Here is a 57,671-nt window from a genome sequence, read left to right on the forward strand (position 1 = left end):
GTTCCGGTTAAACACCTGAAGTCGTTGAGTGAAAGCGGAACCACACACCTCCACTTGCTGCCAATCTTTGATATCGCGACGATAAATGAAGACCCGGCGGCAACGGCGAATATCGATGCGCCATTCAGTAAGCTGTGTACGGTCAATCCTGCGGTGACATCGTCGTCATTTGGCCGCTATTGTACCAGTGGAAAGCTGATTTCAGAGGTGCTGAGCGATCTTCAGCAGGAAGACACGCCTGATAATCCGGTTGTGCAGCAACTGAACCGTTTTATCTCTGAAACTGACGGGTTCAACTGGGGCTATGATCCTTACCACTACACAGTGCCGGAAGGTTCTTACGCCACTAATGCCGAGGGTACGGCGCGTATTCTTGAGCTGCGTCAGGCCATTAAAGCCATTAAATCGCAAATCGGTATGAATGTAGTGATGGACGTGGTGTATAACCACACCAATGCTGCGGGTCCGGAGTCCAAGACTTCCGTATTGGATAAAATTGTGCCTTGGTATTATCAGCGCCTGAATCCGGTAACGGGCGGTGTTGAGAACTCAACGTGTTGCTCGAATACGGCACCTGAGCGGGCGATGTTTGAAAAACTGATTACCGACTCTTTGGTTGTCTGGGCACGGGATTACAAAATTGATTCATTCCGATTTGACCTGATGGGGCACCACCCGCTGGCGCAGATGCAGCGTTCGCTGAAAGCGGTACAGGCAGTTGATCCGAATACATACTTCTATGGCGAAGGCTGGAACTTCGGTGAAGTGGCCAACGACGCTCAGTTTATCCAGGCTACGCAGCCTCATCTGGGGGGCACAGGAATCGGCAGTTTCTCAGATCGTCTTCGTGATGCCGTTCGTGGCGGTGGTCCTTTTGACGGTGGTGAAGGAATACGCCAGAACCAGGGCTTTGGTAACGGCGCAGCGGTTTTACCCAATGAGTACAATACGGTGTCTCGTGATACCGCCCTGCACCTGTCAGATCTGACTCGCTTGGGTATGGCCGGCAACCTGAAACAGTTCCGGTTTCAGGACGCGACCGGGAAGATAATTTCCGGTGAAGAGCTGGATTACAACGGTGCTCCGGCCGGTTATGCTGTTGATCCGACCGAGATCCAGAACTATGTTTCCAAGCACGATAACCAGACATTGTGGGATAACCACCTGTACAAAATCGGCTTTGATGTAGATACGAAAACCCGCGTAAGAATGCAGGCCGTATCGCTGGCTACAGCCATGTTGGGGCAGGGTGTGCCGTTTACCCATATGGGGGTTGAACTGCTGCGCTCGAAATCCATGCAGCGTGACTCTTACGACTCCGGTGACTGGTTCAACCGCGTTGACTTTACGCTGGAAGATAACAACTGGAATAAGGGGCTGCCGCGTCAGGATAAGGACGGTGATAACTATGCGCTCATTAACAAAGTGCTGACCACCGCTGGCACCAATACTCAGCCTGACAGTGCCGATATGACGCAAATGGTCACTTTTTATAAAGAGCTGGCCAGTCTGCGTAAACATTATCCGTTGATTACACTGGGTACCGGCGCAGAAGTTGTGAAGCGGGTGGATTTTCATAACACAGGTAAAGAACAGCAGGCAGGTTTGATTGTGATGTCGATTGATAACGGCACCTCAAGCGGTGCAGATCTGGACACGGGTGTGGATGGTTTGGTGATCGTCATTAACGCAACCGGTGACACACAAATTCTGGACTGGTCAACGGATCTCACTCTGAGTCCGCTTCACACTTCAGCGTTAGCGAGTGCTGCCGCATTTGCGGACGGGCAATTGTCGGTGCCAGCCTGGACTCCGGCGGTATTTGAGATTCCCCGTGTCAATGACGTACGTGGTCTCGGTATACCGGTCGCTGCCAAATAACAGTCCATTTTTTGGTTGATAGACTGTTAAATAAAACACAAAGCCCTCATTCGAGGGCTTTTTCGATCAGCCGTGTGTTTAATGAAAACTGTTGATTCAGGTCTATCAAGACGGGATTGGCAGGGAAAAGAATCACGTCTGTTCATGATTGGTTCATTTTAGTTGCGATAGACTGCTTGCTGTACACAAATGATAGAAGGTTTGAGCTATGAAAAATGCGATTGCAAGTGTTTTTGCCCTGGTGATAGGTTTCTTTACCCTGATGTTTGCAGCGGTAATGGGGCTGTTTATCGGTGTGGCAGCCTTAATTGCCAAACCGTTTTTACAACGTAAAATGCAAGCCGCGTACGAAGACGCGGTTCAACAGCAGGCAACGTTTCAAGGGTTTACCCGCGTTTACACTGATGGCAAAACGATTGATGGTGAGTTTGAAGATATTACTCATAAACCGGCTTCTGCCCAATAAGCCATTCGAAATGAATTTCTCAACGCCAGCCATTGCTGGCGTTTTTATTATGGGGCGCACGTACAGCCATCGCGCAATACTGCCATGCAGGACAGTGGTTCGGGCGAAAGCTCATGATTGACTAGTGATAGTAAGTATTGACGCAAGTCAGAAACGCTTTCAGGTCGTTGGGCTGAATGTTAAAGCGGTAGGAATCGGCATCACTGAGTAGTTCAAAATGCCCTTTATCTTCGACAATCAGTTTGGTCAGTACGTCAAATCCCTGCTTATCACTGGTTCCTCCCAACAACACCAGCCTTGCAACAGTGTGAAGATTACCGTTTTTTCGCCAGTTCGCGGTAAAGACCTCGACCGGTGAACCGGTACGGAAATAGCGGATATTTTCAAAACCGGCAGGATGGTCAATGTCGGCTTTCAACGCCACAAAACGCTGACGAAACTGATTATCGGTGATCAGTGCCACCTGAAAGGTACTGACAAATTGTTTTTGCCGGTTTTTTTCCAGATGATATAAATCCAGTCTGCACTGATTTTCAGAAAGCTGTGTTGTACTGGTCGGTAAAACCTCTGCCTGAACCTGGAAAAAGCAAAAGTTCAGCCCCCACACCAGTACCAGAAAAAAACGACACATACATCAACCTCTGCCGCGTAACCTATGCGAGCCACCAAACAGGTGAAGAGCATCCCGCTTGTCTGCACTCTTACCTAGCATAGTGATATTCGACAAAGTGCATGTGTATCAATGGCGAAACATCCTAGCGGAGAGTTTAACGTTTCTGGTCCGTTTGGCCTTGATCGTGCCATCATGTTGATTTGGTATCGTTTACTACTGGAAGATTGTTACCAGTTACCAGTTACCAGTTACCAGTTACCAGTTACCAGTTACCAGTTATGAGCAATGACTCACGGGTTGTATGTTTTGGCTTTTACCATTCGACGATACTGGCTTGGCGTCAGTAAAAACTGCTGATGGAAGCGGGTTGAAAAATGATAGGCATCTTTATATCCCACTTGCTCGGCAACATCCTGTACTGACATTCCGACATCGCGTAATAACTGTTGGGCGGTTTCCATACGGATACGCTGCAGGTACTGGTGCGGCGTTTCGCCGACCTGATCCTTGAACTTCCGGTTAAAACTTCTCAGCGGTAACTGACAATGATCGGCGACACTCTGGGCTGTAATGGGTTTATCGAGATTTCGTTTCATCCAATCCTGCGCCAGCGCAATTGACTCATCAAACTGTAATTGGCCACCGATTTGGTAGAAAGGCTGCTGAGTCGACTTTGAAATTTCATGCCCATAATGGGTTTCAATAGTTTTGGCGATTTTCTGGCCGTACTTTTCCGCAATCAGATACAGCACCATTTCGGTTTGGGAGTTAATACTGGTGGTGCAGTAAATGCCATTGGCTGCGGTAATTGAGGCTTTTCGGTGTAACGTGATTTTCGGGTAACGTGCCGCGAACTTGTCATAATAATACCAGTGTGTGGTAGCAACTTGTCCGTCGAGCAGACCTGTTTCAGCCAGCCAGGTGACACCGGTCCCCGTGGCCATCAATTTGGCTCCTTTTCGGTAGTGGGTGCGCAGCCAGGGCACAATTTCCGGGTTATGGTGAAGGGAGCGCAGGGGGTTTCCCCACATGGGTGGCACAATCAAAATGTCAAACGTCGCTTCATCCTGATAGGTCATATCCGGCTGCAACCGTAATCCGGCCGTGGCTTCTGTCGGTGCCAGGGTTGGCGCAATCAACCGGATTGAAAAGGGGGAACGACGTTGTTCATTTCGGGCGCGAAGGCTGGCAGCACTGCTGAGCATTTCTGCGGCCAGTGATACTCCTGTAATGAGCGCCTGAGGAAAAAGTAAAAAACCAACGTTCATGCTGACTCCAATAATACGGCCAATGTTGGCGTAAATTTCAGTGATAATGGCATAGATGTCAGGTGAATGAACAGTGTAAAGTGATAATCTAGTGCCACTCCACATGAACAAGTAGGTTTAGGATGTCAAAATTACCCGTAATTGTCGGATTCGGCGGAATCAACGCTGCAGGTCGTAGCTCTGGCTTTCACAGCTACAAGCGCATGGTCGCGGATGTTTTATCCGATGCTGATATGCAGTCAACCTGGCAGGATCTGGCACACCGCATGGGGCTGTCTGATGGCACTGAACCTGATGCTGAAATCATTGAGGCCATCAAAGCTGGTACTCTGGTGCGCCGAATCGAATCTTTTGACCCTGATAACCTTCTATACCAATACAAAACCACGCTGAACAGCAGTGAAGCGATCCGTTTTAGCATGCGTAAATCCAAACTGCCTGCCGATATTCCGGCTAACTGGCAGGTGGAAGATCAGGGCAGCAAAGTCAACATTACTGTTACCGGTGAACTGAATGCGCTGCTTGAAGACCGTGTTAGTTTTCCGGTGACCAGCGGTGGCAATATTCCGTCGGGTTTTGAGCCGGGCAAGCTTTATAACTCGCGTTTCCATCCCCGTGGTTTGCAGCTGACTGTCTACGGTGCGTCAGATGCCCTCAACTCGCTGGGTATGGACTGGGAAACTGTCCTTGGCCATATTGAGCCGGATCAGGTGTCGGTGTATGCCGGCAGCGCCTTGTCTCAGATTGATGATCATTCCCTGGCGGGTATGTTGGCTGCACCACTGACCGGCGGTCGTGTCAGTTCCAAAATGATGGCGTTATCCTTTGCCGAAATGCCGGCAGACTTCATTAACGGCTATGTCATTAACAGCGTTGGCGCGACCGGAACCAATATGGGCGCATGTGCTTCTTTCCTGTATAACCTGCGCCAGGGCATGCAGGATATTCAGCAGGGCACTGCACGTGTCGCGATCGTCGGCAATGCAGAAGCGCCGGTCGTTGCTGAAGTGATGGAAGGCTTCCGAGTAATGGGCGCACTGGCGGAAGATGCTCAGCTAAAAGCGCTGGATAACAGCGATGAAGTTGACAACCGTCGTGCCTGCCGTCCGTTTTCGGATAATGCCGGTTTTACCATGGCTGAGTCCGGACAGTTTGTGGTTCTGATGGATGATGAGCTGGCACTGGAGCTTGGGGCTACGATTCACGGGGCTGTAGCGGATGTGTTCGTACATGCTGATGCCAATAAAAAATCGATTTCAGCGCCGGGTGTGGGCAACTACGTGACAGTCGCTAAAGCTGCGGCACTGGCTCAGGCCATTCTGGGTAAAGACGGCGTGAAGCAGACGTTTGTTCAGGCTCATGGTACCGGTACACCGCAAAACCGCGTGACTGAAAGCCATATTCTGAACGAAGTCGCCAAAACATTTGAGATTGATGCCTGGCCTGTAGCGGCAATCAAATCGTATGTAGGTCATTCCATGGGCACGGCTCCGGCGGATCAGCTGGTGGCTTCACTGGGCGTGTGGCAATACGGCTGGATTCCCGGTATCAAAACCATCGAAAGCATCGCCGATGATGTTCACCACTCGAACCTGAATATTCTCACCGATCATAAGTTTGCCGGTGAAAAAGGGGAAGACTATAAAGCGGTGATTATCAACGCAAAAGGTTTTGGCGGTAACAATGCTTCAGGGCTGGTTTTGTCGCCGCAACAGACCATGACAATGCTGGGCAAAAAGTACGGTGCGCAGGCAATGGCACGTTATGCTGACAAAAACGATACGGTTCGTCAGGCAGCGACCGAAAATGACCAAGCGGCATGCATCGGACAGGAGACCATCCGTTATCATTTCGGTGAAGCGGTAATGGACGAAAATTCGGTGACCCTGTGTCAAGATGAAGTGAAGCTTTCTGCGTTTGCTAAAGCGATTCCATTAATTCAGTCAAACCCTTACGCTGACTACAGCTAAGCGGTAAAAAGACAGAGGTCTGAATTTAACAAGCCGTACGTGATCGCGTACGGCTTTTTTGTCATTATTTTCTGTCACACTCAGATTGAATAACTTGGAATAATAATTCTAACGGAGAGAAGCAGTTGGCGAAGATCATGTTGATCGCAAACCTGAATTGCGATCGGGTGTTGCAATTGGAAGAACCGCTGGTAACCGGTGGACGCCATCACTATCAGGATAAAGGACGTCGGCTGGGTGGCGGTGGCGCTAATACCGGGCTGGGGCTGATCTGGGCGGGTCATCAGGTGGCATTAGTCAGCCAGGTAGGAAAAGATGAGACGGCGGATTGGCTGTTGGCTGAAGCCAGCTTGTTGGGGCTTAACTGCAGTTTGTTGCACCGCAATGACGTACCAACCCCGGAGCTGTTATTGATGATGACACCCGATGGCGAGCGAACGATCGTGCGCCCGCAACGACCACCGTTTACTCTGGATTCGCCGCCTGACTTTTCCTCTTGGGATGCGCTGTACATTAATTCATCGGCACAGGGCTGCGAACGCTGGGCACAGGCTGCGTTGCCTCATACACTGGTGATAGCACAGCTGGCAAAAGATGATCGCAGCAGACCTTGCCATGTGCTGATTACGTCACGTTCTGACTGGCAGGGCCGAACAGCGTTGACCCCTTGGGAATACGGGTTGTCGATCGCCGGTCGTTCACTGCGTTACATGGTCGTCACTGATGGCCCGCGTGGTGCCACGGTCTTTACCGCGGAAGATGTGGTTTCGGTTCCTGCTGTCGCGGCGGAAGTAGTGGATACCACTGGTGCAGGCGATGCGTTTGCTTCAGGTCTGATTCATGCTTTGGTCAGCGGGCAATCCATTGTGGAAGCGATGCGTGAAGGTGCGAAATGGGCATCATTTGCCGTCAGTACACAAAGCTCAATTCCTGGTGAAGCCTTAAAGGCATACCTGCACGCCTAAACCATGCCGATAAGCGTTGTATCGTTTTGGGTCTGTTGTATGTTACCCGATTCTGGGCAAAAAAATCCGGCATCTGAGGTGCCGGATTTTTTATTCTGATACAGAACCTGCGATGTTGCGTGTGAAAACGCTAGTACCCGTAGTGAGTGCTTTCAAAGCTGTTCAGCAGCCGGTGTACCAGATAGGTCATCAATAACGTGGCGACAATCGCAAAGACGATGCAGCCGACCCGGTACATCGCACTGTAGATCAGGTCATTGGTCGGGGTCAGGTACTGCCCGAACAAAATTCCCAGCGTTGTTAACGCGCCAAACCCGACACCGGAACCGCTGGATTCTTTCACATGCACATAGCTGAACAGCATGGTTCCTATCCATAACAGCGGAATAACAAACAGCAATAAATCTGACCAGTCGTACAACACCAGTTGTCCCAGAATACCAAATGCGACACCCAAAATTGTGCCCATGGCCCGTTTTCGCGCATAACCCAGCGCCCCGTTCCAGTTCATCGGGAACAGCAGCAGAATGGTGGTCGCTTGGGCAGACATGGAATCGTTCAAATCCAGTATCTGGAACACGACAAACGACAGGGTGGCTAACGACGCGCCCAATAACGCCTCATGGCGCATCCTGTGCGACCCTTTGGGCGAAGCCGGAGCCGTAGGCGGTTGCCTTGGCGAGACATCAGGCATTAAGAACGTGACCAGATAGGCGATGACGATTGATAATACGCTGGCGAGCAGATTCCCAAAAATCAGTTCATTCAGATCGACCGTCGGGTAACTAGCAAAATGCAGCATGATACTGAGGCTAAGGACACTGTTGGCACCGAATAAAAAGAGGCTGCCTTTCGACATACAGGCAAACTTGTAAAGAAACAGACCAAAGGCTAGCAAAGTCATGATAACGGGATGACCGCCGAACAACCCGCCAAGAATCCCCACCTCCAGGCCGCAGATAACGCCAGACGCAAGCAGTTGGCGTGCGGCATGGGCATTCATAACCGGTACCATACCCAGCAACAGCATCGGGAAGACGGTGAAAAAGACACCGTAGTTCCAGCCAAAGACTTTACTGATTGTAAAACCCAGCGTTGCCCCGGTGGCGATACGCAGACATTGTCGTAAGTCATTGTCTGTCATGGGGTGATCCCAAAGTCTCATCATGCCTCCGGATTAATAAATGTAATGCAGGGTACTCAGCAGTTTAATTTGCAGGCGGGCAAACCAGCCCATCAGGTGGCCATCCGGTACTAACTGGACAGTTGCGCGTGCACCTGCCGGGAGTGGGTTCGGCAGATTGCCTGAGACGGTCAAATGAAGACGCATACGCTGCGCGTCCCGAACCCATCGATTCGACACTGTGGGTGTAGCGAGGCTGCCGTCAGCATTAAACTGACCACTGCTGACACCGGCATCCAGGCTGCTGATTTCAGCACGGTACACTTTGCCCGGTTGGCTATCGAAGGCGATCAGCGCGTAACTGTGATCATCGATGCGGCGCAAACTCTTCTCTCTGAAATCGGCAATAATATCCACTTCCGTGTCGACCAGAGCAACCAGTGGCATTCCGGCGGCAGCATATGTTCCGGATTCAAGCTGCAGGTTGGTAATTGCCCCGTCATGTTCAGCCGTTACCTGGGTATAAGAAAGGTTCAGTAACGCTTGTTCCAGCTGATTTTTGGCAATCTGAACGGCCAGATTTGAATCGTCTGTCGCGCCGCGATTGACTCTCAGCTCCTGCAAACTGGCTTTGGCTGCTGCCAGGTTGGCTCTTGCCGCAGTGGCATCGCTGGTTGCGTCATCACGCTGCTGGCCGGATACACCATTTTTCTTAAACAGCGTATTAAACCGGTTCGCTTCACGGGTTTTCTGCTCAGCAATAATCTGTGAAGCCGCTACACGAGCCTGAGCAGCAGCAATTGAGGCATCCAGTTGGGCATTATTTTTTGTGGCTTGTGCCAGATTCAGACGAGCTTGATCAACGGCCAGTTGAAAAGGGCGCGGATCGATTTCAAACAGTACGTCACCTTTTCTCACCAGCTGGTTATTACGGACATAAATTGCGGTGATTTGTCCGCTGATGCGTGGGGCGACTTTAGTTACTGTCCGAGTCGCCATCGCCTGAGGCGTAAGCGGGATGGTCAGATCAGCAACCAGAAAATAGGCAAAAACGAGGACAAACACGACAATGGAGTGTTTAACCCAACGTGCAAATTTTTGATCGGGAGTCATAAGGCTGTTTCTTCTCTTCTATTTTTTATCGTGGTACATGTGTGATTGGTGCGGTGTGCAGAATGGCCGGTCAGGGGATTGCCGGTGATATTTTTTGTCTGCCTGCTTTCACTCGCATTACTCTTTCCCGTTACTCACTGTTTGAGGATGGGGGGAAGCAAAGTGTCTGCTGGAATCGGTTCATTCATGGCGGTAAGCGCATTGTGAGCGATAGTTTCCAGCACCTCGCTAAACCGCATCAGCTCCTGATCGGAAATATCGGTGAGCAGGTTACGGCGAACCTGCAGAATCCGGGTTTCCATCTGAGCGATGAGCGTGCGCCCTTCCTCTGTCAGGCTGACAATCCGGGCGCGTTTGTCATGGTCACAACAGTGGCGGACGATCAGCCCTTGCTCTTCTAGCTGTTTCAATGTCCGCATCAGTGAGGCCAACTCGATTTCCAGCGCTTCGGCCAGGGTTTTTTGGCTGATGTTGTCACCAAGGCGTTGCAGCTTCCATAACGCTGTCCAGCGAGGGTGCGTCAGACCCAGAGGCGCCAATTCACGATCGGCGACCATACGCCAGAGACGTGACACGCGTGCCAGCTGCTCTGCCAGTGATAAATCCTGAAGAATTTTGAGATTGTTAACCATGGTAATGCCTGAAATGAGTGTGATTGTGATGCGGTAATTACTTAGCCTGCTAAGTAATATAATTTAGTTAGCAGGCTAAGTAAATGGTTTGTGATAAATATCACGTATTTTTATTACCATTATGATTTCAGAATGCAGAGTCAGGCGCACTCAGAGTCAAGTGCACACAGGCGGGAAAAGACGACTGAACAGTAGGAAGGAAAACACTTAAGAAACGGATTTGGAAACTGAAAAGAAAAAGCCGCTGACTGGCAGCGGCTTTTTTGAACGTGTGCTGTAAACTCTTTGGATTTCAGAGTAATAAGCAGCAGCGTGATTATTTTTTCAGTTGGCTGACGCCAGCACGGCTTTTGTTCAGGACAGCGCGACGCAGGCGTGCACGACGCTCTGCATCAGACTGATCGCTCGGGTTGTTTGTACGGCCGCGACGGTCACGGTAAGCGGGTTTGCTGTGCATTTTTTCCAGCAGGGCGTCACGGTTTTTCGGCTCGTAACCAACCAGCTGAATACGGCGAATACGTTGCTTGATTAGGTTTTCAACCTGAACCAGCGTCAGCTCTTCTTCGCGGCTGACAAACGACACGGCATGTCCTTGTTCACCGGCACGGCCAGTACGTCCGATACGGTGCACGTAGTCTTCGGCCAGGAATGGCATATCGAAGTTAACAACGTGTGGTAGTCCTTTTATATCCAGACCACGAGCGGCAACTTCGGTTGCAACCATTACACGTGCTTTACCTTCTTTGAATTCGTCCAGCGCACGGCGGCGTGCACTTTGCGCTTTATCACCGTGGCAAAGAACAGCTTTGATGCCATCCAGTTTCAGCTCTTTGACCAGTTCATTTGCGGTTTCTTTGTAGTTCACAAAAACCAGCACTTGTTGCCAGTTTTTCTTGCCGATCAATTCTGACAGCAGCTCACGTTTACGTTCCTGATCAACAGGGTAAACAACGTGGGCAACGGTTTCTGCGGTAGCATTTTCCGGGCTGACCGAAATGCGTTTTGGTTTTTGCAGGATGTCACCGGCCAGTTTGTTCATCTGGCTGGAGAACGTTGCAGAGAACAACATGGTTTGCGGTTTGGTGCGAATATCACCCATGATCACGCGAATATCACCGATAAAGCCCATGTCCAGCATACGGTCCGCTTCGTCAAAGACCAGAAATTCCAGATTAGCGAGAGAAACGTTTTTCAGTTCCATGTGCTCAATAAGACGGCCTGGGGTAGCGACCAGAATATCGACGCCTTTCTCCAGTTTCTTCTCTTGAGAAGACATTTTAGTACCGCCGTAAATGGCTTCAACGCTGATGTCTGTGTACTTGGTGTAGTCTTCGATGTTCTTCGCAATTTGCGCAACCAGCTCACGAGTCGGAGCCAGAATCAGCGCGCGTACATTAAAGCGGCTACGTTGCTTTGAATTGTCCAGGATCTGCTGAATGATCGGCAGAGAAAACGCAGCCGTTTTACCGGTACCGGTTTGCGCATTGGCAAGAATATCGTTTCCGCGACGAGCGTGTGGAATCGCTTGTTTTTGGATTGGGGTTAATTTCTCGTAGCCGCATTCGGTAAGTGCGCGCACAATTTCCTGAGAAAAGTTTTGTGATGCAAATGACATTCTTATTTCCTAAAGCAGACGTAGCCTGACAAAAATTCGGTCGGTGATTATAGAGGAATAATAGGAGAGTGTGGGGACTATTTTTAGATAAACAGCTAAAAAGTGTCCGTTTATCGCTTATGTCCCCATAATTTGTGCTGGCTAAAGCGCTAGGCAGTACCCAAGTCAGCCTGACCACGATGAACAATCTCTTGTTCTCTGGGATAAATCTCTCAAGCGGCCGTTAAAACGGATTAGCAAACCTGAAACTGATCCGGCTTGTCCGTAATGATATTGTCGACTCCCATTTTGAAAAAGCGGTCGGCTTTCGATGGGGTGTTTAATGTCCAGATTTTTAGGATCAGTCCTGCGGCTTTGATGCTGTCTGCAATGGCTGGAGTCAGTATGTGATGGTCGATGTGAATACTGTACAGGTCCAGCGATTTTAATGAATCGAGGCTGTAGCCGTTCCACACTTCACAAATAAAGCCTCGGCGAACTTCAGGCCATAATGCCTGACAGTGCTCAAGCGCTTCTTTCTCAAAACTTGAAAAAATCAGTTTGTCGACAGGAAAAGCTTTCTGCTGAATAAGTGTAACTACCGCTTTCACCAAGGGTTCAATTTGATGGCGATGGTGGATTTTCAGTTCAAGATTCAGACTCAGGTCCAGTGCTAGGCAAGTATCTAGCAACTCTTCCAAAGTCGGGATAGTTTCGCCCTTAAATGCCGGGCTGAACCATTGTCCGGCATCCAGCGTCTTCAGTTGTGCCATTGTGTGGTCAGCTACTTTTCCTTTGCCGTTACTACAACGGTTCAGTGTTTCATCGTGGAAGACAATAGGAACACCATCAAGGCTTAACTGAGTGTCCACTTCAATCCAGGAAACGCCGGATTCAGCGGCTTTTCTGACACTGGCGAGGGTATTTTCGGGAGCAAGCGCTGCCGCGCCGCGGTGACCTGAAATCATCATAGTATTTTACAACTGCCTTTGAATAAGTACGGATAAGCGCCGTGCCGATATGCCAAGCAGGGGGAACCCCAAAGTCTTCATATATCATACATATCGGTTGGATATGATAAGTATTATACGTCCAGTCACATAAAGGAAATATGACATTCTGCCTGCTGAAGTGATTATATATTGGTAAGAAGGTAAAAGCGTGATGGGGTTGCCAGACAAGGAGGCATGCCAGTGCAGAACTGGCAAGCGGTCAAGTAGGTGTATTAGTCGGGTCGGAAGCAGCAGTTAAATCAGGAACAGAAAGGGGGATGGCGCACAGTGCATTGCTGGCAGCTCTTGTCCCTTTATCGAATCAGAATAGCGTCCCGGTATGTAGGGGAGGACGCGACTGAATCTTGTCCGTCTTCAACTGTTAGTCAACCGATGCCTGTTCCGTTTCCTTGATATTCTTTGCTTGTTGAATATTTGTTGTTTCTTGAACATTTGCTGTTTTTTGGATATTCGAAGTTTCTTGAGCCCTAGGGGTGTCCTGAACATCTGTCATGTCATCGTCGGTCTGGCCGCCGATTGGCACAAAGTACGTACGCTGACAGTGAGTGCAGCGAAACTTTTGCTGGTTACGATGAGAGATGGATTTCTCCCAGAACTGGCGTTTTATTCGTATATCGTGACTTTTCACTCCGCAATATTTACACATGCTGACCTCCTTGTTGCGGCATTCATTACGGCTTAAATATTCGGATTGTTGATACAGGTAGTGTTACGTAATCAACAATGCCTGTGATCTAATACACTTTAGTATGCGAACAATTGCAATTCAATGGCATAAATATGATGTACGCTAGACAAATTTACTTGCTTGCAAAAATGTGAACTGCTGGTAACAAAATGGCTTTGATGATTGAAGATGGATTTCTTGATCCCATCAAGTGAAGCAATACGGTATACTGCGTGATTTCGTCATGCTTTCCGGATACTAACGGTTGTTGCTGTCGTATGGTTGAGCCAAAAGGTTTGTTATACGGTCTGTCAGTCTTGTGTTGTATGGTCTCCGGAAGGTCAGTCTCTATAAAAGGAAACCTTCATGAAGCTGTCTGTATTAGATCAAGCGTTGTTTGACCACCTGTACCGTGATATCCGCGAATTTCGCAGCACTTTTGATTTAGACATTGAGTCGGCTTCGACCTTGAATGAGCAGGCAGATGCACTGCATACGTCTTTGGCTGTGGAAGAGATGACTGAACTGGCGGAAGCTGATTCACTGGTTGAGCAAGCCGATGCAATTGTGGATTCTGTTTATGTCCTGATGGGGCGCCTGGTACACCTGGGTGATAACAAGGTTGAAGCCAATATCGGTATCAGCTATCTGATTGATCTGCTGCTGCAAATTGCTCAGCGCCTGGGCTTTGATTTCGTGTCATGCTGGGATGAAGTTCACTCAAGCAACATGAGCAAAGTGTGTCGCACCGAGCAAGAGTTTGAAGAGACGAAAGCCCACTATGCTGCACAGGGTGTTGAGATTGTTGGTAGTCAGAAAGGCGAGTACATTATCGCTAAATGTGCAAAAGACGTTGATCTGGATGGAAAACTGATCCGCCAAGGTAAAGTATTGAAATCTATCTACTATCGTCCAGCCAATCTGGTTCAGCTAGTGACCCAGTAATACCATTCACTGCCGAAGCGCATTGAATGTGCCCGAGGATTGACCACCTCGGGCAATATCCCACCAAAGTCTCATTTCAAGTCTGAAAGTTATTTTCTTGTTACTTTAGCTCCGAGAGAAAAGTCCGTAGACTATGCACCCATTAAAAGAATTCTAAACGGTAGCAAAAGTCAGTTATGGTCTCTCAAACATCCTGCCGTACGAGGCAGTCACATCCCGGACTTGGCCGTCAGCTTTATCAAATGACCTGGCCCATGTTGTTCGGCGTCTTATCTCTGATGAGTTTTCAGTTGGTTGATAGTGCGTTTATCGGTCAGCTTGGCGTTTTACCTCTTGCTGCTCAGGGATTTACGCTCCCTATGCAAATGGTGATTATCGGTCTTCAGGTCGGGCTGGGTATCGCCACGACATCACTTATTTCCCGGATTCTCGGGCAAGGCGATGAACAACGCGCTAAACAGTTGGGCGGGCTGGTGGTCATTACCGGCGCTATCAGTGTACTGGGCGTGTGCCTGCTGATCTGGGTCAGTCGCGGCGCCATTCTGTCTCTGCTAAGCGCACCTGATGATGTTTATCCTGTGGTTGATCAGTATTGGCCGGTTTGGCTATTGAGTGCCTGGACTGGTGCAATGGTTTATTTCGCCTACAGCCTGTGCCGGGCGAATGGTAATACCATGTTGCCGGGGATCATGATGGTGATCACCAGTCTGCTGAATATTGTGCTTGATCCACTGTTTATCTTTACCCTGGATATGGGATTGGTTGGTGCCGCGTGGGCCACGGTCATTTCCTTTACGATTGGTATGTTGGTGGTGTTCCCTAAGGTGTTACAACGTCACTGGATGAGCTTCAATTGGGAAGGTCTGGATATTTCTGCATCCATCAAAGAACTGGTTCACATCATGGCACCAGCCATGATGAGTCAGCTGTTACCGCCGTTGTCGTCGATGCTGGCAACCAAGCTGGTGGCCGGATTTGGTGCAGCGACTGTGGGGGCATGGGCGCTCGGATCACGTTTGGAGTTTTTTTCAATCGTCATTGTGCTGGCTCTGACGATGTCGATGCCACCGATGGTGGGAAAAATGCTCGGCAGTGGGGATACCGATAAAATTAAGCAGCTGATTCGTCTGGCTGTGAAGTTTGTACTGGGATGGCAGCTGGCTGTTGCTGTTATTTTGTTCGTTACTGCGCCTGTGCTGTCTACATTACTGGCGAGTGAGGCTTCAGTTCAGGGCGTTCTGTTGATTCATCTTGCCTGGGTACCTATCAGCCTGGGGCCGTTGGGTATTTGCATGTTGATGGTGTCAGTCTGTAATGCACTGGCGATGCCGATGCGTGCGCTGTGGATTTCAGCATTGCGTCTGTTTGTCTGTTTTCTGCCGGTTTTGTGGCTGGGTTCGCAATTGGGGGGTATTCCTGGACTGTTCATCGGAGCAACGGCAGGGAATATCCTTGCTGGTCTCATGGCATGGCTTTTCTATCAACGCGGTATCAAAACCATTGAGCTGAAATATGCATCAGCATCGTAATGCTCACAGTGAGTACGTTTTAAAAAGGAACCTGAGTGAATGAACACGTTTAATGTCGATACGCAAACAATGCATTACCTGGATGTCGGCCAGGGTCCGGTGCTGGTTTTTGGTCATAGTTATCTGTGGGACAGCAGCATGTGGGCGCCTCAGGTTGATGTTTTGAGTCAGTCTTACCGATGCATAGTTCCGGAGTTTTGGGGACATGGGCAGTCATCCCCTGCGCCAGCCGCAACCCGAAGCCTCAAAGATTACGCTAAAGACGTGCTGGCGCTGCTTGATACACTCGGCATTGACGAATTTTCATTGGTTGGCTTGTCGTCTGGCGCAATGTGGGCAACTGAAGTCGTGATTGAGGCGCCGGCCAGAGTGACCTCTCTGGTATTGATGGATACTTTTGTCGGTCTGGAGCCTGAAGTCGCGAATATGCGTTATTTTGATTTGCTGAGCCAGGTTGATGAAGCCAAAGGGTTCCCAGATGCTGTGATAGACTATTTCACTGCGATTCAGTTTGGTGATTCTCCGTCAGAATCGCTCAAAGATAGCTTCCGTCAGGCGTTGGCAGGTGCTTCTGAAGAGCAAGCTGCGGCACTGGCTCATGCGGGGAGAATGATTTTTGGACGCCGTGATATGTTTGAAGACGCAGAGATGTTCGTTATTCCATCTCTGATTATGGTTGGTGCGCAAGACAAGGTACGCCCGGTTCTCGAATCTCAGCTGATGCATGACGGCATCACAGGCAGTGAATTTTTTCTGATTCCAAACGCTGGTCATATCAGTAACCTTGAGCAGCCAGAGTTAGTTACCGAAAAACTGTCGGACTTCTTTGCCCGTCACGCGCGCTGAGTGCTTGTCAGCCCGAGAGGCAATAAGTTATATGGACAATGAAAAAAGCAGCCATTTGGCTGCTTTTTTATTTCCAGATGTGGTACTGGGAAACGTGTTTTATGTTCTGGAGCCTTAAGCGACGCAGGTCAAGACTGATGTCGAAGAATAAAGTCAATCGAGTGCTGGTTAAATTCGTCCGGACGTTCAACATTACAGACGTGTCCGCAATCTTTTAGCTCAGTCAAATAGCACTGCTCATGTGTTTTGACTAACTCTTTGACCGGTTTAATAAACATATAGTCGTGACTACCCATCAGATACAGAGTCGGAATCGGGATTGCCCGCTCACGAAAATACTTCATCAACGGATTCACATCCGTTGCCAGTTTAAACCAGCGCTTAAATTCTTTTTGGCACAGCTTTCTGGCTTCGTTAATAAACAGATGCCGTGATTCTTTCTGCGCTTTCTGTGGCATCACAATGTACGCGAACAAGCGGTAGAGCCACATATACGGAATGATGTGTTTGCAAAGATTCCCCGCCTTCACTAAACACTGTGATCGAATATCCAGCCGGGTGACAGCGCCACCTAAGACCATGGTTTTCACTCGGTCTGGTGACAATTCGGCTAACTTACGGATGATGATGGTGCCAAGTGATATCCCGACGAAATGGGCCGACTGAATTTTCAGGTGGTTGAGGACATGCACAATGTCTGTCGTGACCGTTTTGAAGGTATAGGGATTTCTGACAACGTCCTGGAACAGATTGTTAGAACGACCGTGACCGCGCAAATCGAGAAGCAACAGATTGAAATGCTGGCGGTAGGCTTTGAGCTGCTTAAACCAAATAGCCGAGCTGCCTCCGGCACCATGAACAAAAACCACCCACTCCTGGCTGGTTGGATGACGGTAAGTTTTGTGAAACAGTAGGGTACTTGACATCATTTTCCTTCAATAAGTCTGTTGTCGAACTGCATACAACAGGCAGAGGGAGTCTATCACGCTTTCTGGATTGCTGGTGTCAGGTCGTTTTTTGCTTCTGTCAAAATGTGAGGGGACATCAAGAATAACTTGGGTTTGTTAGCGTGCTGGGGCGAAAATAAGCAGCATCTGTAGCGCGAACGTATGTCTGTTGTTGCAAGAAACGGGAAACAAGAAACAAGAAACAAAAAACAAGCAAGCCCGGTGTGGTGCACCGGGCTTGCTTGTCGCTTACAAAATTTCGATTTTATCGACTTCAATTTCCGGCGTTTTACCACCTTCATATTCACCAAACAATCGGACTTTGGTGTTCGCATCGATTTTCTGTGGCAGATGGATGTCGTCGTCCAGATCAACCTGAATCTGTTGTGTCCCGTCGCTGAAAAGGAACTTCTCTGCGCTAATCTGCTTAATGAGATGGCCTTCGACCACTGCATTGTGTTCCGTAAACATATTGGATGATTCCAGCAAAGACGCGACAGTCACTTTTTCTATCGGTCCGGTGTACTGTACCTGCGTGTTGTGAGCGTTGTTGTCCGCCCATACAGCGGCAGAAGAAAGCAGGGCGGCAGTTGTCATCATCAATACTGTTTTTTTCATTGTTAGTTCTCCGTTTGGTGTATGACTGTATTACACACCATGCGGGCTGAATCCATGATGATCCGGTTGTTCAGCTTCCGTTCATTTTTCCATGAGTTATCATCAACATCGTTATTCATAGTGAGTCATTGAACGTGAAAAACGCCACAGAGGCGACATGTAATAAAGTCGCTTCTGTTGCATGTGGTTTCTACTGTGTAGCTATGACAGCATCTTTTTTGACAGCACCGTTAGACGGTACGGTTATGAGAGCGTGCCTAAGCAACGCTTTTTATTGCCAGTGGATAGGTAAAAAACACCAGATGAACCAGATTAAAGGCAAAATGAATAAGTACGGCCCAGAGCAACCGACCGCTCCAGTAATAACAGAGGCCGTATAACACCCCAGCCAGTGTAGCCAGCAGGATAAACAGTGGACCGCCGGAAAAATGGGTGAACCCAAACAACAGGCTGGCGACCACAATACCGACAGGGGCGCTGAAACGTTGAATTAACAGGCGCTGGATATACCCCCTGAACAGGGCTTCTTCTGCGACACAGGTCAGAAAGAGATTGTTCAGAACAAACAGCCACAGCCATTCAGGTAATGAAAACTCGGGGGCAACCAGTCCTAGTCCCCACGCCAGTGCAGGCAATGCGGCAAACAGGCAGACAAGTATCCAGCGCTGAGACGTTGATGGCACGATACGTTGTCCAAGCATTCCCGGCACCAGTAATAGAAGCGCAAAAAATAATAGCGGCTTATCCAGATTCAGGTGCATGTTGAACGGAACGCTGGCTGGCCCCGTTATCGCTTTTTCCACGACTCTCAGGTTCATGAAGCCGGGAACCAGATGCAAGGCCAGCGACAGTCCCCAGAGAATCACAGCAATATGAATGGCAATACGGATGCCTGCCGGAACAGGTCGTCTGAACACTTGGTGGCTACACGCAGCCAGTCCGATTCCGGTGAGACTGAACAGCAGCGCAAACAATGAGATCTTGCCTAATACCACTGCAAGTATGCCTGTTACAGTGAGCAGAAAAGGCCAGCTCAGCACGAGTAGTATCTTGCTGGTCTTGGGCTGTAATTCGGTGGGTTGAGGCTGGATAAAAGCCGACATGATGGCAGTGGCCAGGAAGAGCCAGATCAGGCCATATGGCCATAGTTCGTGAGCATAAAACATAAATAGATGTGTTCCGATACGCGAGCTTATTTAAAGGTTTGTTTTTGTTATATTGCGCTGTTTTGTTCAGGCTGCAGGAATATACATCAGTTAATCACTTAAGACTCAACAATCATGGCAGGATTTTGATGAAAAAATGAAGCTGTAAGGTAAACTCCTTAACATTCGTCTTAGTTATTCTGCAAGCGGGAAAGACAACAGTTTTGTTTAAAGTAAACACTGAGTTAGTGCTGGGCGGAGCCCGGAGCGGGAAAAGCAGTCATGCTGAATATCTGGCGCAGACTTCCGGCCTCGATGTCATTTACATTGCGACGGCTACCGCGGGCGATGAGGAAATGGCTGCCCGTATCGCTCATCATCAACAAACAAGACCCAACCATTGGGCGTTGGTGGAAGAGGCGGTCGATCTGGCGGGAGCGATAAGGCGGCACAGTTTGCCGGATAATTGCCTGCTGATTGATTGCCTGACGCTGTGGTTGACGAATTGTCTGTTTAACGATGAGTTAGCGCTCGATTGGCCGGGCCAGAAAGCGGCGTTGCTTGCTGCGCTGGCTGAGGCGCCGGGAAGAGTGATTCTGGTGAGTAATGAAGTCGGACAGGGAATTGTGCCTATGGGGGCGATGTCGCGTCGATTCGTTGATGAAAGTGGCTGGCTGCACCAGACTATAGCCCGACAGGTGGACAGAGTGACATTTGTGACAGCAGGTATCCCTCAAATATTGAAAGGCGAGGCTTAGCCGTATGGCATCGCATGGAACTGCATGGCATACCTCTATTTTAGGCAGGCTGTGAAAAATTTTGGGCCGGCTGTGAAAAATAGTTACAAAGACTGGAGCTGGTATGGATAAAGGCATAACGACGCGGGTCGATATTTTGCGCCACGGGTTGCCGGAAGGGCATCGTTGTCTCCGGGGACATACGGATTTTGCGATCACCGCCACCGGGCTTGAGCAAATGACTCTGGCCGTCGCAGGGCTGGAAGATATTGAGCAGGTTGTCTGCTCACCGCTGCAACGCTGCAGCCATTTTGCACAAACTTACGCTCGCCGTTTTACGCTGCCGTGTCAGGAAAGCGAATTATGGATGGAAATGAATTTCGGAAACTGGGACGGGCAACCCCATGACACACTCTGGCAGTCGCACGGACAACACCTGACAGATTATTGGGAGAACCCGTGGCAGTCTACACCGCATGGTGGTGAATCACTGCGTGAATTTGACGGCCGGATCGCGGGCGCCTGGAAGCAGCTATTGGCTGATCATGCCGGAAAGCGGATTTTACTGGTGACCCATGCCGGAGTGATGAAACAGTTAATGCGCATTTTGCTAGAGATGCCAGAAAACGCCGGTTATCTGCAGCGGATTGAATTACCGTATGCGGCTCGTTACCGGGTCACAAACTTTACGGATGCCAACGGGCAGGAGTGGCCACAACTTCAATGGCCCAAAGAACAACAATTTTGAGTGAGAAACAGATGCAACCGACTACTCGAGCCCTCATGGTGCAGGGAACCACGTCTGACGCCGGAAAAAGTGTACTGGCCGCCGGGCTTTGCCGTGTACTTGCCCGAAAGGGTATTCATGTCGCGCCTTTCAAGTCGCAAAATATGGCGCTGAACAGTGCGGTGACCCGTGATGGCGGTGAAATCGGCCGGGCACAGGCAGTACAGGCACAGGCATGTGGTATTGAGCCAACCGTGCATATGAATCCGGTACTGCTCAAACCCAATACCGATATTGGTGCTCAGGTTATCGTGCAGGGCAAAGCACTGGCCGACATGGACGCGATAGGGTATCACGGCTATAAGAAGGTCGTGATGGGACCCATCATGGAGTCATTTGGTCTGCTGCAACAAGAGTTTGAAACGGTCATCATTGAAGGCGCTGGTAGCCCTGCAGAAATTAACCTGCGCGAAAACGATGTTGCCAATATGGGTTTTGCAGAGAATGCCGATGTGCCGGTCATTATTGTCGCAGATATCGACCGCGGCGGTGTGTTTGCACATCTGTATGGCACGCTGGCGCTGCTCTCGCAAAGCGAGCAGGATCGGGTTATTGGTTTTGTTATCAACCGTTTCCGCGGGGATATAAAACTGCTGGAGTCCGGGCTCGATTGGCTGGAGCAGAAAACCGGTAAACCTGTGCTGGGGGTATTGCCTTATCTGCACGGTTTGATGCTGGAATCTGAAGATGCCATTGATGTGCAGCAATCAGCACCAGCTGAACATCAATTGCAGGTTGCTGTCCCTGTTTTGACCCGGGTTAGCAATCATACTGATTTTGATCCTTTACGCATGCACCCTCAGGTAAATCTACGATTTGTAGGCAAAGGGCAGCAAATTCCGCCATCTGATCTTATCATTATTCCAGGGACTAAAAGTGTTCGCAGTGATCTTGCGTTTTTGAAATCTCAGGGATGGGACACGCAAATTGCCCGCCACCTTCGCTTGGGAGGAAAAGTTATGGGCATTTGTGGCGGCTATCAGATGCTCGGAGAATCCATCTCAGACCCGAACGGTATCGAAGGTGAGTCAGGCATCAGTGCCGGATTAGGCTATCTTCAAACTTCCACCGTGTTAGCACCAGAAAAACAACTGAAACAGGTAAGCGGTACGCTGACCATGCCCGGACAACATCCGGTGGCAGTGCGCGGTTATGAAATTCATGCCGGAGTAACGGAGGGTGTGAAGGCAGACGCGCCAGTTCGTCTGGCTGATGGGCCGGATGGTCAGTTTGGGCTTGATGGTCAGGTGTTTGGTACTTATCTGCATGGTATTTTTGAGCAACAGTCAGCCTGTGATGCCATTCTGAACTGGGCCGGATTAACCGCGACGCAAACTCCGGACTTTGACCTGCTTCGGGAACAGGGTATTGATCGTGTTGCGGACATGTTGGAAGCGCATATGGATCTTGCCAGGTTGTGGCCACAATGGGCAGACAGATTTCAACGTTAAGGGCGCGTAAATACAAAGAAATGTGACACCGGGCTAACATGTCCAGGGAAGGCTAGCCAGCTCAGACAGAGAGGGACGAGTATGATTCTAGATATATCACCGAGTATCAGAACACCACGATTGTATGTTCGGCCTTGGCACGAGGGTGATTTACCTAGCCTTCACAGGATAATGTCAAACCAGTCTGTCCACACTTATACGGGGGATGCCCCCTGGACAGAAGAGAAAGCGCGCACTGAGCTTGAATGGTATCAGGCAAATAAAATGGGCTGGAAATGGAAAGGCGGCTATTTTAACTGCCCTCTTGTATTGGTGGACTGCGATACCCTGATTGGTAAAGTCGGGCTGAATCCTTACGACGAAAGTGAGCAGGTTGCTCAAATTGAGTGGACAATCAGTGAGGAACACTGGCACCAAGGATATGCAACTGAAATTGGCCGGGCGATTCTGGAATACGCTTTCCGTGAGGGTGGATTCAAACGAATTGTGGGCTTTACGACCAGCCGGAATATGTCTGCGCGGCAGGTGATGAAAAAGATCGGCATGGTGCATATCGGCGATCAGGAGCACAACAACCGGAAACTGTGCGTTTTTCAAATACAGCGGGAGTCGTAGGACTCCCTTTTTGTTTAGCTTGTGTTTTTCCGCATGTTAACGCTTCACCGTCAACTTAACGCTTTAGCGTCATTGTAGTAAATGGCGTCGGCTATGATGCTCTAACTTGCTGAATAACAATGAAAGACTGAAGCACAGCAGAAAATAGCCCGCGCCTACCAGCAGCCATATTTCGAAAATTAGCCCGGACGAGTTCGCGATTTCACTACCAACAAACGTCAGTTCCTGAATGGATATCAACGAGATTATCGACGAATCCTTAACCAGCGAGATAAATTGGCCGGCCAGAGGTGGTACGATCCCGCTTAATGCCTGAGGGAAAATGACATCTCTGAACTGTGACCAGCGTGACAGCCCCAGAGAGTCTGCCGCTTCCCATTGTCCTTTATCAATAGCGTCTATTCCCGCCCGGACAATTTCGGCGATATAGGCCGCAGAAATCAGGCCGACACATAACACGCCGGAAAAAAGGTTTTCCCACAGAGCGGGCGGGCCAAACAACCCGTTCTGTACAAGGTTAACGGATGAAGGAGACTGTCTGAGTATCGACTCAAGTCCCAATAGCGGAACCAATTGGCTGGAAATGAAAAAATAGAAGATAAAGACAAACACCAACGGCGGAATGTTTCGCACCAGTTGGATATAAGCTTGTGCTGGCAAGCGAAACAGCCAGAACGAAGAGCGTCTCGCCAGTCCCAGCAGCAAGCCTAATGAGGCAGCAAGCAGCATTCCCCATAAACTTAAACGCAGAGTGGCAATTAACCCCTGAAAAAAGTAGGGTAGTTCACCATTTTTCCCGTTGGTCAGAATCAGGTTAAAGGCTTTGTCCCATTGCCAGTGGTAATGGATACCAATGGCCGAACGATACCAAAGCCAACCCAAGATAGCCGCCAGAAACGCCAGCAGCAACCAATCCAAACGGTTCAGAGGAATCCGGCGTGAACGTCTTCGGCTCTTTTCCTCTGAGCCCTGGGAAGTCTGATGGACGACTGACTGTTGGTCAGGAGAAATCTTTTTGTGATTCACTGGCATGGCGAGTTATTGCCCTTCGGCAACTTGATCCTGCCAATCCAGCGTTGTGAACCAGAAGTCATGGCGTTCTTTGAGCCAACCATCTTCATTGCGAAGCAGAATCCAGTTATTGAAGAAATTGAGCAGGTCAAATTCACCATGACGAATAGCAAACGCTTCTGAACCACGGCTCAGGCGCTCAGTGAAAGGCAGGTATAATTTATTGCCGTACTGAATTGTCATCTGTTCAGGTTTCGGTGAAGAGGCGAGTACGGCCTGCGCATTTCCGTTCAGCACTTCCTGAAAGGCTTGTGCATCATCATCAAACTGACGTAACTGTGCTTTTGGGAAGTACTTCTTAGCAGTCTGAACGGTAAAAGCCCCACGTCGTACCGCCAATGTTACACTGCGTTTGTTGAAGTCATCTAATGTGGTTTTACCTCCGGCTATATCCCGGTTGGCGGCCAATTGTACCCCAGAGTGCGCGTAGGGTGTGGTGAAGAGTACGCTCATATTTCGCTCAGGGGTAATAGACATACCACCAATGATCACGTCAAATTTGCCCGCCAGTAAGGCCGGAATAATTCCATCCCAGGCCGTTGGGATGAATTCCACTTTCAGCCCGGCATCTTTGGCAAGGCGTCGTGCAACATCGACTTCAAATCCAATCAATTCTCCCTGTTTGTCTCGCATAGCCCAGGGAACAAAAGTCGATAATCCGACCCGTAATGTACCGCGTTCTTTTATTTCAGTCAGCGTGCTCTTTTCAGAGGGAGAGTTTGCGGCCGAAGCCAAAGTGGGTGCAAGCAGTGAGGTGATGGCCACCATCATTAACAGAAATTTTTTCATACTTCCTTTTTCCTCAGTATCCTTTTCGTTGGTCGAGTTATGGCTTTGTTGTTTGTTGTTTGTTGTTTGTTGTTTGTTGTTTGTTGTTTGTTGTTTTGCTTTGTTGTGTTTGGCTTGGCGCTATATAAGACTTCAAACGGCATCGTGGTTTAGGTAACAGTACTGCGCCTAACTGTGCAGCGCCTAACTGCGCAGTGTCTTATAGTGGTTAGGTCAAAATGGCCATTACATAAACAGTAGACGAATTCTAGGGTTAGGTAAGGTAAATTCATTTAAAATCATGGCGTTGCTGGAGAATGGGTGTCATCAGTAAGAGCTGACGTAGCGCCAGTTGCCCAACTAACAAGGTATCGAGTGCCGACAAGACCAATATAACCAACAAGGTAAATAACACCAACAAGATAAGCAAATCATTTCTTAAGGATGTTAAGCCGATGATCTACGCCTTAGATATGTTTTTCAACATGGTTGCGGCGACAGCTTAAAACGAAGGGGAGAAATTTTCTTTCTTATATGCGAATCAGTTTGAAGAGGGGAGAAATTAGTTACCTGATTTGTTTTGCCCCAATCAATTAAGAATAATCGATACCTACAATGGACTTGTCTGTTAATTGGCCTAAATTATCTAATGATTCTGTATGTATTTAGTTGGTTAAAGCTCTAACCCATCGGTGGGTTCGAAAATTGGGTGCAGGTTAACCTCGTTGTGACGTGTGAGATGTGGCACCTGAACGGAGCTTTAGAGATACACTCAAATCCACTTTATTTTGGGGATGATATGTCAGCAAAGGCTAATGAAGAAGCAGCTCAAACAGTATCCCCCCGTCAGTGGTTCGGATTAGTTGTGGTATATATCTTAATCCCTCTAATTTTACTGATATGCGGTGGGGACCTTGGCTGGTGGCAGGCGTGGCTATTTTCTATTCTGATCTTGGCCGCCGGTATCGGTGGACTCATGTGGGCGGAACAACGACATCCCGGATTAACAGCTGAAAGACATAACATTGAAAATATCAAAAACGCAAAAGCCTGGGACCGAGTGCTTGCTCCACTGATGGCGGTGAGTGTCGGGTTTCCTATGGTCATCGTGGCGGGGCTGGACCACCGCTATAACTGGTCCCCCGAATTTTCTCAATGGCTCATCGTAATTGGCTTTATTTTGATCTTGCTCGGATACGCTTTCGCTTCATGGGCATTGGCTGAGAACCGCTTTTTCTCAAGCGTTGTGCGCATTCAGACGGATCGAGGCCATGTGGTGTGTGACAGTGGCCCATATCGGTTTGTTCGACATCCAGGTTATGCCGGAGTTATATGTGCATCGTTCGGTATTGTTCTTGCTTTGAGCTCGGTATGGACACTGATTCCTGCGGCGGTTGCATCAATCATCACGGTGATTAGAACCTTACTCGAAGACCAGACTTTACAGGAAGAGTTGCCGGGTTATCGAAGCTACGCCCGACGCGTGCGCTATCGGTTGATTCCAGGGGTATACTGAAATAGATTGAGTAGTGATCTTCCAGAGCAGAGATTGAGATCCAACAGAAAGAGTTACGCGCTGCCTTACTAAGCTGAATTTTTACGGCCCCAAAGTGAGTCAGAACCTACCACATAGGATTAGACTGCGTAATGGTTTGGCAATAATATGTCCACTCGCAGCTGCACATGAATTTCAGTCAACTCTAGAGAAAATATTATGATTGTAGAAAATGTGCTTCCTGAGTATTACGCAGAAATGCTTGATGTTTGAGAAGACTCAGTCCGAGCAACTCATCACTTCATATCAGAAGAAGATATTGAGTTTTTTAAGCCGATAATCATCGAACAGGCTTTTCCTACTGTCATATTGAAATGCGTAAAGAGTAAAGTGGTTCAATTTTAGGCTTTATAGGTACCTATGATTCAAAGGTTGAAATGCTTTTCATCTTAAACGAAGCCAGAGGTAAAGGCGTTGGGAAGGTGTTGCTGAGATATGCTATTGATCAGCTAGGAGCGACCAAAGTTGACGTGAATGAACAAAATTTATTGGCTGTGGGCTTTTACGAACAGATGGGTTTTAAAGTAACTTCCCGTTCACCAGTTGATGATATGGGTAACCTTTTCCAATTCTGCGCATGGCATTGTAAGACTCGGTTTGTCATAAACAAACTTGCTAGAAGCAACTCTTAAGGCTAATAACTTTCTTAGTGCAGCGTTGCTGATTGTTAGTTGGCGTAAGTGGATTATCCACTTACGCCAAAATCTCAATTATAGAGCAACAACGTTAGCTGCTTGAGGGCCTTTTTGACCTTGCTCTACATCGAAAGATACTTTTTGGCCTTCAGAAAGAGTTTTGAAACCTTCTGAAGCAATTGAACGGAAGTGAACGAATACGTCAGCACCGCCGTTGTCTTGAGTAATGAAACCAAAACCTTTCTCTTCGTTAAACCACTTTACGATACCAGTTGACTTAGACATATAGTGTCCCTTTTATTTTGAAATTAATAATGTTACTTCGATTCTCTGAAGATTGAATTATTTAATGTGACGATAAAGCTAAGGGAAACACAGAGGATAACAACATTAACGAAGAAATTCTTAGGGTTTACTTTTACTTGGAGTTTCATTAATAAGTCTGAACATCAGAGCAGGTAAGATAATACCCCATTACATAGTAAAGTAAAGGTATATTTTAACTGGTCTTTAAAAATCTGATTCAGACATGCTAAACAGTAAGGGTTCTTATAGCATTCACTTCTCTAGCTTAAACGAGTCGATCAGACATGTGTTGCGAATAGCCACCAATCAGTAGACACGATTTAACTTAATCTCATATCGCTTTTCATACTCTTCTGGCAGCCGCTGATTATTGGGACCATATTCTACTAAGAAACTAACTCGCTTCTGTCCAGTTTTGAGTTACTACGCCTCCTGTTTGCCTGAGTTTAATGATATGTTACGGGGTAACTTACGATGGCTTGTCTCGCAAATCGACGAGAGGAATGCGTCGTTTTACGAATTGTTCTCATCTATAAAATCATCGGAATAAATGAATAGCAAAAAGTGAGATTACCAATGGCTGTTAGTGACTGCTACCGTTTTGGCCTGCTTTAAGCCTATGTTCTAACCATGCGGCCAGTGTTGAAAGTAAAAGTGTCACGCACAAATAGATGGCCGCGACGGTAAACCAGATCTCAAACGGCATGGCGGTATCAGCCACAATATTGCGTCCTTCGGTGGTCAGGTCAAAAATGGCCATTACACTGACAATCGACGAATTTTTTACCAGCGACACAGCTTCATTGGTCAAAGGGGGTAAGATGCGGCGAATCACTTGCGGCAGAATGATAAACCTGTAACTGTCGGTTTGGCTCAAACCAAGACTGTCGGCTGCTTCAAATTGGCCTTTATCAATACTCAGCAATCCGGCACGGAAAATCTCTGCGGTGTAAGCGCCCTGAAACAGTGACAGGGCTAATACAGCAGTGGTAAATCGCTCCAGACCCAATACCGGACCAAACACAAAATAAAGTAGGTAAATTTGTACCAGTAATGGCGTGTTGCGAATGAGTTCGATGTAAGCACGAGCGATGCCACGGCCCACCACTGAATCTGAGCGGCGGAGCAGGGCAGTAACCAGCCCGATAACCAGGGTACACAGCAGGCTGACCGCCGAAATCTCCAGTGTAACTTTCAGTCCTTGCAGTAACTCTGCGGCAAACCATTCCCCATCTTCCGTAAACCAGAGGTATTGCGGAATGCGGTACCATTGCCACCGATAGTTCATAGCTTCGGCACCTTGCTCAAGCAACCAGAGCAGAAACACACTGACCAGAGCAATCTGCATCAGTCCGCTGAGTACAGGGCTGATTACCTTGCCGGTGGTTGACCGCCATCCTGCCTGTGGTAACAACGGGTTAGTATTTGCTGTTCGTGCTGTACGGAAAATTTTCACTGTTTTTGTCTGGCTACTTTTTTATCGCGAATGAGTTGATTGACGCCGAGTCTGTGTATCTATTGATTAGGTGCAGCTATCCGATACTGCCAACCTGCATTATTTGTAGGGTAGTTTTAATATCAGTAACTTAATATCTGGTCGAGAAACTGTCGGGTACGAGGGTGTTGCGGCCTGTCAAACAATGTGGCGGGTTCAGCGACCTCAACAATTTCCCCTTCATCCATAAACACCACCCGATCGGCAACCTGGCGAGCAAAGCCCATTTCGTGTGTGACACAAACCATGGTCATTCCGCCTTCAGCCAGTTCTTTCATAACATCCAGTACCTCACGGATCATTTCAGGATCCAACGCGGAGGTCGGCTCATCAAACAGCATGATATCCGGCTTCATGCAGAGTGAGCGGGCAATCGCCACCCGTTGTTGTTGTCCACCGGAAAGCTGTCCGGGATATTTGTTTGCCTGATGGGCAATATGAACCCGTTCCAGCAGGCTCATGGCTAAGATTTCCGCATCGGGGCGGGACATATTCAGCGTCCGGCGGGGGGCCAGCGTTAAATTGTCCAGTACTGTAAGGTGAGGGAATAAATTGAAATGCTGAAAAACCATACCGACTTTGCCGCGAATTGCTTTTAAATGGCGACGGTTTAAAGGATGCCCTGAAACTTCAAGCTGACCTTGGTCAAATGACTCCAACCCGTTGATGCAGCGGATCAGGGTTGATTTTCCTGAACCTGACGGGCCGCAAATCACTACTCGCTCGCCGCGGGAAATGGTCAGATTTATGTGCTTCAGGGCATGGAAGTCACCATACCATTTTTCGAGTTCACGGAAGGTAATAACCGCATCCTGCGTCATCGCAACGACCTTGTTCATTCGATAAGTGATTGAAGTTATGTTATTCGTTGCGTAGTCAGAATTCAAAGTCTTGTTCAAAATATCATCATTGTGATGTCTTTCACTGCACGCCAAACGTTTGGCGGATAATTATTAAACGGCAGAAAAAAAATCGCATTTGATCGTAAATAGCGTTTGCACTACCAGATAAAGAAGGATAAGTTAAAGTCAAATAGAAGTGAAAAATACCGTCAACCAAATCTGTAAACTTTTCGTTGCGGTTGGCAGGGTAACCTCAGGAAGTAGCAATGCATAAAACCGATGATGTCCGAATTCGCGAAATTAAAGAACTTCTCCCACCTGTTGCCGTACTGGAGCGTTTCCCGGCAACTGAGCAGGCGTCCGAAACGGTTTACCAGGCTCGTCAGGCCATTCACAACATCCTGAATGATGAAGATGATCGACTGCTGGTTATCGTAGGTCCATGCTCAATCCACGATACGAATGCTGCGCTGGAGTATGGCCAGCGCTTAAAAGCTTTGCGTGAAGAACTCAAAGACGATCTGGAAGTGGTGATGCGTGTTTATTTTGAAAAACCGCGTACCACTGTGGGCTGGAAAGGGCTGATTAATGACCCGTACATGGATAACAGTTTCCAGCTGAATGATGGCCTGCGTCTGGGGCGTAAGTTATTGCTTGACCTGACCGACATGGGTGTACCGACTGCCGGTGAGTTTTTGGATATGATTACTCCGCAGTACATGGGGGATCTGATCAGTTGGGGTGCGATTGGTGCCCGTACAACAGAATCACAAGTACACCGTGAGCTGGCTTCGGGCCTGTCTTGTCCGGTTGGTTTTAAAAATGGTACCGACGGCAATATCAAGATCGCGACGGATGCCATTGGGTCTGCCAGCGCACCGCACCATTTCCTGTCTGTGACCAAATATGGTCACTCGGCCATTGTTTCAACAGCTGGAAATGAAGACTGCCACATTATTCTGCGTGGAGGTAAAGAACCGAATTACAGTGCAGAGCAGGTTAACGACATTACGTCCAAACTGGACTCAGCGGGTCTGCGCCAGAAAGTGATGATAGATTTCAGCCATGCAAACAGCCTGAAGCAGTTCAAACGTCAGTTGCTGGTATCAGAAGATGTTGGGCAGCAAATTGCGAATGGTAACAGTGCAATTTTTGGTGTAATGATTGAGAGCCATTTGGTCGAAGGCCGTCAGGATATCGTTGATGGTCAGGAGCCAACTTACGGTCAAAGCATCACTGATGCATGTATCGGCTGGGCTGATACCGAGACTGTGCTGCGTCAGCTGGCCGCTAGCGTGAAGCAACGTCGTCAGGTTCGCGATTAAAACAGCTTGTCTCTGAATATGAAAGCCTGGCAATCGCCAGGCTTTTTGTTGCCTTCGTTCCTGAATAGGTCAGCGGCAAATGGTGAATTCAGCCAGCATCAGAATCAAACTGACTTCTCATCTGTTAATGACTGGTATCGGCAATATTGTAAACCGTTGCCTGCGATTTATAGGGGTAGTTGCCGGACAGTTTTACTGGCGGTGCCTGAATCTGCAGTTTTCTTGCCCGTTTCAGGTTTTCCTGGGCTTTCGCGTAAAACATCGGGCTTTCATTGACGGCACGTTCCAGATAATCGACGGCAGCTTCGTAGTCACCTTCCAGCATAGAAAAATACCCGATGTCATTGAGCGCTTCCTGACGAGGCATTGCCCGTGACAGGGAGTCGAGCGCATCTTCGTACCGACGAGATTTAATGTAAGTCAGCCCCAGATTAGACCATGCGCGCTTGTCGTTTGGATACAGTGTAGCTGCACGGCGGTTAACCGCTTCTGCCTCATTCAGGTTGCCGGCAAGATAGTAGGAGTAGCCTAAGTTGGTCATGGCTTTGTGCGAGCGGTTATCAACCTGAAGCACTGAACGATAAATCCGCTGCGCTTCGTTATGGCGTGCATCAAGATCCGCCAAGATGCCCAGTCCGACATAAGCATTTAACGGGGAAGAGGTGTCCAGTTTTAATGAGCTGGCGAACAGATCATGTTGCGGTTCCCAACTGGTATTTCCCTGACGCTTTTGATCCATCTGTACAGTGTGGATCAGGTGTTTTCTGGCGGTATCCGATTCACCCATTTTAAGCTCGATAATACCGAGTGATGCGGCATATTGAATATTCTCCGGTTCGATCAGCGAAGCTCGAGAATAGGCCAGTTTGGCCAAATCGTGATTACGTCGTTGTTGATGGATGTAGCCAATTTTGTAGTACGCCTGGTCAGCATGCTTTTGAGACGGGAAACTCAGGGCGCGAATGTATTCAAACAGAGCGAGATCCGGTTCGTGGGCCAGATAAGCTTTGTCACCTCGTTGAATGGCTTCTTCCGGTGATTCCGGTGGAAAATCATTGGATAAGCCTAATGTGGGTTTGCCGTCATATAACTCGTGTTCAAATGAAACGCCTTTTTTGTTGGTAACATCATCTGAGTTACTGCAACCCATTGTCATGAATGCCATCGTGCAGGCCATTGCGGCCATTACATAGAGCGAGTATGAATGTGACATATATAAATTCCTTCTTGTCGTTTATCTGCCCGCGAACATATCCAGTACCTTGACGACAGCCGGGCCGACTGCCACCGCGAAAAATCCGGGCCAGATACAGGTAACGAGAGGGAAGATCATTTTAGTGCCGATTTTGGCGGCTTCTTCTTCCGCTTTCTGCTGACGTCTGTCGCGAAACTCTTCAGCATACTCCCGCAAGGTATCTCCCATACTGGCGCCTAATTTGATGGACTGATTAATGATACTGATCAGTCCCTGTAGCTCTTGCAGGCCGGATCGGGCAACAAACTGATTCAGCGCCATCGGAATAGAGGCGCCGACCCGGATTTTCTGACAAACAAGCTGTAATTCATGGCTGAGCGCTGGTGATGACGCGCCGATTTCAGTCGCTACCCGGTTGAGTGCGGCCTGAAAGCCTAGTCCGGCTTCAGAGGCAACAACCAGCAGATCAAGGGCATCAGGAAATGCGTTACGCAAGGCTTTGATCCGGCGGTTGGCCATTCGTTTGAGGACAAAATTGGGGAGGAACGTGGCAATGGCAATGGACATCAGGGTGTAAATCAGCGTTTGTTGTGTTGTCACTTCGGGCAAAAATCGGGTTACTACCAGAGTGCCCAGTGCCAGCAGCAGCGCAAGAATGATTTTAATAGCGTAAAAAGAAGCTACTGCTTTATGGTTTTCAAACCCGGCGTGCATCAACATTTGCTTAACGTTAAATTGCTCCGTTTTGGATTTGGGGGTGACATACTTTTCCAGCGATTCCAAGGTCTTGTTGAGCTGCTGGTGAGACTGCGGCATGCCATGGCTGCCGCCATGTGTTTGATGAGAAATAAACTCTAACTGCTTTTTCAGGGGATTACGGGCGTTGACAACCAGAATCCAGACACTGACGGTCAATGCCACAGTGCTGATAAAAGCAAACCCCAGAAACAGCCAGTAGGCATGCTGCTCATTGTCTACAACGGAATTAAACAGTGTCATCAGATAATCCATTTCACACCTCGATGCGCAGGATTTTACGGATCCACAGTAAGCCCAGGAACATGGCGACCCCGGTTCCGGTCAGAACCGAATGGCCACGCTCAGACTCAAGCAGTGGGTTGATGTAGCCCGGATTGCTGAGATACAACAATAAAAACAGGACAAAGGGCACCATCATCAGCACCCAGGCTGACATTCGGCCTTCGGCGGATAAAGTGCGGACTTTGCGCATTAAGCGGAAGCGTCCGCGAATCACGTCAGACAGTTTCTCTAGGGTTTCGGCCAGGTTGCCGCCGGTTTCTTTTTGAATAATAACGGCACTGTTAAAGGCCAGTACGCTGATCGACGGGTTACGATGGGCAAGATTAGCCAGAGCGACTTTCAGGTCGACCCCGAAGTTCAGCTCTATAAACACCTTGCCAAATTCTCCGGCAATAGGCTGGGGCATTTCTTCACTGACGGTTTTCATCACGTCGGTGAACGGATAGCCAACCAACAGGGCACGTTTCATGACATCCAGAGCTTCGACAAATTGCTCTTCAAACAACTGGAGGCGTTTTTCCATTTTCAGCCGTAAATACATGACCATAGCCAGTAATAACACGAAAGGAACGGCCAGCATGATTTTCAGGCTGAGGGTGAGCAGGTAGACCCCGGTCATGGCAAAAACGGTGCCTGCGAAAAACCAGAGTGCAACTTGGTAGGCTTTCCAGTTGAGCCCGGCCAGTGACAGCCGCTCCCCCAGAAATTCACCAAAGGCATTGTTTTCAAGCCAACGTTCGGTAGGGGAAAGCTGATCCAGATAATTTTTTCGTAGTAACGACTGTTGATTGTTTTTGCCGCTTTCCGCAATCGCGTCCAGTTGCTTTTTCAACAATCGGGAGCGGCTTGCCCGGGTCCCTGTAACGGATATCAGCAGGGTTTGAGAGATCACCACGACTGCCACAAACAGGATGAGCAGATAGAGTTGCAGATTCTGATCCATTACGCCCCCTCATGCTGATTGGAAAAATAGGAGTACGGTAAATCAATACCCATATGTTTGAACGTATCGATGAACGAAGGCACATTTCCTGTTGCCTGATAGGCGCCCAGTACATTGCCGTTTTCATCAATGCCAGCGCGTTTAAAGCAAAACAGCTCGGTCAGGGTAATGACGTCCCCCTCCATGGTATTGACTTCGACAATACTGGTAATTCGCCGTTTACCGTCTTCCATACGTCTGAGCTGGACGACAACATTCAGGGCAGAAGCAATTTGCGATCTCACATTTTTAATCGGCATATTCCAGCCTGCCATTGCAAACATATTCTCGATTCGACCCAGAGCATCGCGTGGGTTGTTGGCATGGATGGTGGTCATTGAACCATCATGGCCGGTATTCATAGCAGCCAGCATATCAACCGCTTCAGCGCCACGAACTTCCCCTACGACAATACGGTCAGGCCGCATCCGGAGTGAGTTAATCACCAGTTCACGCTGGGTAATTGCGCCCCGACCTTCGATGTTGGGCGGACGAGTTTCCAGTCGCACGACGTGAGGTTGCTGCAGTTGCAGCTCCGCGGAGTCCTCAATCGTAATGATTCGCTCGTTGGCCGGAATGAAACAGGAGCAGATATTCAACGTCGTGGTCTTCCCTGAACCTGTTCCTCCTGAAATCAGGATATTCAAGCGCCCGCGCACAATTGCCTGCAGGAAATGCGCCATATTCTGGTTGAGGGTGTCATATTTGAGCAGCTGCTCGATATCCAGCTTTTCAACGGCAAAACGACGAATGGATAACGAAGGGCCATCAATGGCGAGGGGCGGGATCACGGCATTGATCCGTGACCCGTCTTTGAGGCGGGCATCAACCATCGGTGAGCTTTCATCAATTCGCCGACCAACCTGCGACACAATGCGATCAATCACATTCAACAGATGGCGATCATCACGAAATGTCGCGTAGGTAGGTTCCAGTTTGCCTTTGCGCTCGACATAGATCTGGCTGCTTGAGTTCACCAGAATGTCAGAAATGGTTTTGTCTTTTAGCAAAGGCTCCAGTGGGCCGAGTCCCAGAATTTCATCACCAACTTCTTCAATCACCCGTTGGCGACTTTCCGCATTCAGGGGAACTTCTTTATCCAGCAGCAACATGGCGGCCATGTCAGCAATTTGTGACCGGGCTTGATCAACCGGCATACTTTCCAGTACTGCCAGATCCAGCGTGGTAAACATAGCGTCCAGCAGATCATTTTTGATGGCCTGCTCCTGAGGATTCGGCGCGCGATAAGAGCTGGAATGGCCGTCATCCGGTGCTGAAAATTGCTGAGCAGACTGCATCGCATCTGGCATATCAATGTCTGACAACACCGTCTGATCTTGCTCAGCAATAGGGGGCTCGTTGAGATGACGCTGCGAATCGGGCTGTTGAGTGCGTTTTTTCAGAAACATATTCAGCTCCTCAGAAACGTAAAGAAGCGGCGCAGGCCTTTGGATTCCTCCACGCTTTGACCGGCAATGATATGAGTGACATCTCTCAGTGCTTTCACCAGTTGCGTTTTTTCAAAATGGGTCGCTAAGAGTTCCCCTAAATTACTGGATGCACTGACGGTCGTATAATCATTGGGTACCAGAAGCAGCTGGTCAGTATGCAGGGTGGCCTTAATTTCCTCAGGTTTGATGTTGATGCTTTTGGAGTACCGGTTGACGATCACTTTGATCTGCTGATGCTGGTAGCCGAATAAGTGTCTGAGCTGTTTGATTAAAACAGCGGCTTCCCGAATGGCCGGGATACTTTGCTGGACGACAATGAAGACATGGTCAGCCATGGTCAGCGCTGGGGAACTCCAGTTTTCCAGCCCTCGGGACATATCGATGATAATGTGGCTGTGAGTGCTTCTGGATTGCTCCAGAAAGTGGTGAAAAGCATTGGCACTGAATTCCGGCACACTGTTAAACAAAGCGTCCGACCGGCTGGTGATGAAACGGAGCCCGGAAGAGTGTTTTGTCAGAACACCATTGAGTGCATATTCATCCATGGTTTTCACCTGCTTCAGCGCATCGTTCAGCAGGAATTTCGGCGGGGTAGAGAGCAGCCCGGAGACACAACCAAATTGAGCATCGGTATCAATCAGCACTGTCGAATATTTTTCCAGTGTGAGCAGGTGTGCCACAGTGGTCGACAAAACGGATGATCCCATACCGCCTTTGGCGTTCATGAAAATGCTGACTTGTCCTTGTTTTTGATTCGCTTTTTTGGACTCAGCACATTCAAACAGGATCTGATCAAGTTCTTGCTCGTCAAATGGGATGGTCAGTACGTCTTTCACCCCTTTTCGCAGTGCCTGACGCAGCAGGTTGGTGTCAGAGTTTCCTGTCACCAGAATGATCGGGCAGAGCGGCTTCATGGCGTCCTGAATCAATGTCATCGCGACGTTCCAGTCGCATTCCCCGTCAATGAAAATGACATCCGGCTGGCCTGTCTGCTTCAGGTTGTTTAACCCGGAACGTAACTCAAATTCGCCCATTGGGTGAAAAGAGGTATTTGGCCAGAGCGCTAGATAGTCGCTGAGCGGCTGGATGAAGTCGCTTTGATTACTGACAATCCAGCCGTCTACTGTGGTCAATAAGGGGGGCTTCTTCTGTGTAGACGCATCCACCTGATCTGACTGGCAATATGTATTGATAGTCATAACGCACCTTAACAATCAGTAAATCCGGTTCGGGTGACCCCGAGGCTTTCTCGTGGCATAAGCGTTGAGAATGCGGGAGCCGTAAAAGTGAGGCCGAGTGGGGATAGCGGGATCATGAGTTGGAGCTGGTAGTTGATGATCCGGGCTTCAATGAATTCGATTTGGTTAAATGTGGCGCTGGCCATGAGATCTGCAGTAATCGGCGTGCCGGTTTTATCCAGATAGCGCACATCGAGATTGTCGACAGAGAAATTGGGTAAAGGCACGGAACCGATCAGGCTGGCAATTTTGGCATCCTGCTGTTCGGTGGTTGAAACTTGGCAAACCACCGCAATGCGAGCCGCTCGGCGACTGGTTTCGTTGAGCAGGTGCCAGGTAAACAGCAGACGCCCGAATTCGATGATGCCGAACAGCAGAATAAAAAACAGCGCGCTGATGATCGTAAATTCAACCAGGGTGTTGCCAGCTTGTGTTTGCGGGGCGGTTTTTTTTATGCGGTTTTTATTTAAGGCACCAATGTTTAAGGCACCAATGTTTAAGGCACCAATGTTTAACGCGCCTGTTTTTAAAGCACCTGTTTTTAAAGAATTTATTTTTAAAGCGCGTTGAGTGGATTGCCCTGCATAAGGGGAGCGGTGATGGCAATGGGATTTAATCATCATAACACCCTCATCGAATAGCTGGAGACCAGCTTGAAGTGCATGTTAATGGCATCGCCACCTACCAGTGCGGGGATGTCGCCAATAACGGGCTGGTAGGGGTAGGCGATTTCAACTTTGATGTAGTTATCCACCAGGGAAATATTCACATGGCTGGCCTGCAGGTTGTCAATTACCGGGTTGCTGCCACCATTGATTGACCCGTATACCGCCAGGTTTTTTGCATAGACAATGTTCTCGGTTGTCAGGGCATAATTTCCGCTGGTGCCTTTAATGATCTCACCAGACAGGTAACGAGCACTATCGCGGCTGACTTTTTCGATTTCGGTGTAGGTATAAATAGCCCGCCCGATTTCGCACAGTGAGAGAAACAGGAACAGCAGAAACGGCAAAACAATGGTGAATTCCACGATGGCAATACCCTGCTGCCGTTGCTGCATGACAAATAATGAGCGACGTTCTGCATGCCCGCTGAACGAGGAGATGCCATGTTTTACCCGATTATCTTCATAATGGATAAGTTCCGACGGGATGTGCCCGCAATGATGAAGCCCGGTACGGGCACATTCCGCTGTTGGATGAGGTGTCAGGTCAGAAGGCGTCATCATGAATCCTCGCTGTCAGGATCGTCAAACAACACGATTTTGTATGGACCATTTTCACCCGGCTGGTTACTCGCGTTACCGCTGTCATTTCGACATTGAGAAATGAATTCACCAATAATCCAGGAACCCTGACCGCTTCCGGATTTGTCATCGACGGTTGTGGTAACGCTGACGGGTTGTACCAGATAGAAGCACCCCAGACCTTTGAGGGGAATATCCATGCGTCCGCCGGTTTTGGTGGCTTTGTCGCAGTCGAGAATCGGCACGGTGACAATTCGGCGGAAAAAGCCGCCGCTCTGACAGGTGGAAGAATTCATGCAGCTTTCGTAATCGCCGTTTTCATACGACGCCATGTATTTGTCGTAGTTGTATATCTGGTCGTAGGTTTTGTTGGTGGAGTAGTGGGTACTGGTCTGGCCGTCAGCGCCAGCAACCGTGGTTTCCTCAACAGCCGCATAGTTGCTGTCATAATAGGGGTTGATGTCACTGACATACTCAGAAGCGCGGAGTCCCCCGGAATAGATGCCGAAGCGGGTATCAACGGCGAGCGTCGGGCCAACCATGTTACCGGTTTCGGTGGTGATCATTTCGCCTTCAGTGGCGTTGAGGCAGCTGTCGTATTTACCCGCCAGCGCATCCCGGTAGGCATTAGCCCCTGTTTGTGAGTTGCCATCGGCATCTGTTAGGGTAATTGCCATAAAATTGCCTGAACCTACTTCGCTATTGCTGCTGGTGGAGGCTTTCAGGACATGCAGCGAATGCTGACTGTAGCCGGAGATGGTGCTGGGATCAGAATCGCCCTCGCAGATACTCAGGGGTACAATATTGCAGGTTCGGGACAGGGTTGTGCTCGGACCGGCAACCGCTGAGGCTCTGGCGATCATATCGATGTTGAAAATGGTGACTAAAAAGTCGGGGATATCCACCCCTTCAATGCGCACTCTGACATAAGTGGCATCTTCAGAGGTGGTTGTTGGGTCAAAAGGCAGTTGTTCTGAGAATTCAAAGATGATGTCGGTATCTTCGATAGAAACTGACCGGTAGTTATCGCTGGCCAGATTATCGGTAATCGCCTGAGTGCCAGCGGCAATGGCTTCTGCCTGTGTGCCGCCGAGATCCAGTGTTTTTGCGGCACTGAGTGCCGCAGAATCAGCCAGATTTTGCAGTTTACCTTTGGATAACAGCATATTGCCGACATCCAGTGCCAGCGCGCCGGCCCCGATAAGCACGGCCATCGCAATGGTTGCAAATATCGCGACGATACCTCTTTGCCGTCCGGGAAAAACGGGTTGAGTATGAAGCGCTTTCATCCTGAACCTCTCAGTGCCGGCCATCAGAGCCAGCTATCAGAATCAACAACAAGAGCCAGGCAGCGTTTAGTTTTTGGCAATTAAATCTTGCCGCTTAACGCTTTCCTGCTGTTTACCGCTTTCTTCAGATTTCATTGATTTGACGGCTTTTTTGCCGCTAAAACCGGGCGAACTCAGTGGAATACGGTTTTCTGCTGCCGGATCGATGGTTTGTAGCTGTATCAGGCGATTTCGACTCTGGCCCAGCGGGATATCTTCCGCCAGTACCGTGCCGGTCATACCTACCGTCAGGGCGGTGATAATCAGATACTTCATGTTTCCTCCCATTACATTTTTCGGCCATTACAAACATGGGTTATCAGAGGCTGTGGCCAAATTTGCCTTCGGTACCAGCAACGACAGAAGGAATCGGTGCCGATGCCTGAGTCGAGTAGGTACTGTAGCTGTTTGGTGCTTTGGCTTTGAGTTCACTCATACGCCCCAGCAGGTAGTATTCCCAGTCGTTCGGTTCAACAAAGTTATCAGTGGGCAGGGAGACATCCTGACGGCGTACGGGTTTAGCAAGGCGAGGGGTCACCAGAATGACGAGCTCGGTTTCGCCCTTGCGAAACGCCTGGCTGCGGAAAAGCTGGCCGATGATAGGGATGTCCCCGAGGCCGGGTAAGCGGTCGACCACATCGGTAACACTTTCATTCAGCAGGCCTGCAATGCCGATTGTTTGACCATTGCCCAGAGAAACGGTGGTTTTGGCGCTGCGTTTCGTCAGAGAAGGGACAAAAAACTGGGTGCCGGAACCTGATGGAGTGACGGTAACGGCATTTTGATTGGCAATTTCACTGACCTCGATATTCAGAGCCAGGTTAATGTTGTCAGCCGAAGAAACGGTAGGGATGAACTGCAGACCTACCCCGAATTCCTTGAATTCAATGGTCACATTTTCATTGTTAGGTACAGGTACCGGAAATTCGCCACCGGAAAGGAACTCTGCTTTTTCACCGCTCAGAGCTGTCAGGGTAGGCTCTGCCAGTACCTTGGCCAGACCGTTTGTTTTGGCAATATTGAAGGCCGCCGTAAAGAGGGTATTACCACTCATAAAGCTGGCAAACAGACCGTTGTCATCAATATTCAACGGATTTGGCGCAATTTCATCAATGACCGGGCCAATGACGCCTCCGTTACTGCTATCAAAAACCGGAAAGCGCGTGCCGCTGTCGGAAATGGCGTCCGGGAAACTGGCGCCGCCGTTAACGCCACCCCAGGTCCAGTTACTGCCGTTCCGGGCAAAGATGAATTTCGAATCAAACTCTCTGACCAGCGAGCGCTGTACTTCTGCAACCGTTACTTCTAGCATGATCTGGTGTGATCCGCCGACTTTCATCATATTGATAACGCCTGCGTTTTTGCCGGTATAGGTGCTGGCAATTTCCTCAGCCATCGCGATGCGTTCTGCGCTGGATACATCTCCGCTGAGCACCAGTCTGTCCTGACTGGTGTACACCGAAATGCGCTCTTCAGGCAAAAACTCGTAGAGTTTGGCTTTTAGGGCGTTTAAATCGTGGGTCACTTCCACATCCAATACCGTGATCAGCTTGCCCTGGTTGTCCCAGATGATGACATTGGTTGTGCCTTTCTGTTTACCCAGTACGTAAATGCTGTTCGATCGCATGATGAGAATATCGGCGACGTCAGGATTACCCACCGAAATTCGCCGTGCGCTGCCGGGAATGGTCACCAGACGTGACTTATTCTGTGGCACAGTAATTGACTGAGTGCGCGCGGCAAACGTCTGTGTACTGAAACAGATTCCAAACAACAGCACGACACAGCTGACGATGGAAAGGGATAAACTAGCAATGGGCGTTTTCATACCATCAGCTCCTTTTGCTATATGCGGACATTAACCCGGCTGGTGTCTGTCCCTTTAATGACAGTCACACTCTGGTTGGTGCGCGGGTAGATGCGGGACGGTTTTTCCATCGGATCATTCGGATTTCGCAGTGACAATTGCAGCTCACCTTTGGATTTCGCTGTGATCAGCGATTCCGCTTGTTTCGGGGTAAGCTCCAGTGTGACCGCGCGTACGATGATAGGTTTGGAGTCATCGGTTCTTGCCGTCTGGTCAACGGCCAGAATCTTGATTTTCTTCAGTACAGTGCGTGCCTGCCCGATTTTTTCTTGGGCGTAAATGACATCAACAAAGTCACCCGGCAGCAGGAAGCCTGCGACACCGATAACGTCGTTGACCCGGATTGTCACAGCCCGCATATTGGGTGAAATCAGGGCAGCCAGGGTGGTGCCTTCACCGGGAGTCACAATGCGTTCCTGGCGCAGGATGTCACCGGCAAAAATTTCATTGCGGGCAATCAGTCCGATAACCTGTTCCGTGGTTTCAAATCCGGTACCTTGAACCAGTTCTTCTGGGTAATAGGCCAATTTCAGGTGCTTTGCTTCCAGTTGCGTCCCCAGTGGAATATCTTGCTGGGCGACGACCCTGGAGACTTTAGGTTCGGGCTTAATCACTTCAACCTGCACCGTGGGCTGACTGGTTTGCGCGGGTAACGTGGCTTGCTGTTGCCTGATCCATTTGTTGGCCATAATCAGTGCACCAACCCCCATGGAAAGGGAGATCACAAGCATGATGAGGATTTTACCTTTCGTCATGGTTAACTCCGGTTGACTGATCGTCGACAAAATAACAATGCCAGACCAGCTCGATCAGCGACTGGTCAATAACGGGCGATTGTTCAGTAAATTGAATTTGGTTATGGCACATTGACACCAAATCCCGTGGATAGCAGGGCAACAAAGGGATATGTTGACGCTGATGTAACGTATTAATCACGAAGTTCAGCGTTTCAGTGCTGGTCGATAAGCCGAATTGCTGACAGTGTTGCTGCCAGAGTTGGCAATAATCTTCCCGGCTGATGGGGCCAAATTCGATTTTGTAACCGATACGGCGTAAAAAGGCATCGTCAGCCAATTTGGCAGGATGAATATTGGATGAAAAGACAAGTATCTGTTCAAACGGAATATCAAAATGTTCCCCGGATGCTGTTGCCAGATAATCAATCCGCTCTTCCAGTGGAATGATCCAACGGTTAAGAATGGCATCTACTGCCACTTTCTGGCGTCCTAAGTCGTCAATCAGCAAAATACCGTTGTTAGCTTTCATTTGTAACGGCGCACGGTTTATACGGTGAGTAGCATCAAACGTAATTTCCAGCATTTCTGCCGTGAGTTCACCGCCTACAACGACCTCAGGCCGTTTGCACCGGATCAAACGTTCATCATGGCCTTCATCAAGGCGCATTGTTGCCGCGGTCGATGTATGAACCGCCTTGTGCAAAATCGGGTCATATACCTGAATGATTTGATTTCCGACGCAAACGGAGTAAGGAATAAAAATGTCGTTGTTGAATAAAGACACCAGCCGTCTTGAAACGTAAGTTTTCCCGGTGCCGGGCAGGCCATATATAAATATGGCTCTGCCCGAGTTTAGCGCAGGCCCGACTTTAAAAATAATATTTTCAGGAAGAACAAGTTGATTTAACCCTGAACGGAGTAATTCAGGTGTTACTCGTTCCTTGCTGGTAGATTGATTCAATACCAGGGACTGGTAGTGTGTTAATGATATCGGGGCAGGGCCAATATATCCATCCCGTTGTAATTCGTGCTGTGCAATTTGTCGCCCACGTACTGTCAGGCTATAGCGCAAAGAACGGCTATATTTTCCGTCTGAGCATATTTCTATTAATGCTTCTGATTTCAGTTTTTGTAAAACAGGATCAACAATATTACCGGTTAAACCTAATTTATGTGAAAGTGTAATGGTATCTTCATCCGTTGATTGCATGAGATACTTAAGCAACAAGCTTTCAATTACTTTACTGGGTATGCCACTTTCTTTAATTGAAATAGGTTTGTTGGTGAGTTGTGCCTGATTATCTGATGCTTTATTTTCAGAGAGACAGGACGCAAACGTGTCCATAATACGTACCCCTGTATATTAAATGAAAGCGTTATATATAAAGATAGTAATAGGTTGTTGCTAATAATATTGCACCACCCATAGGCATACCACTGGCTGCTACTGATAGCTGACTAGGTCGAATATACACCCCATGCTGAAATGATTGAATCCAGCGTTTGATAAAGGGTAATAATTCACCAGAGCAGGCGAGACGTAGCAAGCAAATGAGGCCAGAGAAAACCAGAGTGATTGCGATTAAATGAATAATGTTCGGATAACCGATGATGATACCGAGAGATGCTAAAAGTTTAGCATCCCCGGCACCAAACATACCTAACGCGTAAAACGGTATGCAGATAAACAAACCAACAGCAAAACCGAGCAGGGTTTGAAAGAGTGGCACCGGAATAAGGTTATGAGTCTCTGTTATATTCAGTGTGGCTTGTGTTAACCCAAGGATGAGGATAGCAATAATTGATTTGTTTGGTATTTTACAATACATCAAATCAAAAAATGCAGCATAGGTGACAAGACCAATGATAAAGAGGTTCATAATTTATCCACTGCTTAAAATATTATAGTTTTTACTTTATTTTTTTTGGGGGAGATAATACTTCTATTATTCTTCAGGTGTTCCATTTAATGTGTCTGTTAGCCCATCAATTACACCACCAACAGCTGTTCCTAAATCATCAAAAGCGGTTACAACTGCCGCAGCGACCAGTGAACCCGCTACTGCATATTCTACTGTGGTTAATCCTTCTTCATCACGACAAAATTCGATAAAAAGTTCTTTAACCGATTTCATTAGACCACTCCTCGAATGAAAGTATTTTGTGTAAAGCATTTGTGTCAAAAGACAATTTAAATTTAGACAGATGTCATAAAACCTCAAGCTGAAAAATGTCAATTCGGAATGTTTTTAAAGTCAGACACTTTCTCTCTAGTGATAACATTATGAATAAACATGACTTTTATGGTTGAAAATTTTTTTGAAAAAGTGTCCGATGTTGAGACTTTATGGATATCCTCATGGCTGATTCTTGACAAATTAATACGGATGTTTTTTGCCTACGGCAGGGCGGTTTTTAAATTTAACATTTGAGAATTGTTATTATTAACATTAGTGATAAATATAATATTAATGATGTTTTAATAGGTTGGTTGCTTTGTTGTACATGCGTGCCTTAAATAAAAGGCATCGCGGTGTGGTCTTTAGAAAGCGATTTTGCTGACGAGGCCTTGTTGATGATAGCTTTGAATGACAGCTATAAAGTGACAGCTATAAAGTGACAGCGTCGGATGCTCGCTTATGACGTTAGCCACAAACGTTAGCTTCTGGCGATAACATCGTGCGTTGTTCTCTCGCCATTCGGCATCAATAACCCAGTGTTAGATGTCAGGGCTTTGCCCATGCTTTTTGCCTATCATTCTTTGTCAATGTAGTGGGCTTGGTGTAGGTATGATCAGAATCGTTGTTCTGAGTGTCTGTATGCGCAATGCTTGTGTAGCAGTAGCAGTAGCAGTAGCAGTAGCAGTAGCAGTAGCAGTAGCAGTAGCAGTAGCAGTAGCAGTAGCAGTAGCAGTAGCAGTAGCAGTAGCAATAGCAATAGCAATAGAAGAAGTGAGCATCAGGTGTCACTGAAAGGCAAAGGAGGGCGATGCGTGATTGATGAACACGGCAATGTTTTAAATACGATCTATTACAGCGAACTCCTTTAACCCGATCCTCTGAACTCAGTTTCTTTTGCTCAGACTGGAAACTCAGCTTAAAACCCAGGCATTATTCAAACCGTGACTTTCACGGCTTTAAACTATTTCTTTAACGACATTTTCAGTGTTAATTGGGCGGGTAGCCTTTGAACATCTCATTAATCTGGCCATCGATGAAGCTGCGCCGAGAACTCGGTGTCATGGTTTCGGTCAGTTTTCGTTGTGAAGTCGCGCGCCACACAACCTGGTTGCTCTTATTGTCAATCAGCTCAACCACCAGCTTGCCATACCGATATTCACGAATCTGTGTGGGGGTAGTGTAGGCTACACCTAAATGGCTGTGGCTTAAACCGTACCCATACCCGAAACCGAGGCTGGTACCGTAAGAGCGGTAGTCAGTTTGCTCGACAATCGCATGTCGGACAGTTAAATCAGCGTTGCTGTCCACTTGCTTCATCCCTTTGCTGTATAACTGGGTAGAGATCGCATCCTGTACTCGTGCTGCATCAAGAGAAATGGCATCGTTCTGCGGCTCTTTAGAAAAGGTATAAGTTTGGTAACGACTGTAATTGGCGGCAGTATTGTAGTCTCTTGAAACATCGGCGCTACAGGCGGCAAGCAATGATGAAAGCGCTAATACGGTCAGGGTAATACGCATAAGAATTACCTGTGAGTCAATTGAGCATCATTATCCCAGACTGTTCGCTATTTCGAAGGTTCTGAGATAACGGTTCCGTCATTGAACTCAATCGATAGTGGGAGGTGTCTGCCTATTATTACATCCATTTGGATACAGTGGGGAAACTGGCAATAGATCTGGTACTCATGGTGGAGTCCGTTCTCAATAAACGCCTGTAGAATCTCTGCCGTATCGGCAATCAGCAATCGACTATGTGTATCTAAATACATAACCTGCTCTTACAACTATTGAGTTCATCAATAAAAGCGTAGCTGATCTTCAGTTTATTGGGTTGCAAGTCTGAGAGACATTGCGGAGTCAATTGCTGGTCTGATTAAGACGCATAATGAGTACGTGTCACCACTCATTAGTCATTTCCTCACCTGTCATTTCCCCTCTTGTTATTCCCCCGCTATGATGAAAAGAATAACGAAATGAATGCATGTCTCTGGCAACGAGCTTGAATCGTAATGAAATTTTTCTCATTGAGCCTGATTTCGTTGCCACAGGTGTTGTTCAGCGTCTCGAATGGTGGCCCATGAAGATTTCACGTTGGATAATTTTGCTGGCAGTCAGTCTGTCTGCAGCCTGTATGGGGAATCTCTATTCCAAACCCACACCGAGTACCAGTGAGGATGTCGCCACACTGTCAGAACAATACGTCAAAGCCACTCGGGCGGGGATGTGGGACTTTACAGCGGTGATTCCGTCTAAGGTCATTCACCCCAAAGATGGCTATATCGATTATGAGCGATTGTGGTGCCTCGATAAATCAGTGGGTTCTGTTGACGATTATTTGTCCTTAATTGAGAAAGTCTGCGAACTTCGCAGCGGTGCAATGCAGGGTGAGTGGTGTGTCGGTGTCAGAAGCGGGTTGCCATTGTTTAGTGCAACGATGGAATACAGTGGCGCTCAATGTACCGGCGGTGACCCTGCAGCTGTTATACATACTCTTGAGCCGATATCTTCTCCCTCTGCTTTTGAATGGCGGTTGTTTGCCGAGATGATGGGGTTCAAGAAACCGTCTTAAATCAGTCTTTTCCCTGCGGTAACCGTTATATGTTGTGTTAATGTTATAAGGATGCTGGACAGACCAGATGGTCTTTTACAGATGCAACCTCAACGGATACTGAAATAAAAAGGATTTTCCCGATGGCATGGACACGGTTAAGGGTTGAAGAATCACAGGGCATTGTCACCGTTACGCTGAATCGCCCGGATAAACTGAACGCACTAGATATGGAAATGTTTCAGGAGCTGGATACCGTCAGCCGACAATTAAAGAAACGCAGTGATGTCAGGGCTGTGATTCTGCAAGGCGCAGACGGTAATTTCAGCAGCGGGCTGGACATTAAAAGTGTCGCAACCTCAAAAAAGAAAGCCCTGTCATTGCTGACAAAATGGCTGCCCGGCAATGCCAACCTGGCGCAGCGAGTGTCTCGAAACTGGCGGCAGTTACCGTTTCCGGTTATTGCCGTTATTGAAGGCAAGTGTTTTGGTGGCGGAATGCAAATTGTACTGGGTGCGGATTTTCGATTCGTGACGCCAGACAGTGAGCTTTCAATCATGGAAGTACGCTGGGGGTTGGTGCCTGACATGGCCGGGTTAATGTCGCTGCGTGAGGTTGTCGCCAAGGATGTGGCGTTGAAACTGACAATGACGGGCGAAATCATTGATGGCCAGACGGCAAAATCACTGAATCTGGTTACAGAAGTCAGTGACGACCCATATCTTGCGGCTCAATTGTTGTGTCAGACACTACAGGCCCAGTCTCCGGATGCACTGGCTGCCATCAAACTGACCACCAATCGCTGCTGGAGCCGTTCTGAGCGCTTTTTGTTGGCACATGAAACCTTCAGCCAGCTTAGGTTGTTGCTGGGGCGCAATTTCTCTATCGCCGGAAAACGGCAGCGCAGCCAGCCCGAACTGGAGTATCAAAAACGTCAGTCATTCTGGTAAGTGATATCAGGCAGGGACGTTTCGGTGTATGCTGAAAACAGAAATGATTCAGGATGATACCGGAGGCCTGCATGCAGCAGAAAGATAAGGACGCGTTCAAATTCATTGCGTTGATAGTCGTCATTTGTGTCGTGGCACACATTGTAAATGTCATGACGGGCGGCTATCTGTCTGGCTTCGGTTTGTTACCACGTCACTATACCCATTTTACAGGTATGGCGGCATATCCCTTCCTGCATGGCTCCTGGCAACACCTGCTCAGTAATATGCTTTCCTTCTCGGTACTGGCTTTACTGGTTTCACGGTTTGGTCTGGCCAGGCTGATCAGCGTTTTTATGATCAGCTGGGCGGGGAGTGGATTAGGCGTCTGGATTTTCGGGCGAATGCATTATCACATTGGGCTGAGTGGGATCATTTATGGTCTGTGGGCTTACTTGTTGGTTTATGCTGTTATGTATCGCAGCGTTAAAGCATTGTTGATCGCTGTGGTTGTTATCTTCCTGTATGGCTCGATGATTTGGGGATTTGTGCCGGTGCATGAATGGATAAGCTATGAAAGCCATTTGTTTGGCGGGCTTTCCGGTGCATTGGCAGGTCTCTGGTATGCCAAACGTGATAAACGATTTAAGGAGCGATAAATGCTGGTAACCTTTAAATGTAAAGCCTGTGGCAATGTACTGATGTTTGGCGATGTCGCCAGGCAGATGCTGAGTATGATGGGACACTGTGAAAACATTCCCGGAGCGCTTGAAGCGGAAGAAGTACCGGATGCGCTGGCCAATTTGAAAGCGGCGGCACAGAAAATTCATCAAGATGAACAAGCGATGAAAAATCAGGGAGACAAACAACAACCTGAGACGGAAGTGGATGATGTAGGATCACTGGACTACGAACCTGTGGTCAGCTTGCATACACGGGCGACCCCGTTGATTGAAATGCTTGAGATTGCCGCGCGCGAAAATTGTTATGTTATGTGGCAGGAAGGCTGAATATCGGCTCTTTGTGAATAACCATATTGACTAAATAGCTTTGACTTAATGAATAACAGCGACTTAACGAAGAACGGCTACTGAACGATATGTAACGGTGCGAACGGATCATCGCTGGGATCACTGAGCCAGATGTGTTCCAGCCTGATCGCCGTTTTCCGAGCGGTTTCTTCGTTAAGCAGTTCTGCTAGCAAAGCGAGGGACATATCCAGGCAGGCGATTCCCCCGGAGGCGGTGAATATATTGCCGTCCTGCACCCAGCGGGCAACAGGAAACCAGTCTACTTCATCTCCGAAGCCGGTCACCCAACGGTAAAGCCGCTTGTTGGTGGTGGCCGATTTACTCGTCAGTACCCCCGCATTCGCCAGTAAGGCCGTGCCCGTGCAGGATGCGCACAGATAATGCTCAGGTTGGTGTTGTTTTTCTATCCATTCGCAAAGGCGTGGGTTCATGGCTTGCTGCTCTACACCATTTCCGCCCGGAATGTACAGAACAGACAATTCTGACAGCGTATAGCAACTTTGATCTACGCTCAGGGTATAGCCTTGCTGGCTGGTCACAGCCTGACCATGTTCAGAGATCAATTGAATAGTGAAGTTGTCCGGATAGAGAGAGAACACGCTCAATACGGATGAAACCTGTAACAAATCAAACTGGTTGTACAGCAAGATAGCAAGGGTAAACCTTGGTGGCCTGTCTTGCTGATGGGTCTCTGACATGAAACGCTAACTCCTTATACGGGTTTAAAAATAAGCATAGACCTGATAGAAGCGGCTTGTCATACCCAGTCAGACAAAGCGGTTTAGGAATGAGAAACCAGGTTGAGTGGCAGTTGGGTGACGCTGTCACAGCTGATTGGCCACAGCCGTTTCGCCACAGTAGATTCGTCAAAGTAAATGGGATACGAGTTTTGACTTTTCGGAATACGAGTCAAATCAGCGCTGCTACTTCAATGTCCCGGTTACTGGCCAGCAAAGAAAAAAGCCCGCCAGACAACAGGCGGGCTTTTTGTGGTCCCTTTTTACAGGGAAGCTAACAAATGAAAGGGGACAGGGCAGCCGCGGACTGCGTACTCATTTATCAGGTGTTAGTTTTATGCGGTGTTAGTTTTATCAGGTGTTAGTTTTATCAGGTGTTAGTTCAGGCCTGATTAATGGCCTCAGCAATGATGATATTGCGTTTAATGGTCTGCACCTTTTGTTTATCCCGAACTTTTGCCTGCTCAGCCTGTTGCAGTTCAGCTTGTTGTGCTTTGACATAAGCCTGCGCTTGCTGCGGGGATTCAAATTTCAGCGCTTTAACATTGATAGACGCGATATTGGAGTAACGACCATCCGTACTGGCTGGCACATCAATTTTTCCTTCATTGATGAGCTGTGCAACAATTTTACGTTCATTGTCATAGCCCTGCAGGCCGCTCAGTGTCCAGCGATGCATTGGCTTTCCTTCATACTGGCCTTTTTTCACCTCGGTCAGATATCGGATGGTCAGGTTACGAATCGTTCCGTCTTCTTCACCATATTCTGCCTCTGTATCAAACAGAACCGGGAATTGTCGGCCTTCAAGTACACCACCGGCTTTGGTCAGGTGTCCCATACGGTAGCTGTTCATACCAATGCGCACAGGGGTGTTTTCAGTAATCACAGTTCCGTCTGCAAACTGCAGGTTTTTGATGCGTTTTCCTGCTGGTTCGGTCAAATCAATGGTGTATGTGACGCCGGCAAAGAAATCATTGGTGGAGTATTTGGACGCGCGGCGCTCAGGGTTAAAGCTGTACGTGACATCCCCCGCTTTTACACTGTTGAAATAACCGGCAGACCATTCCATGTAGGTTTTCAGCTCTTTGCCCGTCATTTGATAAACCGTGATTTCACCACCTGCATACTGGTAGTTGTAAGCGATATCTTTTGCCTTGATCTGACCAACATCCAGTTCAGCCTGATCGTTATCAATCTGCAGAGCAATGACGTTCGCTTTTGGCGCGTAGTACATGCTGGCTTCCTGGAACAATGCGCTGATACCCGTATCCTGAATGTGTACCTGCGGGATCCCGCGGATCGTATTCTCAGGAACCAGATCCGTTCCGGTCAGGTTGGCAATTACCCGATTGGCATTTTCACGCAGGCGCTTGTGATAAGGTGCGTACAGCGATTCCATTTTTTCATCTGAATGCACGCCATCGATTTGATAGGTAAAACTGTCTTTGTTGACCAGGCTAAATTTGCCGTTTTTCTCTTCAAACTGAAGATCAATCCGTGACAGCGCTCGACCATATTTGTCTGGCTCGGTGACAATTACGCCATTCACTACGGCTTTGTCGATTCGAGTGTGCATATGACCGGCCACAATCGCATCCAGCTCCGGATTGAGCTTAGCAATGTCTGTTACGCCGGTATCGGCCAGGTTGTTTTCGTTATCCAGCCCCATGTGTGCAACCAGAACAATGGCATCGACTTTATCATCAATTTTCTGGATAACTTTCTGAACTTCCAGCGAAGGGTTCGTGAAGGTTACGCCTTCCAAACGGTTGGTGCCCTCTGCAAAGACCTGCGTCATAGGTGTATCCATACCAATCACGCCTATTTTCACCCCTTGTTTCTCGATGATGGTGTAAGCAGGAAGGAAAGGGTTGCCGTCAGGGCGCTTGATATTACCCGCCAGTGATCGGCCTTCAAACTGGGTCAGGGCACGGTTGAGTACCGGCAGACCAAAATCAAACTCGTGGTTTCCCAGCACCCAGACATCGTAATTCATTTCATTGAAGCCGAGCATCATAGGATCAACCTTCTCGTCTTTGAAGGTTTCCACAAAGTTACCCTGAATGGTATCGCCGGCATCAACCAGAATGACGTTACCTTGTTCATTTCTGATTGATTTTACCTTGGTGGCGATCTGGCTCAGGCTGCCGCGCATGTTCAGCTTATCCGAGGCGTAATCCCAAGGCATAAAATGACCGTGAATATCAGAGGTGCCCAGTATGGTGACATCAACACGATCACCGTCGGCGGCAAAAGCAGGCTGGCAGAGCGCAAAGAGGATGGTGGAGGCTAAAAGTGATTTTTTCATTGTTCATGGTTTTGCATAGAAAGGGTGTGCGCATAGTACGCTTCCCGGTAAAAAATTTTCGAGATGTATGTCACTGTTATATGTAATAAATAGCTTTCATTCTTATCTTTGTGGGATTTAACTCACCATTGGTAAGTCATCGCGCCGTGATGGGATAACGATGGGGCAATGGCGCAGGCAAATTAAAGCTACAAGGATATTGAGGTTACAAAGATATTAAGGTTACAAAGTTGATGAGGCCACAAGGATAAGAATACAAACTGGCTAGGATCAAGTGATTGCGGTCGACGTAAGCATTCTCAAGCGGAGTGAAGAACAACCCCATCTCGTGCTAAGGGCAAATTAGCGAAGACTTGAAAGCGCGTAAACAGAAATGTTACTCGCGAATCTGTATGGTGATCATGACAACGGCATGGTCAGTGCTTTGCCCGTCGGTGTCAAACGAAGGGTTGAGCAGGTGCCGATCAAAAACCTTAAAATTGGTTACTTCAGCCAGACTCTCTGTGTAGCTCGGGTTAAATTCGGCGGAGCACAAAATATAGTCGAGCACCATGCCTTTCAGACCGTAATAGAAAGTAAATGGCTGACGCGAATTGGCTACCTCATCTGAGCCTTTTTGTTTGGACGTTCCCATCGGTTCAGAGGCTACTCTTTGCTCTGTTGCCGCTAACTGTTCTGTTGCTGCTAACTGTTCGGATACATCTCGTGATGCCTGAAATAATGACCAGCTATTGTAAAAGAAATAAGGCGCCAGTTTTTCTCTGGCTGGTTTTTCTTTGAGTTGCTTTTCTCTGAGTTGAGGCGTCGCTGGCAATCTTACTTCGTTACTCACCAGTTGCCCAAGGGCACTGTCGGTAAGGGTATCGTTGAAATCACCCATAATCACGGCAGGATTGCTCGTCTCTTTTTTCCTTGCTAATACGGCCTGCTGCAGTTGTGCAGCTTCTGCTGTGCGTTGAAGGGATGAGGTCCATTGTCCGGTAAGTTGTTGTTGCCATTCTGGCAGTACATCACCTGTCTGGAAAAGCATCGATTCGTCTTCTATTTCCGGTTCATTTTCCAGACCTGAAAAAATGGTAGGGCGTTTGGATTTGAGGTGAACGACATAGATATCACAGGCACCCAGTACGGGATGAACGACTGTGGCTCTCAACGGAAGACGGGTGAAGGCAAAATCACGCTTGAGGCCAAGATGCAGTGACGTTTGTGAGTTTGTTGGCACCGCAGACCATTCAATAATGGGATATCGTGAGGCTAAAGCGACCACTGGCTTGTCATAAATATATTCCTCAGTGCAGTTGGGCGCCTCCACGGTACAAAAATAGATATAACCCAATTCACGGGTTAATGTGGCCAGTGCGTCCGGTGTGAATACTTCCTGAAACCCAATGACATCTGGCTGATGAGTGTGTAAATAGTTACGAATCCAGCGTTGCTTCTTCTGCCATTGTTCATCGGTGTAAATGTTGTCGAATTGGTAACAGGCATTAGGCGGTGCCACATAATTGCACAGATTAAACGTGGTGATCTTGAATGTGGTGGGTTTATTTTCGGTTTCTCTAGACATAACAACGTTTTTGTTTGGGTTCGCTTTTCCTGGTATTGGTGCCGTAATTATTGCTGTCGTAACTATTGATGTCGTTACGATGGGTAGTTGGCAATCTGAAACGTGGGTCATCTGAAAGAATACAGCCTCTTACACAGAAGATCCTGTAAGAGGCTGTCATAAACTGTCAAGCGCACAGTAGATTGAACTGCTAACTGCTAACTGCTAACTGCTAACTGCTAACTGCTAACTGACACAGTTCAGCGCTGAGTGATACTCAGGCGTTCAACGCTTGTTCCAGATCAGCAATAACGTCATCAATATGCTCAATCCCCACAGACAGGCGGATCATTTCCGGGCTGACTCCGGCCTGACGTTGCTCTGTTTCACTCAGCTGACGGTGTGTCGTTGAGGCAGGGTGGCAGGCAAGTGATTTAGCATCGCCAATATTTACCAGACGTTTAAAAATTTTCAGTGCGTCATAGAATCTGACACCGGCTTCGTAGCCGTCTTTCAACCCAAACGACAAAATGGCTGACGGCTTACCTGCCATGTATTTTTCAGCCAGAGGGTAATATGGAGAGTCCGGCAAGCCAGCATAACTCACCCAACTGACTTTATTGTGTGATTTCAGGTACTCCGCCACCTTGAGGGCGTTTTCGGTGTGGCGTTCCATTCTTAACGGCAGCGTTTCCAGCCCCTGCAGCAGCATAAAGGCGTTCATCGGAGACAATGCTGACCCGGTGTTGCGTAGCGGAACGGTACGAGCACGGCCAATAAAAGCGGCATCACCAAATGCTTCGGTGTAAACCACCCCGTGATATGACGGCTCAGGCTGGTTCATTACCGGGAAGCGGTCTTTGTATTTTTGCCAAGGGAAAGTACCGCCATCGACAATAATGCCGCCTAAGGACGTCCCATGACCGCCAACATACTTAGTCAGTGAGTGGACCACAATGTCCGCACCGAACTGAATGGGTTTACAAAGTGCCGGGGTAGCCACGGTATTATCGACAATTACCGGTACACCTTGCTGGTGGGCCAGTTCTGCAATGCGGGCAATATCGACAATGTTCCCTGCCGGGTTTCCGATACTTTCGCAGTAAACGGCCTTGGTTTTGTCGTCAATCAATTCCGCCAGACTTTCTGGTTTGTCATCTTTAGCAAAGCGAACTTCAATACCTTGCTTCGGCAGCATGTGCGCAAACAGGGTATAGGTGCCACCGTACAGCTGTGGCGTGGAAACGATATTATCGCCTGCTTCAGCCAGAGTCAGAATCGCATAATTGATGGCTGCGCTACCGGCACTGACTGCCAGCGCGGCGATGCCACCCTCCAGAGCCGCCATGCGCTTTTCCAGCACATCATTGGTTGGGTTCATGATTCGGGTATAGATATTTCCCGGGACTTCCAAATTGAACAGATCAGCACCGTGCTGGGCATTGTCGAACTCGTAAGCGACGGTTTGGTAGATAGGTGTCGCAACCGCTTTTGTGGTTGGGTCAGTTTCATAACCAAAGTGAATCGATAGGGTTTCGTCTTTCATTGTCTTGTCCTTGGGTCTTCCATGAAATCAAGTTTGCCTGGATAAGTAGCGGGGCAGACTTTCCGGTAATCGATCCAGAAGAAGCCGTTGAAGTGTCAATATTTACCCAGACAGTTACCACAGAGTACTATGAATGCAGGCACCTATAAACGGGTTTTGAAAATCATTCTTTTCTTCTGAAACCGTTGGGTTCATTTGAAATTACGACAGAAAAAACTGTGTAAATACGTACAGAAAGAGAGAAAACAAGCACACATTGATTAACGAATAAGTTGATTCAGTATTTCTGTGGGGTATGAAAAAGTGGCTGGTAGACGCCAGTATGTACACCAGTCCGAGTATCAGGATTCAAAATGCAGGGACAAACAGGGGTTAGTTCGCTGGTACCCTGTATACGTAATATGTTGCACACCTTTCTGTCACATTTTGAGAGATTTTCATCTGTATTACCGGTTGAACAAGTCTAAGTGCATGACATACGATGGTCTGGCGGTTTGATAAAACGTTTCTGATCTCCGCACACAATAAAAATCGGTGCCTGAAGCTTCATTTTCATTCGATGAACTCGGGTACTTTCAAAATAAAGCAGAAGTTCATAGATTCACTTTGCTACACGTTCGTGTAGGTAAGTGGTGACGTGACGAAAAGGAATTTGCTGTGAAAAAATTGCTGCTTTCGACGGCGATAGCGCTTGCCGTTACTCTTCCCGCCACAACAGTTACCGCCGCAGAAGTGCCATCAGGCACTGTACTCGCTAAATCACAACATCTGGTCCGTGCAAACGGTGCTGAACCTAAAACGGTTGATCCCGGTTTTGTGGAATCAGGCGGGCCAGGGGATGTGATCGTCAATGATCTGTTTGAAGGTCTGGTAATCGAAAATTTGCAGGGCGAAACCATTCCGGGACAGGCGGAGTCCTGGCATATCTCGGATGATGGAAGAACCGTTTCATTTACCCTTCGTGACAATCTGCTCTGGTCTGACGGCACACCACTGACAGCGCACGATTTTGTTTATGCCTGGCAACGTGCTGTCGACAATAAAACCGGTAATGCCACCGGCATCAACATTAAAACGGCCAACGTGCTGAACGCTGACGCTATCCTTGCCGGTGAAAAAGCACCAGATACGCTGGGTATTCAGGCCCCAGATGATCGCACGCTCATCGTGACGCTGTCACAGCCGACCCCTTATTTCATCAGCATGATGAGCATCAAAACGTTCTTCCCGGTGCCACGTACCACTGTTGAAAAATATGGTGACAGCTGGACGCGGGCAGCGCATTTTGTCTCGAACGGCGCCTATGTACTTAAGCAGTGGGTGCCGAATGAGAAAGTGGAAGTTGAACGTAACCGTCACTATCGCGACAATGATAAAACGGTCATTGATGGTGTGACCTACCTGGCGCTGTCATCACAAAACGCTGAACTGACCCGTTATCAGGCGGGCGAAATTCACATGACTAACCGTGTGCAGCTTGAATACTATCAAAAGTTGATCAAGGAAAGCCCGGAGCAGATTCAGGCACTGCGTTTGTTGGGTTCCTACGTTTATGCGTTTAACACGCGCACGGTACCATTCGATAACGCCGATGTCCGGCGTGCACTGAGCATGGTAATTGACCGTGATCTGCTGGTGGATAAAGTGACCGGTCAGGGTGAGCCTGCCGCTTATTCTGTTGTGCCAGACATCATTGCCGGCTATGCCGCTGCGTTGCCATCCTTCACTGAATTGGACAGAAAAGAGCGGCTGACACAGGCGCAAGCTTTGCTGGCAAAGGCAGGTTTTGGTAAAGACAAGCCATTGACCCTGACGCTGACTTACAACACCAGTGAAAATCACAAGAAAATTGCTTTAGCCATTGCCTCGATGTGGAAACAACTGGGTGTGAAGGTTGAGTTGAATAACATGGAATGGAACGCGTATCTGGCGGCGAAAAGTGCCGGTGACTTTACCGTAGCGCGCTCGTTTGCGTTTGGTGATTTTGCCGAACCTTCTGCGGTACTCAGCAGTTTCACCTGTGGCCATGTCAGTAATGAAACCGGTTATTGTAACCAGAAGTTTGATGATCTACTGACTAAGGCAGCCAAAGCCGGTGATCAGGCTGAACGTTATCAGCTTTACCATCAGGCAGAAGCATTGCTGGGCGAAGATGCTCCGATTATTCCGCTGTATCACTACAACCATACGCGCTTGGTAAAAGCGAACCTGAAAGGCTTTCCTGTCAATAACCCGAAAGGCAACATCTACGCGAAGGATATGTTTTTTGTCCAGCCTTAACAGGCTGTCTCTACGGAATGCAAAAACGTTTCAATTTCTTGGGTGACAAAAAGCTTCTTGGATAACAAAAAGCTTCTTGGGTAACAAAAAGCGCGGCTTCATTGCCGCGCTTTTTTTAGGACTGCAGTATTGATGAATCCTGTATCTGTTATTCCTATAACTGGAGGAATCTGGAGTCCAATGAATCCGTCTTATTTTTGTTCCTTGTAAGGACGATACAGGCACAGTGACATGACGATACCGAAACAGACCCCCTGAGTGATCATCGCGGTGCCCCCATAACTGAAAAATGGCAGTGGGCTCCCCATGACAGGTAATACGCCGCTGACCATGCCCATGTTGATAAAGGCATACAGGAAAAAGCTTAGCGCCAGTGCACCACTTACCAGGCGATTGAACGGAAACTCACACTGACTCGCCAGCCAGATGACCCGCCCCGTGATAAACAGATACAGACCTAACAGCAATACGCTCCCGAAGAATCCCCATTCTTCTGCGTATGTTGAGAAGATAAAGTCGGTATGGCTCTCCGGAATAAAACCAAGGTGGCCTTGAGTGG

55 protein-coding genes and 1 pseudogene (2 of these 56 running past the window's edge) are annotated in these 57,671 nt (G+C 48.4%); 20 read left to right on the plus strand and 36 right to left on the minus strand.

Annotated elements, in window-relative coordinates; translation table 11 throughout:
- Positions 1-1,881: the 3' portion of a pullulanase-type alpha-1,6-glucosidase gene (gene pulA, locus PGW97_RS19495; RefSeq protein WP_273860622.1), read on the plus strand. The gene continues 1,695 nt to the left of window position 1, outside the view; the window shows 1,881 of its 3,576 coding nt (coding positions 1,696-3,576); its start codon lies beyond the left edge, outside the window; it ends in the stop codon at positions 1,879-1,881.
- Positions 1,882-2,089: 208 nt separating this feature from the next.
- Positions 2,090-2,347 carry a hypothetical protein gene (locus tag PGW97_RS19500; RefSeq protein WP_273860493.1) on the plus strand — a complete coding sequence of 86 codons (258 nt, stop codon included), beginning with the start codon at positions 2,090-2,092 and terminating at the stop codon, positions 2,345-2,347.
- A gap of 121 nt (positions 2,348-2,468) precedes the next feature.
- On the opposite strand, the gene PGW97_RS19505 is transcribed toward PGW97_RS19500, so the two are convergent.
- Entirely contained in the window at positions 2,469-2,978 is a 510-nt protein-coding gene (locus PGW97_RS19505; RefSeq protein WP_273860494.1) for a hypothetical protein, read from the minus strand.
- A gap of 111 nt (positions 2,979-3,089) precedes the next feature.
- On the opposite strand from PGW97_RS19505, the gene PGW97_RS19510 reads away from it, so the two are divergent.
- Positions 3,090-3,242, plus strand: a complete 153-nt coding sequence (locus PGW97_RS19510) for a hypothetical protein (protein WP_273860495.1) — start codon at positions 3,090-3,092, stop codon at positions 3,240-3,242.
- 8 nt (positions 3,243-3,250) lie between these two features.
- On the opposite strand, the gene PGW97_RS19515 is transcribed toward PGW97_RS19510, so the two are convergent.
- A complete protein-coding gene (locus PGW97_RS19515; protein WP_273860496.1) occupies positions 3,251-4,228 on the minus strand; it encodes a GlxA family transcriptional regulator in 978 nt (325 codons plus the stop codon).
- Between the two features lie 122 nt (positions 4,229-4,350).
- Here PGW97_RS19515 and PGW97_RS19520 point away from each other — a divergent pair, with 122 nt between their 5' ends.
- Positions 4,351-6,198 carry a beta-ketoacyl synthase gene (locus tag PGW97_RS19520; RefSeq protein ID WP_273860497.1) on the plus strand — a complete coding sequence of 616 codons (1,848 nt, stop codon included), beginning with the start codon at positions 4,351-4,353 and terminating at the stop codon, positions 6,196-6,198.
- A 125-nt stretch (positions 6,199-6,323) separates the two neighbouring features.
- Positions 6,324-7,163, plus strand: a complete 840-nt coding sequence (locus tag PGW97_RS19525; RefSeq protein ID WP_047884430.1) for a PfkB family carbohydrate kinase — start codon at positions 6,324-6,326, stop codon at positions 7,161-7,163.
- Positions 7,164-7,293: 130 nt separating this feature from the next.
- Here the strand turns inward: PGW97_RS19525 and PGW97_RS19530 are convergent, their stop codons facing one another.
- From PGW97_RS19530 to PGW97_RS19555, 6 genes are all read right to left on the minus strand, one after another.
- Positions 7,294-8,328 (minus strand): DUF2955 domain-containing protein, encoded by a 1,035-nt coding sequence (locus PGW97_RS19530; RefSeq protein ID WP_273860498.1) that lies wholly within the window; start codon positions 8,326-8,328, stop codon positions 7,294-7,296.
- Between the two features lie 12 nt (positions 8,329-8,340).
- Positions 8,341-9,399, minus strand: coding sequence for an HlyD family secretion protein (locus tag PGW97_RS19535; protein ID WP_273860499.1), 1,059 nt, complete (start codon positions 9,397-9,399; stop codon positions 8,341-8,343).
- Between the two features lie 134 nt (positions 9,400-9,533).
- Entirely contained in the window at positions 9,534-10,031 is a 498-nt protein-coding gene (slyA, locus tag PGW97_RS19540; protein WP_273860500.1) for a transcriptional regulator SlyA, read from the minus strand.
- Positions 10,032-10,347: 316 nt separating this feature from the next.
- Positions 10,348-11,646, minus strand: a complete 1,299-nt coding sequence (locus PGW97_RS19545; protein ID WP_047884426.1) for a DEAD/DEAH box helicase — start codon at positions 11,644-11,646, stop codon at positions 10,348-10,350.
- Between the two features lie 233 nt (positions 11,647-11,879).
- Positions 11,880-12,593: a glycerophosphodiester phosphodiesterase family protein gene (locus tag PGW97_RS19550; RefSeq protein WP_217393200.1), complete on the minus strand. Its 714-nt coding sequence runs from the start codon at positions 12,591-12,593 to the stop codon at positions 11,880-11,882.
- 406 nt (positions 12,594-12,999) lie between these two features.
- Entirely contained in the window at positions 13,000-13,284 is a 285-nt protein-coding gene (locus PGW97_RS19555) for a hypothetical protein (protein ID WP_273860501.1), read from the minus strand.
- A gap of 387 nt (positions 13,285-13,671) precedes the next feature.
- On the opposite strand from PGW97_RS19555, the gene PGW97_RS19560 reads away from it, so the two are divergent.
- The 3 genes from PGW97_RS19560 (at position 13,672) to PGW97_RS19570 (ending at position 16,625) form a co-directional block, all read left to right on the plus strand.
- On the plus strand, positions 13,672-14,250 hold the full coding sequence (locus tag PGW97_RS19560; RefSeq protein ID WP_047884424.1) for a nucleoside triphosphate pyrophosphohydrolase family protein: 579 nt from the start codon (positions 13,672-13,674) through the stop codon (positions 14,248-14,250).
- 176 nt (positions 14,251-14,426) lie between these two features.
- Entirely contained in the window at positions 14,427-15,779 is a 1,353-nt protein-coding gene (locus PGW97_RS19565) for an MATE family efflux transporter (protein ID WP_047884423.1), read from the plus strand.
- A 39-nt stretch (positions 15,780-15,818) separates the two neighbouring features.
- Positions 15,819-16,625 (plus strand): alpha/beta fold hydrolase, encoded by an 807-nt coding sequence (locus PGW97_RS19570; protein WP_273860502.1) that lies wholly within the window; start codon positions 15,819-15,821, stop codon positions 16,623-16,625.
- A gap of 128 nt (positions 16,626-16,753) precedes the next feature.
- On the opposite strand, the gene PGW97_RS19575 is transcribed toward PGW97_RS19570, so the two are convergent.
- The 3 genes from PGW97_RS19575 to PGW97_RS19585 all read right to left on the minus strand — a co-directional run bounded on the left by PGW97_RS19575 (position 16,754) and on the right by PGW97_RS19585 (position 19,356).
- A complete protein-coding gene (locus PGW97_RS19575) occupies positions 16,754-17,551 on the minus strand; it encodes an alpha/beta fold hydrolase (RefSeq protein ID WP_047884421.1) in 798 nt (265 codons plus the stop codon).
- Between the two features lie 270 nt (positions 17,552-17,821).
- On the minus strand, positions 17,822-18,190 hold the full coding sequence (locus PGW97_RS19580; RefSeq protein ID WP_047884420.1) for a YgiW/YdeI family stress tolerance OB fold protein: 369 nt from the start codon (positions 18,188-18,190) through the stop codon (positions 17,822-17,824).
- 257 nt (positions 18,191-18,447) lie between these two features.
- Positions 18,448-19,356, minus strand: coding sequence for a CPBP family intramembrane glutamic endopeptidase (locus PGW97_RS19585; RefSeq protein ID WP_273860503.1), 909 nt, complete (start codon positions 19,354-19,356; stop codon positions 18,448-18,450).
- Positions 19,357-19,559: 203 nt separating this feature from the next.
- Here PGW97_RS19585 and cobU point away from each other — a divergent pair, with 203 nt between their 5' ends.
- The 4 genes from cobU (at position 19,560) to PGW97_RS19605 (ending at position 22,925) form a co-directional block, all read left to right on the plus strand.
- Positions 19,560-20,093 carry a bifunctional adenosylcobinamide kinase/adenosylcobinamide-phosphate guanylyltransferase gene (cobU, locus tag PGW97_RS19590; protein ID WP_273860504.1) on the plus strand — a complete coding sequence of 178 codons (534 nt, stop codon included), beginning with the start codon at positions 19,560-19,562 and terminating at the stop codon, positions 20,091-20,093.
- A gap of 103 nt (positions 20,094-20,196) precedes the next feature.
- Positions 20,197-20,820 (plus strand): histidine phosphatase family protein, encoded by a 624-nt coding sequence (locus tag PGW97_RS19595; protein WP_273860505.1) that lies wholly within the window; start codon positions 20,197-20,199, stop codon positions 20,818-20,820.
- A gap of 11 nt (positions 20,821-20,831) precedes the next feature.
- Positions 20,832-22,310 (plus strand): cobyric acid synthase, encoded by a 1,479-nt coding sequence (locus PGW97_RS19600; RefSeq protein ID WP_273860506.1) that lies wholly within the window; start codon positions 20,832-20,834, stop codon positions 22,308-22,310.
- A 171-nt stretch (positions 22,311-22,481) separates the two neighbouring features.
- Positions 22,482-22,925 carry a GNAT family N-acetyltransferase gene (locus PGW97_RS19605; RefSeq protein WP_053061761.1) on the plus strand — a complete coding sequence of 148 codons (444 nt, stop codon included), beginning with the start codon at positions 22,482-22,484 and terminating at the stop codon, positions 22,923-22,925.
- A 69-nt stretch (positions 22,926-22,994) separates the two neighbouring features.
- On the opposite strand, the gene PGW97_RS19610 is transcribed toward PGW97_RS19605, so the two are convergent.
- Entirely contained in the window at positions 22,995-23,957 is a 963-nt protein-coding gene (locus PGW97_RS19610; protein ID WP_273860507.1) for an amino acid ABC transporter permease, read from the minus strand.
- Between the two features lie 6 nt (positions 23,958-23,963).
- Positions 23,964-24,785: a transporter substrate-binding domain-containing protein gene (locus PGW97_RS19615; RefSeq protein ID WP_047884416.1), complete on the minus strand. Its 822-nt coding sequence runs from the start codon at positions 24,783-24,785 to the stop codon at positions 23,964-23,966.
- A gap of 778 nt (positions 24,786-25,563) precedes the next feature.
- Here PGW97_RS19615 and PGW97_RS19620 point away from each other — a divergent pair.
- Both PGW97_RS19620 and PGW97_RS19625 read left to right on the plus strand, forming a co-directional pair.
- On the plus strand, positions 25,564-26,280 hold the full coding sequence (locus tag PGW97_RS19620; protein WP_273860508.1) for a methyltransferase family protein: 717 nt from the start codon (positions 25,564-25,566) through the stop codon (positions 26,278-26,280).
- A 198-nt stretch (positions 26,281-26,478) separates the two neighbouring features.
- A pseudogene (locus tag PGW97_RS19625) lies at positions 26,479-26,908 on the plus strand (GNAT family N-acetyltransferase).
- A gap of 121 nt (positions 26,909-27,029) precedes the next feature.
- Here PGW97_RS19625 and cspE read toward each other — a convergent pair.
- The 3 genes from cspE to PGW97_RS19640 form a co-directional block, all read right to left on the minus strand.
- Positions 27,030-27,239 carry a transcription antiterminator/RNA stability regulator CspE gene (gene cspE / locus PGW97_RS19630; protein WP_047884413.1) on the minus strand — a complete coding sequence of 70 codons (210 nt, stop codon included), beginning with the start codon at positions 27,237-27,239 and terminating at the stop codon, positions 27,030-27,032.
- 604 nt (positions 27,240-27,843) lie between these two features.
- Complete coding sequence (locus PGW97_RS19635; protein WP_273860623.1) at positions 27,844-28,608, minus strand: amino acid ABC transporter permease; 765 nt, start codon at positions 28,606-28,608, stop codon at positions 27,844-27,846.
- A gap of 230 nt (positions 28,609-28,838) precedes the next feature.
- On the minus strand, positions 28,839-29,576 hold the full coding sequence (locus PGW97_RS19640; protein ID WP_273860624.1) for an amino acid ABC transporter ATP-binding protein: 738 nt from the start codon (positions 29,574-29,576) through the stop codon (positions 28,839-28,841).
- Positions 29,577-29,863: 287 nt separating this feature from the next.
- On the opposite strand from PGW97_RS19640, the gene aroG reads away from it, so the two are divergent.
- Positions 29,864-30,922 (plus strand): 3-deoxy-7-phosphoheptulonate synthase AroG, encoded by a 1,059-nt coding sequence (aroG, locus tag PGW97_RS19645; RefSeq protein WP_217393178.1) that lies wholly within the window; start codon positions 29,864-29,866, stop codon positions 30,920-30,922.
- 124 nt (positions 30,923-31,046) lie between these two features.
- Here aroG and PGW97_RS19650 read toward each other — a convergent pair whose 3' ends face one another.
- The 15 genes from PGW97_RS19650 to PGW97_RS19720 all read right to left on the minus strand — a co-directional run bounded on the left by PGW97_RS19650 (position 31,047) and on the right by PGW97_RS19720 (position 45,705).
- Positions 31,047-32,135, minus strand: coding sequence for a tetratricopeptide repeat protein (locus PGW97_RS19650; protein ID WP_273860509.1), 1,089 nt, complete (start codon positions 32,133-32,135; stop codon positions 31,047-31,049).
- A 21-nt stretch (positions 32,136-32,156) separates the two neighbouring features.
- Positions 32,157-33,116: a type II secretion system F family protein gene (locus tag PGW97_RS19655; RefSeq protein WP_254463206.1), complete on the minus strand. Its 960-nt coding sequence runs from the start codon at positions 33,114-33,116 to the stop codon at positions 32,157-32,159.
- A gap of 13 nt (positions 33,117-33,129) precedes the next feature.
- Positions 33,130-34,101 (minus strand): type II secretion system F family protein, encoded by a 972-nt coding sequence (locus tag PGW97_RS19660; protein WP_273860510.1) that lies wholly within the window; start codon positions 34,099-34,101, stop codon positions 33,130-33,132.
- A complete protein-coding gene (locus PGW97_RS19665; protein ID WP_273860511.1) occupies positions 34,101-35,549 on the minus strand; it encodes a CpaF family protein in 1,449 nt (482 codons plus the stop codon). Before PGW97_RS19665 ends, PGW97_RS19660 begins: the two co-directional genes overlap by 1 nt.
- 2 nt (positions 35,550-35,551) lie before the next feature.
- On the minus strand, positions 35,552-36,790 hold the full coding sequence (locus PGW97_RS19670) for an AAA family ATPase (RefSeq protein WP_047884312.1): 1,239 nt from the start codon (positions 36,788-36,790) through the stop codon (positions 35,552-35,554).
- Positions 36,791-36,798: 8 nt separating this feature from the next.
- On the minus strand, positions 36,799-37,452 hold the full coding sequence (locus PGW97_RS19675) for a TadE/TadG family type IV pilus assembly protein (RefSeq protein ID WP_273860512.1): 654 nt from the start codon (positions 37,450-37,452) through the stop codon (positions 36,799-36,801).
- Entirely contained in the window at positions 37,449-38,054 is a 606-nt protein-coding gene (locus tag PGW97_RS19680; RefSeq protein WP_254463203.1) for a TadE/TadG family type IV pilus assembly protein, read from the minus strand. The genes PGW97_RS19675 and PGW97_RS19680 overlap by 4 nt, the downstream gene beginning before the upstream one ends.
- Positions 38,054-39,364: a pilus assembly protein TadG-related protein gene (locus tag PGW97_RS19685; protein WP_207104167.1), complete on the minus strand. Its 1,311-nt coding sequence runs from the start codon at positions 39,362-39,364 to the stop codon at positions 38,054-38,056. The genes PGW97_RS19680 and PGW97_RS19685 overlap by 1 nt, the downstream gene beginning before the upstream one ends.
- A 66-nt stretch (positions 39,365-39,430) precedes the next feature.
- Entirely contained in the window at positions 39,431-39,679 is a 249-nt protein-coding gene (locus tag PGW97_RS19690) for a hypothetical protein (RefSeq protein WP_217393173.1), read from the minus strand.
- A gap of 43 nt (positions 39,680-39,722) precedes the next feature.
- A complete protein-coding gene (locus PGW97_RS19695) occupies positions 39,723-41,231 on the minus strand; it encodes a type II and III secretion system protein family protein (protein WP_273860513.1) in 1,509 nt (502 codons plus the stop codon).
- Between the two features lie 17 nt (positions 41,232-41,248).
- On the minus strand, positions 41,249-42,025 hold the full coding sequence (gene cpaB, locus PGW97_RS19700) for a Flp pilus assembly protein CpaB (protein WP_047884308.1): 777 nt from the start codon (positions 42,023-42,025) through the stop codon (positions 41,249-41,251).
- Complete coding sequence (locus tag PGW97_RS19705; RefSeq protein WP_273860514.1) at positions 42,012-43,352, minus strand: AAA family ATPase; 1,341 nt, start codon at positions 43,350-43,352, stop codon at positions 42,012-42,014. Before PGW97_RS19705 ends, cpaB begins: the two co-directional genes overlap by 14 nt.
- Positions 43,353-43,383: 31 nt before the next feature.
- A complete protein-coding gene (locus tag PGW97_RS19710) occupies positions 43,384-43,887 on the minus strand; it encodes an A24 family peptidase (RefSeq protein WP_273860515.1) in 504 nt (167 codons plus the stop codon).
- 66 nt (positions 43,888-43,953) lie between these two features.
- On the minus strand, positions 43,954-44,142 hold the full coding sequence (locus PGW97_RS19715) for a Flp family type IVb pilin (protein ID WP_273860516.1): 189 nt from the start codon (positions 44,140-44,142) through the stop codon (positions 43,954-43,956).
- 1,032 nt (positions 44,143-45,174) lie between these two features.
- Entirely contained in the window at positions 45,175-45,705 is a 531-nt protein-coding gene (locus PGW97_RS19720; RefSeq protein ID WP_047884305.1) for a DUF4136 domain-containing protein, read from the minus strand.
- Between the two features lie 559 nt (positions 45,706-46,264).
- On the opposite strand from PGW97_RS19720, the gene PGW97_RS19725 reads away from it, so the two are divergent.
- From PGW97_RS19725 to PGW97_RS19740, 4 genes are all read left to right on the plus strand, one after another.
- Positions 46,265-46,756: a hypothetical protein gene (locus PGW97_RS19725; protein WP_047884804.1), complete on the plus strand. Its 492-nt coding sequence runs from the start codon at positions 46,265-46,267 to the stop codon at positions 46,754-46,756.
- Positions 46,757-46,878: 122 nt separating this feature from the next.
- Positions 46,879-47,685 carry a crotonase/enoyl-CoA hydratase family protein gene (locus PGW97_RS19730; protein WP_273860517.1) on the plus strand — a complete coding sequence of 269 codons (807 nt, stop codon included), beginning with the start codon at positions 46,879-46,881 and terminating at the stop codon, positions 47,683-47,685.
- A 71-nt stretch (positions 47,686-47,756) separates the two neighbouring features.
- Entirely contained in the window at positions 47,757-48,323 is a 567-nt protein-coding gene (locus PGW97_RS19735; protein ID WP_047884302.1) for a rhomboid family intramembrane serine protease, read from the plus strand.
- A complete protein-coding gene (locus tag PGW97_RS19740) occupies positions 48,324-48,674 on the plus strand; it encodes a DUF1840 domain-containing protein (RefSeq protein ID WP_273860518.1) in 351 nt (116 codons plus the stop codon).
- A gap of 77 nt (positions 48,675-48,751) precedes the next feature.
- Here the strand turns inward: PGW97_RS19740 and PGW97_RS19745 are convergent, their stop codons facing one another.
- The 4 genes from PGW97_RS19745 to PGW97_RS19760 form a co-directional block, all read right to left on the minus strand.
- Entirely contained in the window at positions 48,752-49,393 is a 642-nt protein-coding gene (locus PGW97_RS19745) for a DJ-1/PfpI family protein (RefSeq protein WP_047884300.1), read from the minus strand.
- A 421-nt stretch (positions 49,394-49,814) separates the two neighbouring features.
- Positions 49,815-51,740, minus strand: a complete 1,926-nt coding sequence (locus tag PGW97_RS19750) for a bifunctional metallophosphatase/5'-nucleotidase (protein WP_273860519.1) — start codon at positions 51,738-51,740, stop codon at positions 49,815-49,817.
- Positions 51,741-52,116: 376 nt separating this feature from the next.
- Positions 52,117-53,418: an endonuclease/exonuclease/phosphatase family protein gene (locus tag PGW97_RS19755; protein ID WP_273860520.1), complete on the minus strand. Its 1,302-nt coding sequence runs from the start codon at positions 53,416-53,418 to the stop codon at positions 52,117-52,119.
- A gap of 145 nt (positions 53,419-53,563) precedes the next feature.
- The gene (locus PGW97_RS19760; protein WP_273860521.1) at positions 53,564-54,832 is read right to left on the minus strand and encodes an O-acetylhomoserine aminocarboxypropyltransferase/cysteine synthase family protein; all 1,269 of its coding nucleotides are present in this window, start codon (positions 54,830-54,832) and stop codon (positions 53,564-53,566) included.
- 657 nt (positions 54,833-55,489) lie between these two features.
- On the opposite strand from PGW97_RS19760, the gene PGW97_RS19765 reads away from it, so the two are divergent.
- Positions 55,490-57,112 (plus strand): peptide ABC transporter substrate-binding protein, encoded by a 1,623-nt coding sequence (locus PGW97_RS19765; protein ID WP_443147135.1) that lies wholly within the window; start codon positions 55,490-55,492, stop codon positions 57,110-57,112.
- Between the two features lie 191 nt (positions 57,113-57,303).
- Here the strand turns inward: PGW97_RS19765 and rodA are convergent, their stop codons facing one another.
- A protein-coding gene (gene rodA / locus PGW97_RS19770) for a rod shape-determining protein RodA (RefSeq protein ID WP_047884294.1) crosses the window boundary here: on the minus strand, positions 57,304-57,671 show its 3' end. It continues 718 nt past the right edge of the window; 368 of the gene's 1,086 nt are visible here — the last part of the coding sequence; its start codon lies off the right edge, out of view — the gene reads right to left on this strand; it ends in the stop codon at positions 57,304-57,306.

Origin of the sequence: Photobacterium sp. GSS17 (genome assembly GCF_028621875.1) — a bacterium.
In the GTDB taxonomy this organism is placed as follows: Bacteria; Pseudomonadota; Gammaproteobacteria; order Enterobacterales; family Vibrionaceae; genus Photobacterium; species Photobacterium ganghwense.

Excerpts from the sequence above, each read along its gene's own strand:
- PGW97_RS19500 (WP_273860493.1), top strand. The coding sequence starts at position 2,090 with ATGAAAAATGCGATTGCAAGTGTTTTTGCCCTGGTGATAGGTTTCTTT.
- PGW97_RS19505 (WP_273860494.1), bottom strand. The coding sequence starts at position 2,978 with ATGTGTCGTTTTTTTCTGGTACTGGTGTGGGGGCTGAACTTTTGCTTT.
- PGW97_RS19510 (WP_273860495.1), top strand. The coding sequence starts at position 3,090 with ATGGCGAAACATCCTAGCGGAGAGTTTAACGTTTCTGGTCCGTTTGGC.
- PGW97_RS19515 (WP_273860496.1), bottom strand. The coding sequence starts at position 4,228 with ATGAACGTTGGTTTTTTACTTTTTCCTCAGGCGCTCATTACAGGAGTA.
- PGW97_RS19520 (WP_273860497.1), top strand. The coding sequence starts at position 4,351 with ATGTCAAAATTACCCGTAATTGTCGGATTCGGCGGAATCAACGCTGCA.
- PGW97_RS19530 (WP_273860498.1), bottom strand. The coding sequence starts at position 8,328 with ATGAGACTTTGGGATCACCCCATGACAGACAATGACTTACGACAATGT.
- PGW97_RS19535 (WP_273860499.1), bottom strand. The coding sequence starts at position 9,399 with ATGACTCCCGATCAAAAATTTGCACGTTGGGTTAAACACTCCATTGTC.
- slyA (WP_273860500.1), bottom strand. The coding sequence starts at position 10,031 with ATGGTTAACAATCTCAAAATTCTTCAGGATTTATCACTGGCAGAGCAG.
- PGW97_RS19545 (WP_047884426.1), bottom strand. The coding sequence starts at position 11,646 with ATGTCATTTGCATCACAAAACTTTTCTCAGGAAATTGTGCGCGCACTT.
- PGW97_RS19550 (WP_217393200.1), bottom strand. The coding sequence starts at position 12,593 with ATGATTTCAGGTCACCGCGGCGCGGCAGCGCTTGCTCCCGAAAATACC.
- PGW97_RS19555 (WP_273860501.1), bottom strand. The coding sequence starts at position 13,284 with ATGTGTAAATATTGCGGAGTGAAAAGTCACGATATACGAATAAAACGC.
- PGW97_RS19560 (WP_047884424.1), top strand. The coding sequence starts at position 13,672 with ATGAAGCTGTCTGTATTAGATCAAGCGTTGTTTGACCACCTGTACCGT.
- PGW97_RS19565 (WP_047884423.1), top strand. The coding sequence starts at position 14,427 with ATGGTCTCTCAAACATCCTGCCGTACGAGGCAGTCACATCCCGGACTT.
- PGW97_RS19570 (WP_273860502.1), top strand. The coding sequence starts at position 15,819 with ATGAACACGTTTAATGTCGATACGCAAACAATGCATTACCTGGATGTC.
- PGW97_RS19575 (WP_047884421.1), bottom strand. The coding sequence starts at position 17,551 with ATGTCAAGTACCCTACTGTTTCACAAAACTTACCGTCATCCAACCAGC.
- PGW97_RS19580 (WP_047884420.1), bottom strand. The coding sequence starts at position 18,190 with ATGAAAAAAACAGTATTGATGATGACAACTGCCGCCCTGCTTTCTTCT.
- PGW97_RS19585 (WP_273860503.1), bottom strand. The coding sequence starts at position 19,356 with ATGTTTTATGCTCACGAACTATGGCCATATGGCCTGATCTGGCTCTTC.
- PGW97_RS19595 (WP_273860505.1), top strand. The coding sequence starts at position 20,197 with ATGGATAAAGGCATAACGACGCGGGTCGATATTTTGCGCCACGGGTTG.
- PGW97_RS19600 (WP_273860506.1), top strand. The coding sequence starts at position 20,832 with ATGCAACCGACTACTCGAGCCCTCATGGTGCAGGGAACCACGTCTGAC.
- PGW97_RS19605 (WP_053061761.1), top strand. The coding sequence starts at position 22,482 with ATGTCAAACCAGTCTGTCCACACTTATACGGGGGATGCCCCCTGGACA.
- PGW97_RS19610 (WP_273860507.1), bottom strand. The coding sequence starts at position 23,957 with ATGCCAGTGAATCACAAAAAGATTTCTCCTGACCAACAGTCAGTCGTC.
- PGW97_RS19615 (WP_047884416.1), bottom strand. The coding sequence starts at position 24,785 with ATGAAAAAATTTCTGTTAATGATGGTGGCCATCACCTCACTGCTTGCA.
- PGW97_RS19620 (WP_273860508.1), top strand. The coding sequence starts at position 25,564 with ATGTCAGCAAAGGCTAATGAAGAAGCAGCTCAAACAGTATCCCCCCGT.
- cspE (WP_047884413.1), bottom strand. The coding sequence starts at position 27,239 with ATGTCTAAGTCAACTGGTATCGTAAAGTGGTTTAACGAAGAGAAAGGT.
- PGW97_RS19635 (WP_273860623.1), bottom strand. The coding sequence starts at position 28,608 with ATGCAGATTGCTCTGGTCAGTGTGTTTCTGCTCTGGTTGCTTGAGCAA.
- PGW97_RS19640 (WP_273860624.1), bottom strand. The coding sequence starts at position 29,576 with ATGACGCAGGATGCGGTTATTACCTTCCGTGAACTCGAAAAATGGTAT.
- aroG (WP_217393178.1), top strand. The coding sequence starts at position 29,864 with ATGCATAAAACCGATGATGTCCGAATTCGCGAAATTAAAGAACTTCTC.
- PGW97_RS19650 (WP_273860509.1), bottom strand. The coding sequence starts at position 32,135 with ATGTCACATTCATACTCGCTCTATGTAATGGCCGCAATGGCCTGCACG.
- PGW97_RS19655 (WP_254463206.1), bottom strand. The coding sequence starts at position 33,116 with ATGACACTGTTTAATTCCGTTGTAGACAATGAGCAGCATGCCTACTGG.
- PGW97_RS19660 (WP_273860510.1), bottom strand. The coding sequence starts at position 34,101 with ATGGATCAGAATCTGCAACTCTATCTGCTCATCCTGTTTGTGGCAGTC.
- PGW97_RS19665 (WP_273860511.1), bottom strand. The coding sequence starts at position 35,549 with ATGTTTCTGAAAAAACGCACTCAACAGCCCGATTCGCAGCGTCATCTC.
- PGW97_RS19670 (WP_047884312.1), bottom strand. The coding sequence starts at position 36,790 with ATGACTATCAATACATATTGCCAGTCAGATCAGGTGGATGCGTCTACA.
- PGW97_RS19675 (WP_273860512.1), bottom strand. The coding sequence starts at position 37,452 with ATGATGATTAAATCCCATTGCCATCACCGCTCCCCTTATGCAGGGCAA.
- PGW97_RS19680 (WP_254463203.1), bottom strand. The coding sequence starts at position 38,054 with ATGACGCCTTCTGACCTGACACCTCATCCAACAGCGGAATGTGCCCGT.
- PGW97_RS19685 (WP_207104167.1), bottom strand. The coding sequence starts at position 39,364 with ATGAAAGCGCTTCATACTCAACCCGTTTTTCCCGGACGGCAAAGAGGT.
- PGW97_RS19690 (WP_217393173.1), bottom strand. The coding sequence starts at position 39,679 with ATGAAGTATCTGATTATCACCGCCCTGACGGTAGGTATGACCGGCACG.
- PGW97_RS19695 (WP_273860513.1), bottom strand. The coding sequence starts at position 41,231 with ATGAAAACGCCCATTGCTAGTTTATCCCTTTCCATCGTCAGCTGTGTC.
- cpaB (WP_047884308.1), bottom strand. The coding sequence starts at position 42,025 with ATGACGAAAGGTAAAATCCTCATCATGCTTGTGATCTCCCTTTCCATG.
- PGW97_RS19705 (WP_273860514.1), bottom strand. The coding sequence starts at position 43,352 with ATGGACACGTTTGCGTCCTGTCTCTCTGAAAATAAAGCATCAGATAAT.
- PGW97_RS19710 (WP_273860515.1), bottom strand. The coding sequence starts at position 43,887 with ATGAACCTCTTTATCATTGGTCTTGTCACCTATGCTGCATTTTTTGAT.
- PGW97_RS19715 (WP_273860516.1), bottom strand. The coding sequence starts at position 44,142 with ATGAAATCGGTTAAAGAACTTTTTATCGAATTTTGTCGTGATGAAGAA.
- PGW97_RS19720 (WP_047884305.1), bottom strand. The coding sequence starts at position 45,705 with ATGCGTATTACCCTGACCGTATTAGCGCTTTCATCATTGCTTGCCGCC.
- PGW97_RS19725 (WP_047884804.1), top strand. The coding sequence starts at position 46,265 with ATGAAGATTTCACGTTGGATAATTTTGCTGGCAGTCAGTCTGTCTGCA.
- PGW97_RS19730 (WP_273860517.1), top strand. The coding sequence starts at position 46,879 with ATGGCATGGACACGGTTAAGGGTTGAAGAATCACAGGGCATTGTCACC.
- PGW97_RS19735 (WP_047884302.1), top strand. The coding sequence starts at position 47,757 with ATGCAGCAGAAAGATAAGGACGCGTTCAAATTCATTGCGTTGATAGTC.
- PGW97_RS19740 (WP_273860518.1), top strand. The coding sequence starts at position 48,324 with ATGCTGGTAACCTTTAAATGTAAAGCCTGTGGCAATGTACTGATGTTT.
- PGW97_RS19745 (WP_047884300.1), bottom strand. The coding sequence starts at position 49,393 with ATGTCAGAGACCCATCAGCAAGACAGGCCACCAAGGTTTACCCTTGCT.
- PGW97_RS19750 (WP_273860519.1), bottom strand. The coding sequence starts at position 51,740 with ATGAAAAAATCACTTTTAGCCTCCACCATCCTCTTTGCGCTCTGCCAG.
- PGW97_RS19755 (WP_273860520.1), bottom strand. The coding sequence starts at position 53,418 with ATGACCCACGTTTCAGATTGCCAACTACCCATCGTAACGACATCAATA.
- PGW97_RS19760 (WP_273860521.1), bottom strand. The coding sequence starts at position 54,832 with ATGAAAGACGAAACCCTATCGATTCACTTTGGTTATGAAACTGACCCA.